Genomic DNA, 56748 nt, shown 5'->3' on the forward strand with positions numbered 1-56748 from the left:
GCCAGGTGCCCACGGACTCCTGGTGGTGGCTGGCGGTGAACACGCCGCACACGGGCACCACCTTCGAGATCCTCGAGGCGGTGGGCCAGGCGCTCCTGGTGCTGGTGGTGTGCATGCTGCTCGCCGAACGGCTGCCGCGCCTGACGTACCCGCTGACCTCGGTGGGCCGGATGCCCCTGACCGTCTACTCCGGGCACATCCTGGTCCTGGCGGTGATCGTCGCCCTGCACCCGGAGAACGCAGCGGGCGGCCCCTGGTACCTGGAGCTGTTCATCCTGGGGGCACTGGTCTTCGCGAGCCTGTGGCGCTTCGGGGTGGGCCGGGGGCCGTTCGAGACCGGGCTGGGGGCCTTCGCCGACGGCGTGGTCGCCCTGGTCGGGGCGCCCCGGCAGGACCGGGAGCGCGCCGCGGACTGACACGGGGCCGGTTCAGGGGCGGTCGGGGCGTTCGTCGGGCCGGGTGATGTGCGCCGAGGTGCGGTCCCGGTGCGCCAGCGTGTCCGTGGTGGTGCGCGTGTTCTGCCGGATGAGGCGCCGGGCGTCGTCGGCGGCCGAGCGCGCCACCGCGGGGCTGGCCACCGGGCGCTCGGACAGCTCGGCGTCCTGGGGCAGGCCGATGTGCATGGGCAGCCCGGCCCTGCCGATCACCCGTAGCTGCGCCGACTCCTGGGACTGGGAGGGGCGGATGTCGCCGTCGGGGGTCTTCCACGCCGACAGCCGGTGGGCGAGCCATCCGCTGCCCCGGTACTCGGGGCCCTGCTCCCAGGCCACCCCGTCCGGGCGGTGGCCCAGCGCGTGCTGGAGGTCGGCCAGGGTCCACCCGGCGGAGAAGAACCGGGCGCCCTCGTCCTTGAGGTAGGCGAAGTCCACCCCGCGCAGCGACGTGTCCTCCCGGCGCAGCAGTTCGCAGGCCTCGTGCACCGCGTGCGGGGTGTGCCGCGGCCGGTGCAGCGGGTCGGCGTCGGGTCTGCGCAGCAGGGCGTCGTCGATCGTCACGATCACCTCGCCCTGCCGGTTGTCCCAGATGCTCACGTCATCGCGCGCCCACCCCTGTGACTCGGCCAGGGCCGTGGCCAGTCTGCGCAGGTCGACCTGCCTGTCGTCACTACTGATCCGGAACTCCGCCATGGGTCCAGATTACGGCCCCCGGACGGTGGCGCGGGGCTGGGGCCGACCTCCGCACGGCCGGGGGACGACCTCCGCAGAGGCCGAGTCCGGTCTAGACCGCACACGTCCCCGTGGGGCCGAACCGCCGGGGGAGAACCGTGTTTTTCCGGCCTTCCCGCCCCCTGATTGGATGAAAGGACGACACTTCGGCCGCTCCGGCCTTGGAGTCTTCTCCAACCTTGGGTGGCACGAACCCGCGGGGGACTGACGTCGGCCCGGCCCGGGGTTATGGTGACTGCCTGACGGCGGGGGCATCCACCCGCGCCGAGCCCAGGACACGCCGTTTCCGCTGGCCGCAGCGGACGGTCCAGTTGAACCGACGAGCTGTAGGTGCCCGTGCCCCACACCGCATTCGAGCCCGAGGCGAGGACCAACCACGCGCTCCGGGCCTACCTGCACGGCCTTCCCGGGGTCGACGAGGTCGGAGCCCGGGCCCGTGCCCAGGACCTGGCCACCCGGTCGATCAAGACCACCGCCAAGGCGAACGCCATCGACCTGGCCATCTCCATGGTGGACCTGACCACACTGGAGGGCGCCGACACACCCGGCAAGGTCCGGTCCCTGTGCGCCAAGGCCGCCCTGCCCGACCCGACCGACCGCACCGTGCCCCGCGTGGGCGCCGTGTGCGTCTACCCCGACATGGTCGCCACCGCCGTCGAGGCGCTGCACGGCACCGGGATCGGAGTCGCCTCGGTCGCCACCGCCTTCCCGTCCGGGCGCGCGCCGATGGAGGTCAAGCTGGCCGACACCAGGCGCGCAGTGGCCGACGGGGCCAGCGAGATCGACATGGTCATCGACCGGGGCGCCTTCCTGTCCGGGGACTACCGCAAGGTCTTCGACGAGATCGTCGCGGTCAAGGAGGCCTGCGGCGACGCACACCTGAAAGTCATCCTGGAGACCGGCGAGCTCGTCACGTACGACAACGTGCGCCGCGCCTCCCACCTGGCTATCCAGGCCGGCGGGGACTTCGTCAAGACCTCCACCGGCAAGGTCTCCCCGGCCGCCACGCTGCCGGTCACCCTGGTCATGCTGGAGGCGGTGCGCGACCACCACGCCGCCACCGGCCGCCACGTGGGCGTCAAACCCGCCGGGGGCATCCGCACCACCAAGGACGCCGTCCGCAACCTGGTCCTGGTCAACGAGACGGCCGGCCCCGACTGGCTGACCCCCGACCTGTTCCGGATCGGTGCCTCCAGCCTCCTGAACGACCTGCTCATGCAGCGCACCAGGCTGTCCACCGGCACCTACCCGGGCCCCGACTACTACACGCAGGACTGAGCCGTGATCTTCGAGTACGCGCCCGCACCGGAGTCCCGCTCCGTCGTCAGCCTGCGCGAGACCTACGACCTCTTCATCGACGGCGAGTTCACCCCGGCCCGGAGCGGTGACAGCCTCACCGTGCTCAACCCGGCCGACGAGACCGAACTCGCCCGGGTGGCCGTGGCCGGAGAGGCCGACGTCGACCGCGCCGTCACCGCAGCCCGCCGCGCCTACGACACCGTGTGGAGCCGCATGAGCGGTGCCGAACGCGGCAAGTACCTGTTCCGCATCGCCCGGATCATCCAGGAGCGCTCCCGCGAACTGGCCGTCCTGGAGTCGATGGACAACGGCAAACCCGTCAAGGAGACCCGCGACGTCGACCTGCCGCTGGTCGCCGCGCACTTCTTCTACTACGCGGGCTGGGCCGACAAGCTCGCCCACGCCGGGCTCGGCCCCGACCCGAGGCCGCTCGGCGTGGCCGCCCAGGTCATCCCGTGGAACTTCCCGCTGCTCATGCTCGCGTGGAAGATCGCCCCTGCCCTGGCCACCGGCAACACCGTCGTGCTCAAACCCGCCGAGACCACACCGCTGACCGCGCTGGTCTTCGCGCAGATCTGCCAGGAGGCCGACCTGCCCCCGGGCGTGGTCAACATCCTCACCGGCGCGGGGGAGACCGGTCGGGCCCTGGTCGGGCACCCGGGCACCGACAAGGTCGCCTTCACCGGCTCCACCGAGGTCGGCCGCCAGATCGCCCGCGCGGTCGCGGGGACCGACAAACGCCTCACCCTGGAGCTGGGCGGCAAGGGCGCCAACATCGTCTACGACGACGCCGCGATCGACCAGGCCGTCGAGGGCGTGGTCTCGGGCATCTTCTTCAACCAGGGCCACGTCTGCTGCGCCGGTTCGCGGCTGCTCGTCCAGGAGTCCGTCGCCGAGGAGTTCCTGCCCCGGCTCAAGGAGCGCATCGCCAAGCTGCGCCTGGGCGACCCGCTGGACAAGAACACCGACATCGGCGCGATCAACTCCGCGGCCCAGCTGGAGCGCATCCGCGAGCTCACCGCCACCGCCGACGAGGAGAACGTGGAGCGCTGGTCGCCCGCCTGCGAGCTGCCCGAGCACGGCTACTGGTTCGCACCCACCGTGCTCACCGGTGTCAGCCAGGCGCACCGGGTGGCCCGGGAGGAGATCTTCGGCCCCGTGCTCTCGGTCCTGACCTTCCGTACCCCGGAGGAGGCCGTCGCCAAGGCCAACAACACCCCCTACGGGCTGTCCGCCGGCGTGTGGACCGAGAAGGGCTCCCGCATGCTGTGGACCGCCGAGCGCCTGCGCGCCGGCGTGATCTGGTCCAACACGTTCAACAAGTTCGATCCGACGAGCCCCTTCGGCGGCTACAAGGAGTCGGGATACGGCCGCGAGGGCGGGCGACACGGTTTGGAGGCCTACCTTGGCTGAGCGGCGCGGCAGCAAGAAGAGCAGGAAGAACACGGACACCACCGACGGGGTCGCAGCGGAGGGCACCGACGGGGGCACGGCCCGGGGCGGCACCGCCGAACCCCGGCCCCCCGCCCGGCTGGCGGTCCGCAAGACCTACAAGCTCTACCTGGGCGGGGCCTTCCCGCGTTCGGAATCGGGCAGGAGTTACCCCGTGGCCTCAGCGGACGGCACCCACCTGGCCAACGCCTCGCTCGCCTCCCGCAAGGACGCGCGCGACGCCGTCACCGCGGCCCGCAAGGCCTTCGGCGGCTGGTCCGGGCGCACCGCCTACAACCGCGGCCAGATCCTGTACCGGGTCGCCGAGGTCATGGAGGGGCGCCGCGAGCAGTTCGCCGCCCAGGTCGTGGACGCCCAGGGGCTGACCCGGTCCCAGGCCGACCGGATCGTGTCCGCCGCCGTGGACCGCTGGGTGTACTACGCCGGATGGACCGACAAGTTCGCCCAGGTCCTGGGCGGGGCCAACCCCGTCTCCGGGCCGTTCTACAACCACTCCGCGCCCGAACCCACCGGGGTGGTCGCGGTGTTCGCGCCCCAGGACGCCCCGCTGCTCGGGCTCACCTCGGTGATCGCCCCGGTCATCGCGACCGGTAACACCGCCGTGGTGGTCGCCTCCGAGCGGGCGCCCCTGGCCGCGATCGACCTCGCCGAGGTGCTCGCCACCTCCGACCTGCCGCCAGGCGTGGTCAACCTGCTCACCGGCAGGGCCGAGGAGGTCGGACCGCACCTGGCGTCGCACGCCGACGTCAACGCCCTGGACCTGGCCGGCGCCGGTGAGCTGGCGGCCGAGTTCGAGAGGGCCGCGGCGACCACCCTCACCCGGGTACTGCGCCCCGGGCCCGGGAACGGGGACGGGGAGGAAGCCTGGCTCGACACCGACCCCGGCACCTCCCGGATGACCCCTTTCCTGGAGACCAAGACGGTCTGGCACCCGGTCGGGGTGTAAGACTGGCGGACCGGTCCGTCCCACCCCCCGGGGCGGCCCGGTCCGACAGCCGAGTGGAGGAACGGTGCCAGCGAACACCCCCGAACAGGCCGAACCCCGGATCCCGGAACCCCGCGCGTCCGAACAGCGGCGCGTCCCCAGCCTGCGCCTCGTGCGCCTGGACCGCACCACCCCCGAGGTGGCCCTGCTGCGTGAGGTCCTTCCCCGCCAGCGCGTCGCCCCCGGACAGCGCCGGTTCGTCGACGAGGCGGTGCACACCCTGCCGCGTGCCGACGACGACCCGCACCGCTTCCCCTACGCCGTCGTCCGCAACGACGTCCCGCTGACGGACCGTGCGGCCGTACTCGAAGCCTGCCTCGGCTTCGGGATCATCGACCGGGTCGGCCCGCTGCGCGACCTGGTCGAGGACCCCGAACACGCCGTGCTGCTGCGTGCCTTCTACGTCACCCCCGAACACCAGGGCCGGGGGATCGGCCGTGCCGCCTGCTCCGCGCCGCTGCTCGACCTGCTGGTCGCGGCGATCGCACCCGGGGCCGCCGAGATCGTGCTGTGCGTCAACGACGGCAACGACGCGGGGGAGCGCACCTACCGCTCCGCCGGATTCGTCCCCACCGGCCGCAGGTACGACGCGGGAGAACACGGTATGCAGAGCGTCTTCACGCGCCCGGTGGACACCGGGTCCCGCCCCGTCCCGCGATTGCCGGGGACCCGATGACCCGATGGCGAGGCTCGGGCAGGCGGGCCGCCGCGAGCTGGGACACCGCGCAGGTGCGCCTGGTCCGACTGGACCAGGAGACCGGCGAGGGTGCCCTGCTCAGGCGGGTCCTGCCCGAACACGGCCTGCCGCCCGAGCAGCTGCGCTTCACCGGTCTGCCCGCTCAGACCCTCCCGGACGCGGACTCGGACCCCGAACGGTTCCCGTACGCGGTCGTGGCCCTGGCCGGGCCGCTGACCGACCCGGCCGCGGCCCGGGCCGCCTGCGCCGGCTTCGGGGTCCTGGACCGGGCCGTGCGCTCCCAGCTGGTCGACGCGCCGGAGCGCGCGGTGCTGCTGCGCGCCTACTACGTCACGCCACAATGGCAGGGCCGGGGGGTCGGCCGGGCCTCCTGCTCCCCGCCCCTGCTGGACCGCCTGGCCGCGGAGGTCGCGCCGCACGCCGAGGAGATCGTGCTCTGCGTCAACCAGTCCAACCTCCCGGCGCAGCGCGTCTACCGGGCCGCCGGCTTCGGCTTCACCGGGAACACCGTTCCCGGGGACGCGGGCCCCCAGGACGTCATGTCACGTCACCTGTACACCGGGATCCACCCCGAACCGCACCCGCGGTACCGACGAACGGAGAACTCGCAGTGACTCGCACACCCCAGGCCGCCGCCGAGGAGGCCGCAACCGAACTGCGCTCGCGCACCGGTGTGGACAGCTATGACGTCGCCCTGGTGATGGGTTCGGGCTGGGCGCCCGCCGCCGACCTGATCGGCGACGCCAAGCACGAACTGGCCTCGGCCGAACTGCCCGGCTTCCTGCCCCCCGCGGTGGAGGGCCACAGCGGCACCGTCCGCAGCATCGCCGACGGCGACCGGAACGTGCTCGCCTTCCTCGGCCGCACCCACCTGTACGAGGGGCACGGCACCGACGCGGTCGTACACGGCGTGCGCACCGCCGTCGCCGCGGGAGCGCGGACCGTCGTGCTCACCAACGCCGCGGGCGGCATCAACGCCGACTACGCGGTGGGCTCGCCCGTGCTCATCGCCGACCACATCAACATGACCGCGAAGTCGCCGCTGACCGGGGCGACCTTCGTGGACCTCACCGAGACCTACAGTCCCGAGCTGCGCGCGATCGCCCGCGAGGTCGACCCCGGCCTGCGCGAAGGCGTCTACGCGGCGATGCCCGGACCGCACTTCGAGACCCCCGCCGAGATCCGCATGCTCCGCGCCATGGGCGCCGACCTCGTCGGCATGTCCACCGTGCTGGAGGCCATCGCCGCCCGCGCGGCCGGAGCGCGCGTCCTGGGCATGTCCCTGGTCACCAACGTCGCCGCGGGCCTCCAGGACGCCAACCTCGACCACGAGGACGTCCTCGCCACCGGCCGCGACTCCGCGGCCGCCGTGGGCCGCCTGCTCGCGGACATCGTCAGGCGGTTTTAGCGCTTGCCTGGGGCCTCCGCTGTGTTTGCCTGGGTCCTCCGCTTCGCTTCGGACCGTGTTCCTGCTTGCTTGGGGCCTCCGCGGTGTTTGCTTGGGTCCTCCGCTTCGCTTCGGCCCGTGTGCGGCGCCTTTGCGGAGGGATTCTTCATCCTCGGCTACGCCTGACGCTCGTTCCTCGCTGGCGGCTTGCCTCGTCTTGCAGACCCCTCCCCGGCGCTCGAACGAAAGAACACCCCCTGGGGCGGAGGTAGGCGCGTAGGGGCCAGAACACCCCCTGGGGCGAAGGTAGGCGATCAGGGCCACCCCTCCGGCTGAGGTGAGTGGGAGGGGGGCCGACGCACCCCCTGTGGTTAGTCATCCAGACAGGAGAGATCCGCATGACCGACACCGAACTCCTCACCCGTGCGCGGGCCTGGCTCGACCAGGACCCCGATCCCGTGACGCGGGAAGAGCTGGGTGCGCTGCTGGCCCGCGCGGAGGCCGGGGAGGCGGCCGCCCTGGCCGACCTCACCGACAGGTTCGCCACCGGCCTGGAGTTCGGTACGGCCGGTCTGCGCGGAGCCCTGGGCGCCGGGCCCAACCGGATGAACCGGGTCGTGGTCATGCGCGCGGCCGCGGGGATCGGTGCGTGGCTCGGGGCGGGCGGCAAGCACGTGGTCATCGGGTACGACGCCCGGCACCGCTCCGCCGACTTCGCCCGGGACAGCGCCGCCGTCCTCACCGGAGCCGGACACCGGGTGTCCCTGCTGCCCGGCCCCCTGCCCACCCCGGTCCTGGCGTACACCCTGCGCGACCTGGGCGCGGACGCCGGGATCGTGGTGACCGCCAGCCACAACCCGCCCCAGGACAACGGCTACAAGGTGTACGTCGGCGGTTCCGGTGACGACGCGGGCACCCAGATCGTCTCCCCGGTGGACGCCGAGATCTCCGCCGCGATCGACGCGGTGGGCCCGGTCGGGGAGCTCGCCTCGGGTGAGGGCTGGACCGTGCTCGGCGAGGAGGCGGTGGAGCGGTACCTGGCCGCCGTCACCGCGCTGCCGTTGGCGGCGGACCGGGACCTGTCGGTGGTCTACACCCCCATGCACGGGGTGGGCGGCCGGGTACTGGTCGAGGCGGTGGAGCGGGCCGGGTTCGCCCGTCCGGCGGTGGTCGCCGAACAGTTCGACCCCGACCCCGACTTCCCCACGGTGGACTTCCCCAACCCGGAGGAACCCGGGGCGATGGACCTGGCCGTCGCGGCGGGGGAGGCCCTCGGGGCCGACCTGGTGGTGGCCAACGACCCGGACGCCGACCGGTTGGCGCTCGCGGTCCCCGGGCACGGGCTGCTCACCGGGAACGAGGTGGGCGGGCTGCTCGCCGAGTACGTGCTCGACCGCACGAGCGGTGCGGACCGGGTGGTCGCCACCTCGATCGTCTCCTCCGGCCTGCTCGGCAGGATCGCCCGGGACCGGGGTGTGCACTACGAGGAGACTCTGACGGGGTTCAAGTGGCTGGCCCGCGCGGGCGCGCCCGGGCAGCGCAGGGTGTTCTCCTACGAGGAGGCCCTGGGGTACTGCGTCGGCGGTGACGGGGGGCGGCCGGTGGCGGACAAGGACGGGATCAGCGCGGCGCTGATGGCGCTCTCCCTGGCCGCGGCCGCGAAGCGGACCGGGCGCACCCTGGTCGACCTCCTCGATGACCAGGCGAGGAAGTACGGCCTGCACCTCAGCGACCAGCTGTCGGTACGGGTGGAGGACCTTGCGGAGATCTCCGCGGCGATGCGGCGGTTGCGCGCCGAACCGCCCGCCGCGTTCGGCCCCCTGAAGGTGTCGGAGGTCGTCGACTTCGTCGGCGGGCACGAGGGTCTGCCGCCGACCGACGCACTGCGCTTCGAACTGACGGGTGGGACGCGGGGGCGCGTGACGCTGCGCCCCTCGGGGACCGAGCCCAAGCTGAAGGCCTACGCCGAGGTGGTGTCGGGGGTCGACGGCGACGTCGCGGCCGCCCGCGCGCGGGGCTCGGAGCTGCTGGCCGAGCTGATGGCCTCGGTCGCCGAGGTGGTCAGGGGATGATCCGGGGGTGGGGCGGGTTCACCCGCTTTCCTCGTTCGGCTCCACGACGGGCCGGTGTACGACCTCGTCGATGACGGTGAGCGTCTGGGTGGACGTCACGCCGGGAAGCGATTGGAGACGGCTCAGGATCAGGTCGCGCAGCTGGTTGGTGTTGGCGACGCGGACCAGCAGGACGATGTCCGCCGACCCCACCACGTACCAGCAGTACTCGATCTCGGGGTAGGAGGAGAGGATCTCCCGGTTGGCCCGCCAGTCGGGTTGGCTCCCCGAGATGAGTACGAGCGCGGTCACGCCCAGCCCCATCTTGGAGTGGTCGGTCACCACGGAGTAGCCGCGGATGACGCCCTCGTCGGTGAGCCGCTTGATCCGGTTGTAGGCCGTGGCCCGGGAGACGTTGGCCAGTGCGGCGATCTCCGTGATGCCGGTTCGAGCGTCCTTGGCGAGCGCACTCAGGATGGTCTGGTCGGTCGTGTCCGGCCGCCGGCCGTTCCTACGCTGGTCGCCCATGGCCATGTGCGTGCTCCTCGTGTGCTCTTGTCGCAGTGCTCAACTCCTTGCTGTCATCGTTGACAGGGAGCTAAGGAAATACCAGGTAAACGTTGTTTTCGTCCATAGAAATCTCAGCCGGCGAGATACGGCGCGCGTCCGGGCGGCGGAGTCGGGGGCGGGGGATCGGGGGTTCGCGCGGCGACCTCTTGTGCGAACCGCCAAGCGGGGGCCTGACGGGGAAGTCCGACTGTACTCATGGTTGACGCACGGAGTGGGGCGAGGGTTTCCCCGACTGGCCAGTAACCACAACGAACCGGCTGGAATCGGCCAGAAATTCTTACCTATGGACCCATTTCGGCCATATTTGTCGTATCTGTAAGTGCAGACAACAACTCGTTGGGTGCGGCTCCGGGGGCGGACGTATCTCTGGGATGAGCACGCTTCGTGTTTGCGTAGGAGCCCTCGGTTTTCATCGGTCCGAGTCGGGGCGCCCCGCGCGGGGGTTCCCGCGGGGGCGGGCGCGCCTCTCCCCGGCGTGGGGCGTCGATGGTGATTCGTGATGTTTGGCGCGGTGTGTCGTTTTCCCGTGCTGGCAGTGCTGGATCTTAGACGTTTAAGAATATTTCTGGGGCTCTCGTTCGCAGATGTATCGACTATTCGGCCATATCTAGCGTAACTGTCCAGTTGTCCGGAGAATCAAGAGCAGACCGTGACCACCCCGAGCCCCGGTCGCGCCACCACGCGCGCAGGGCCACGTTGGGAGCCTCTCGACATGCCACCCCAAGAGTCGAAGGGCCAGGGCGCCATCACCGTGGAGCACCTGCCGCCCGAACTCACCCGCCGGCTCTACCGCGACATGCGCACCGCGCGCGACCTGGACACGGAGGCCATCGCCCTCCAGCGCCAGGGCGTCTTCCCCGCCTACGTCTCCGTCCGCGGCCAGGAAGCGGCACAGGTCGGCAGCGCCACCGCGCTCGACCCCGCCCGGGACTTCGTCTTCCCCACCTACCGGGAAATGGCCTCGGCCCTCGCCTACGGCGTCGAGATGGTCGGCTACATGGCCACCCACCGCGCCCTGTGGCACGGCGGCCTCTACGACGTCATGGACTCGCGCTTCGGCGCCATCAACGCGGTCGTCGGCGGCCCCGTCCCGCACGCCGTGGGGTGGGCGCTCGGTGAGCGGCTCCGCGGTGACGACGGCGTCGCCATGGCCTACTTCGGGGACGGGGCCAGCTCCGAGGGAGACGTCCACGAGGCCATGAACTTCGCCGGTGTCCTCGCGGCGCCCGTCATCTTCTTCTGCCAGAACAACCAGTGGGCCCTGTCGGTACCCAACGAGCGCCAGGTCGCCGGCGGATCCGTCGCCGCGCGCGCCGAGGGCTACGGCATGCCCGGGGTCCTCGTCGACGGCAACGACGCCGGCGCGGTGCACACCGCCACCGCCGAAGCGGTCGAACGCGCCCGCAACGGCGGCGGCCCCACCGTCATCGAGGCGCTCACCTACCGCATCGAACCCCACTCCACCTCCGACGACCCCGGCCGCTACCGGGACGAGGCCGACACCGAGCACTGGCGGCGGCGGGACCCCGTCGCCCTGCTGCGCGCCGCCATGCTCGAGGCCGGGCACGCCGACCCCGAGCACTTCGCCGCCGTCGACGCCGAGGCCGCGCGGCGGGCCGAACAGGTCCGGGACGGAGTCGCCGACGCCCCCGAACCCGACGGCTCCGAACTGTTCACCCACGTCTTCCGGGAGACCACCGAGGAGCTGACCCGGCAGCACCGCACCTGGCAGGAAGAGGTCGAGCTGTGACCGAGCTGATCGAACGCGCCGACACGACGGTGGAGTCCGCAGTGGTGGAGCTGTCCATGCAGCAGGCCATCAACCGGGCCCTGCGCGTCCTGCTCACCGAGGACCCCGACGTCCTCGTCTTCGGTGAGGACGTCGGTGCCCTCGGCGGGGTCTTCCGGGTCACCGACGGGCTCCAGAAGGAGTTCGGCGACCAGCGGGTCTTCGACACCCCGCTCGCCGAGTCCGCCATCATGGGCATGGCGGTCGGACTGGCCATGAACGGCTGGCGGCCCGTCCCCGAGCTCCAGTTCGACGGCTTCGCCTACCCGGCCGTCGACCAGATCGTCAACCAGGTGGCACGCATGAACTACCGCACCCGCGGCGCCGCCCCCATGCCGATCACCCTGCGCCTACCCTCCTTCGGCGGTATCCAGGCCCCCGAGCACCACGGGGAGAGCCTCGAGGCCCTCTTCGCGCACACCCCCGGACTGAAGGTCGTCGCACCCTCCGACCCCGCCGAGGCCTACAGCCTGCTGTTGCAGTCGGTGCGTTCCGACGACCCGGTCGTCTACATGGAGCCCAAGGCCCGCTACTGGGACCGCCTGCCGGTCCGGCTGAGCGAATCCACCGACCCGATCGGCACCAGCCGAATCGTCCGCCCCGGACGCCACGCCACCCTCGTCGCCTGGGGCGCGATGGTGCACAGGTGCGTCCAGGTGGCTGAGCTGGCCGCGGAGGACGGCGTCGAGCTGGAGGTACTGGACCTGCGCTGGCTCAAACCCATCGACGCCGCCGGGCTCGCCGCCTCCGTCGCCCGCACCAAGCGGGCCGTGGTCGTCCACGAGGCCCCGCTCACCGCCGGACTCGGCGCCGAGGTGGCCACGCTGATCACCGAGAACTGCTTCCGTGAGCTGGCCGCCCCGGTCCAGCGGGTCACCGGGTTCGACGTACCCTACCCGGCCGGGCCCCTGGAACCGCAGTACCTGCCGACGATCGACCGCGTCCTGCTCGCGGTCCAGCGAACCCTGGAGTACTAGCCGACATGGCAGAAGAGAACATCACCTTCACCCTCCCCGACCTGGGCGAAGGGCTCGTCGAGGCGACCGTGCTGGAGTGGCAGGTCGCGGTCGGGGACACCGTCGGCCGCAACGATCCGCTGGTCGAGGTGGAGACGACCAAGTCGGCCGTGGTCATCCCCTCGCCCAAGGCCGGCCGGGTGGTCGAGCTGCACGCCCGGGAGGAGGAGGTCGTCCCGGTCGGGGAGCCCCTGGTGACCTTCGCCGTCGAGGTCGAGGAGAGCGCCCCCCAGGCCGGCATCGTCGGTCGGGTCCCCGAGGAGGACGCCAAACCGAAACGCAGAGTGAGGCTGAAGCCTCCGACGGACTGACGCGTCAAAGGTCCCATCTCTGGCGGGGGCCCGTTCGGATGTCAACACAAGTGGCGCACCCAATACGGGGTGGTCGTTTATGCAAACATCTGAATGGGCCCCCGTTCTCCCGACCAAATCCCGCCCCGGACATAAGAAGGAAGGATTCATGACCGTGAATCCCGTCGGAGACGTGACAATGCGCTATGCGGATTTGCCTTCACAGGATCCGGCCGACGACGTGCCGGTGCTCCTGCTGCACGGTTTCGGCACCGACTTCGACATGAATTGGCGCGCCACGGGGTGGCCGCGCGTGCTCGAGGAGGCCGGGCGCCGGGTGCTCGGCCCGGACCTGCGCGGCCACGGAGCCAGCGACAAGCCCACGGACCACCGGCTCTACCTGCCCGAACACTTCGTCACCGACATCCTGGCGATGCTCGACGAGCTGGACGTCCGGGCCGTGGACGCCGTCGGTTACTCCATGGGGTCCCGGCTGGCCTGGGAGCTCGCCCTGACCGCGCCGGAACGGGTCCGCAGCCTCGTCCTGGGCGGCTTCGGTCCGGTCAATGCCCTGGCCGGCCTGGACACGGCCCGCCCGGGGGAGGGTGACAGCCCCTTCGACCACGTCTACCGCACCGTCGCCGCTCTGGCGGGCAACGACGCGGAGGCGCTCGCCGCCTGTGTCCGCGGTCAGGCCGCACGACCCTTCCGGGAGGAGCCGCGACCCGAGGGCGTCCCCCTGCTCGTGGCCGCCGGGGCCAAGGACACGGTCGCCGAGGGCGCCGCGGCGTTCGCCGAGCGCTGCGGCGGCTCGTACGTGGAGATCCCCGGCCGGGACCACGCCAACGCTGTCTCCTCCAGGGTCTTCAAGCAGGCCGTGGCGGACTTCCTCGGCGCCCGGGGGCCGGATCAGGGGGTTAGTCCGGTCTAGACCGGTTGGCGCGAATATGCGGCTGTGACCACCGGTGAAGGTCACGGTACAACCGGTCGTGCGGGCGGTCCCTCCGGAGGAACGGGAGGTCAAAAACGGCGAATAGGCCGTTGGTTGCCACGGTTCGGTGTGCTCTTGGTAACTTCCAGGTAAGGTGCCGTGTCGCTCTGCTCTCGCCTTCATAACAACTCCGTCCGTTGGTTAGGTGTACTTTCGACCAGCGGATATCGTCCGGCAACAGAACTCAGGTCGGATCCGCGCTGAATGCGGGCCGCTGAGAGGGCGAAGGGGAGAGTTACTCAAGTGAAGCGCAGCAACGCAGCCAAGTTCGCCGCGGTCGCCGCGGCGGGCGTGTTGGCACTCACCGCGTGTGACAACGCGGCCGAAGACACCGGCGACAGCGGAAACGGCGGCGGCGAAGAGGCTTCCGAGATCCGCGTCGGCCTTGCCTTCGACGTGGGCGGTCGCGGCGACCGCTCGTTCAACGACTCCGCCTACCGGGGCCTGCAGCAGGCCGCCGACGAGCTCGGCGTCGAGACCGCCGACTTCGAGCCGGCCGACGGGGAGGCCGACTCCGACAAGCAGGACCGCCTCGCCAACATGGCCGAGGAGGGCTTCGACGTCGTCATCGGTGTCGGCTTCGCCTACCAGGAGCCGATGGAGGCCGTCGCCGAGAACTACCCGGACACCAACTTCGCGATCGTCGACTCCGAGGTCGAGGGCCACGACAACATCACCAGCCTCGTCTTCGCCGAGGAGCAGGCCTCCTTCCTGGCCGGTGCCGCCGCGGCGCTGACCACCGAGGAGGACCACGTCGGCTTCGTCGGCGGTGTCGAGACCCCGCTGATCCACAAGTTCGAGGCCGGGTACGTCGCCGGTGTCGAGCACGTCAACGAGGACATCAACGTCGAGGTCGACTACCTCAGCCAGCCGCCGGACATGAGCGGCTTCAGCGACCCTGCGCAGGGCCGTGAGGCCGCCCAGGCCCAGTACGACCGCGGCGCCGACGTGATCTACCACGCCGCCGGCGCCTCCGGCAACGGCGTCCTCCAGGCCGCCGTCGACAACGAGTTCACCTTCATCGGCGTCGACAGCGACCAGTACGAGAACGCCGAGGAGCAGCAGAAGCCGTACGTGCTGACCTCCGCCATCAAGCAGGTCGACGTCGCCGTCTTCGAGATGATCAAGTCCGTGGTCGAGGGCGACCCGCAGACCGGCATCCAGCGCTTCGAGCTCGCCGACGGCGGTGTGGACTACACCCTGTCCAACGAGGAGGCCATCGAGCCGATCCAGGAGGAGCTCGACGCGCTCAAGCAGGAGATCATCGACGGCGAGATCGAGGTTCCGACCCAGCCCTAGCAGGCCGGGTCCACACGGTTCGCCCCACCGCGGGTACGGCCCGCGGTGACAGTGCCCCAGGGCGGCGCCGGTGACAGGGGGAGCAGTCCCCCTCCGGTGCCGCCCCGGTTGCCGTTTTCCGCGACGATGGCGTCCGGACACGAACCCTTCGGGGCCCGTGCGCCACGTTGCTGTTTCCACGAGGAGAAAGATGAGCAGCACGCCATCGGGCGAAGAGGCCTCGGGGCCCTTCGCCGTTGAGCTGCGCGGGATCACCAAACGTTTTCCCGGCGTCGTGGCCAACCACGACATCGACATCACCGTGGCTCCCGGTACCGTGCACGCCATCGTCGGCGAGAACGGCGCGGGCAAGTCCACGCTGATGAAGACCCTGTACGGCATGCACCGGCCGGACGAGGGCCATATCCGTATCCGCGGCGAGGAGGTGCGCTTCCACTCGCCCTCCGACGCCATCAGACACGGCATCGGCATGGTGCACCAGCACTTCATGCTCGCCGACAACCTCACCGTGCTGGAGAACGTGGTCCTGGGCGCGGAGCGCAGGCACGGCATCGGCCGCAGGGCCAGGGCCCGCATCCAGGAGCTGTCCGCCCAGTACGGGCTCGGCGTCGACCCGGACCGCCTCATGGAGGAACTGGGTGTCGGGGACCGCCAGCGCGTGGAGATCCTCAAGGTGCTCTACCGCGGCGCCGAGACGATCATCCTGGACGAGCCCACCGCCGTCCTGGTCCCGCAGGAGGTCGACGAGCTCTTCGACAACCTGCGCGAGCTCAAGCGCGAGGGCCTCACGGTCATCTTCATCTCGCACAAGCTCGACGAGGTCCTGTCCGTCGCCGACGAGATCACCGTGATCCGCCGCGGCACCACGGTGGCCACCGCCGACCCGCGCACCACCACCGCGCGGGAGCTGGCCACCCTCATGGTCGGCGGCGAACTGCCCGTACCGGAGCTGCGCGAGTCCACCGTCACCGACCACGTCATCCTGTCCCTGAACGGGGTGACCGTGCGCTCGCCGGAGGGCCGGCCCGTCGTCGACGACGTCACCCTCGACATCCGCAGGGGCGAGATCGTCGGTATCGCCGGGGTCGAGGGCAACGGCCAGTCCGAGCTGATCGAGGCGATCATGGGCATGCGCCGGGCCGCCTCCGGCAGCATCGCCCTGGAGGGCCAGGACATCACCGACTGGCCCACGCTGCGCATCCGCGAGGCCGGGGTCGGCTACATCCCCGAGGACCGGCACCGGCACGGCATGCTGCTGGACTCCCCGCTGTGGGAGAACCGGATCCTGGGACACCAGACCCGGGAGCCCAGTGTCCGCGGCCCCTGGATCAACCGGGCCGGGGCGCGCGCCGACTCCGAGCGCATCGTCACCGAGTACGACGTGCGCACCCCCAACATCGACGTCATCGCCGACGCGCTGTCCGGGGGCAACCAGCAGAAGTTCATCATCGGCCGGGAGATGAGCGCGCAACCGCACTTCCTGGTCGCCGCCCACCCCACCCGAGGCGTGGACGTGGGCGCCCAGTCGGCCATCTGGGAGCAGCTGCGCGAGGCGCGCGCGGCCGGGCTGGCCGTCCTGCTGGTCTCCGCCGACCTCGACGAGCTCATCGGCATGTCCGACACACTCCACGTCATCCTGCGCGGCCGCCTGGTCACGGAGGCCGACCCGAACAGCGTCACCCCCGAACAGCTCGGTTCCGCCATGACCGGCGCCGGGCTGGGCGGCGATGACGCGCACACAGAAGGTGGCAGCGGTGCTGAGGGCACCAACGGAAACGAGAGCGAGGGCGGCGAATGAGTAACCCCGGACGCCGCACCATCGCGGCACCGATCGTGTTCGGCCTGGCCGTACTCCTGGGTGTCGCGGCGACCTTCGCCCTGGACCTGTTCCTGCTGTGGTGGGCCGCGCTCATCATCGGCGTCACGCTCGCCTTCGGGCTGGTGGCGGCGCTGGCGCCGTTCACCCCGGACGAGAGCCGGATCGGCGCCGACGGGACCAGGGAGGAGGGCACGCCCCTGCACAACGTCCTGGTCGTCCCGATGTCGCTGATCCTGGCGGTCGCGGGCGGTCTGGTCTGCGCCTGGACCCTGGACCTGCAGCTGATCGAACCCGTCGCGGCCGCGCTCGGCGCGCTCGTCGGCTCGGCTCTGGCGTTCGTGCTGTTCCACCGCCTGGCGGCGATGATGGCGCTGTCCTTCGCCGCGGTCCTGGCCGCCGGTGTGCTCGCGGTCGGCGTCACCGCCGCCGTGCTGCTCCTCAGCGGAATCGCACCGTTCCAGACCTTCGGGCGGATGGCCGAGTTCGGTACCCGGCCCGACAGCCTGGTACAGATCATCAACAGCAGCATCACCTACTACCTGGCCGCCGTGGCCGTGGCGATCGGCTTCAAGATGAAGCTGTTCAACATCGGTGTGGACGGCCAGTACCGGCTCGCGGCGCTGCTGGCCGCTGCCGTGGGCGGCTACCTCGTGCTGCCGCCGGTGATCAGCCAGGTCGTCATCATCGCCACCGCCATCACGGTCGGCGGCGTGTGGGCCGGGATCGCCGGATACCTCAAGGTGGCGCGGGGCGTGTCCGAGGTGATCTCCACGATCATGCTCAACGCGATCGCCACCGGCATCACCGCCTACCTGCTGAGCACCGACCGCCTCGCGGTGGAGATCAGCACCAACAACATCGGCACGCCGCCCATGCCCGAGTCGGCGTGGGTGCCCGGCATCCCCGCGGGCTTCCTCGGCTCCGACCGGGAGATCTACGGCCTGGTCCTGCTCGCCGTCGCGGTCGGCTTCCTCTACTGGATGATGCTCAACCGCACCCGCTTCGGGTTCGAGCTGCGGGCCACCGGCCAGTCGCAGACCGCGGCCGAGGCCAGCGGTGTGAACGTCAAGAGGATGGTCTTCCTGTCCATGCTCTTCTCCGGCATGGTCGCGGGGCTCGTGGGCCTGCCCCAGCTCCTGGGGCACTCGCACTACTACGCGCTGGACTTCCCGGCGGGTATCGGCTTCATCGGTATCGCGATCGCCCTGCTGGGCCGGAACCACCCGGTGGGCATCGTCTTCGCGGCACTGCTGTGGGCCTTCCTCGACCAGGCGGCGGGGATCCTGCCCTTCGACGGGATCCCGCAGGAGATCGCGGTCATCGCGCAGGCCACCATCGTCCTCACGGTCGTCGTGGTCTACGAGGTCGTGCACCGCTGGGGCCGCCGCTACCAGCAGCAGCAGATCGGCAAGCAGCTCGGCAGGGCCGTCGAGTCCAGCGGGGAGGCACAGTGAGCCAGGAACTGAACGTGAAGGAAGCGGCGGAGTCGCCGTGGCGGCCCAGGGGGTGGGCGCGGTGGCGTGTCCTGACCCTGTTCGCCGCGGTGCTCGTCTCCCTGGCCGGGCTGCGCGTCATCACCGGCCAGGACATGCTCACCGACTCGGGCACCATCCGCACCACCCTGACCTTCGCGGTACCCATCGGACTGGCCGCCCTCGGCGGACTGTGGGCCGAGCGCGCGGGCATCATCAACATCGGCCTGGAAGGCATGATGATCCTGGGCACCTGGTTCGGTGCCTACTTCGCCTGGAGCACCGACAACCCGTGGATGGGCCTGCTCGCGGGCGTCCTCGCCGGGATGGCCGGCGGCCTGCTGCACGCGGTCGCCACGGTGACCTTCGCGGTGGACCACATCGTGTCCGGTGTGGCGATCAACATCCTCATGCTCGGCGCGATGCGCTACCTGTCGATCCTGGTGTACTCGGACGTGCCCGGCGCGGGTGCCGCCCAGTCGCCGACCACACCCGAGTTCCCGACACTGAACCTGCCGGTCCTGCCGGAGCTGCTGCGGCCGGTGGAGGCCGCCGGAACCTTCCTGGTCAGCGACCTGGCCTCGCTGGTGATCGGTCTGACCACCCGCATGTCGGCGCTCACCCTCGTCGCCCTCCTGATGATCCCGCTGACCTACCTGGTGCTGTGGCGGACGACCTTCGGCCTGCGCCTGCGCTCGGTCGGTGAGAACCCCGACGCCGCCGAGTCGCTCGGCGTGGCGGTGTACCGCCTCAAGTACGCGGCGGTCGTCGTCTCCGGCGGTCTGGCCGGTATGGGCGGCGCGTTCCTGGCCATGGTGGCCTCGAACATCTACCAGGAGGGGCAGACCGGCGGCCGCGGCTACATCGGTCTGGCCGCGATGATCTTCGGTAACTGGCGTCCCGGCGGCCTGGCGATGGGAGCCGGACTGTTCGGCTACACCGACGCCCTCCAGCTGCGCGGCGGCGGCGAGGCCATCCACGCGCTGCTCCTGCTGTTCGTGGCGGCACTGCTGGCCTGGACGCTGTGGCGTTCGCGCGCGGCCCTGCTCGGCCGGATCGGTTCCGCGGCGACCGTGCTCGGTGCGCTGCTCTACGCGTTCACCGCGGCCGGCCCGCTGGCCGCCCACTCCGGACTGCTCTACCCGGCGGCGGCGCTCCTGCTGCTGGCCGGCCTGCTCCTGGCCCTGTGGAGCAGCCGGGACGCGCAGACACCCCCGCTGGCCGTGGTCGCGGTCGGGCTGCTGGCGGCCGGTGCGCTGGCCTACTGGACGAGTTCCTTCCTCCTCGCCGGCGCGGCCCTGACCACCGCGTACGTCGTACTGACCCTGCTGGGTATCGCGGCGGCGTCCGCGGCGATGTGGAAGACCAGGAAACGCGCCACGGCGATGGCGGCCCTGGCCGTCGGAGTGGCCTCGCTGCTGCTGTTCTGGTACTTCGGCACCGACTCGCTGCCGCGCGAGCTGGCCACCTACAGCCCGCACATCGCCACCCTGCTGGTGCTCTCACTGGCCTCGCAGAGCCTGAGGCCGCCCGCCGGGATCGGCCAGCAGTGGAGGGCGGGACGCTCATGACCGAACACACCGGCGTGGACTGGGCGGCCCTGCGGGAGGCCGCCCGGGAGGCCATGGGCCGCGCGTACGCGCCCTACTCGAAGTACCCGGTGGGCGCGGCGGCCCTGGTCTCCGACGGCCGGACCGTGAGCGGCTGCAACGTGGAGAACGCCTCCTACGGGGTGGGCCTGTGCGCCGAGTGCGGTCTGGTCAGCGCGCTGCACGCCTCCGGCGGCGGGCGCCTGGTCGCGTTCAGCTGCGTGGACGGCCGGGGCGAGACCCTGATGCCGTGCGGCCGCTGCCGCCAACTGCTGTACGAACACGGCGGGCCGGACCTGCTGGTGGACACGCCCGAGGGGATCCTTCCCATGGAGCGGGTGCTGCCGCAGGCCTTCGGGCCGCACAACCTCGCCTGAGGGGCGAAGCACGATCGGGTGCCTCCCCGGCCGCCGACCCACGGCGGCCGGGGAGTCGTTTTTTCCAGCCACGGAGAGGAACACGACATGGACGTCATCGAGGTCATCCGAGCCAAACGCGACGGGGGAGAGCTCACCCCGGAGCAGATCGACTGGGTGATCGGCGCCTACACCCGTGGTGAGGTGGCCGAGGAGCAGATGTCGGCGCTGGCGATGGCGATCTTCCTGCGCGGCATGGGCCGGGCGGAGGTGGGCCGCTGGACCGAGGCGATGCTGTCGTCGGGGGACCGGCTCGACTTCTCCGACCTGGCCCGGCCCACCACCGACAAGCACTCCACGGGCGGGGTGGGCGACAAGATCACGCTGCCGCTCACGCCCACCGTCGCCGCCTGCGGGGCCGCGGTACCGCAGCTGTCCGGGCGCGGGCTCGGCCACACCGGCGGGACCCTGGACAAGCTGGAGTCGATCCCCGGCTGGCGCGCGTCGCTGTCCACCGAGGAGATGCGGCGGGTCATCACCGAGACCGGCGGTGTGATCTGCGCGGCGGGCACCGGGCTGGCTCCGGCCGACCGCAAGCTCTACGCACTGCGCGACGTCACCGGCACCGTGGAGTCGATCCCGCTCATCTCCGCGTCCATCATGAGCAAGAAGCTCGCGGAGGGCACCGGGGCCCTGGTCCTGGACGTCAAGGTGGGGTCGGGCGCGTTCATGAAGGACGCCGGGTCCGCCCGGGAGCTGGCCCGCACCATGGTGGACATCGGCAACGACCACGGCGTGCGCACGGTCGCCCTGCTCACTGACATGGCCACGCCCCTGGGCCGTCAGGTCGGTAACGCACTGGAGGTCGCCGAGGCCGTCGAGGTGCTCTCCGGGGGCGGCCCCGACGACGTCGTGGAGCTCACCGTGGCGCTGGCGCGGGAGATGCTGACGGCGGCCGGTCTGACCCCGGGCGAGAACGGCGTCAAGGACCCGGCCCAAGCCCTGCGCGACGGCAGCGCCCTCGAAGCCTGGAAGGACCTGGTCCGGGCCCAGGGCGGCGACCCGGACGCGCCGCTGCCCGAGGCGGCCGAGCGCCGGGTGGTGCTGTCCCCGTCCAGCGGCGTCCTCACCCGGCTGGATGCCTACCAGGTGGGCCTGGCCGCCTGGCGGCTGGGCGCGGGCCGGGCCCGCAAGGAGGACGCGGTGTCCTTCGGGGCGGGCGTGACCCTGCACGCCAAACCGGGTGAGGAGGTCCAGGCCGGGGAACCGCTGTTCACCCTGCACGCCGACGAGCCCGAGCGCTTCGACCGGGCCGCCCAGGCCCTGGAGGGGGCCTTCGACATCGGTGACGCGGCCGAGTGGCGGACGCGACCGCTGGTCATCGACCGGATCAGCTGATCCCGCCGTGTTCCGGGCGGGTCGCCCGCGCCGTCCGCCCGGCTACGGCGGAGCCGGGGGTCCGGGGCGCGGCCGCGGGGGCGCGTAGATGCGGAGGGGCTGGCCGACACACTGGTCGCCAGCCCCTCCCGCGTGTGCCCGAAGGCCGCCGAACTAGTCCATGATGGGCGGCATCATCTGCTGCGGGGAGGCCTCGGGCATCAGCAGGAAGGCCGCCGCGGCGACGATCACGAACAGGAAGCCCACGATGGTCGTCGCGGTGGCGGTCCACTTCGCCCAGGGGCGGGTCCCCCAGTTGTGCAGGGCGAGCGCCAGGGTCGAGGTGAGCACGGTGAGCAGGGCCACCCCGCCGCCCATCCAGATCTGTGTCTCGATGTACTTGATCTGCCCGGGGTCCACGGTCTGGCCGCCTGCCAGGAGCATGCTGGTGAGGATCTCCAGCAGTTGCCCGGACAGGATCGTCACGGCGAGCAGTACCACGCTGACGATGCTCAGGGTCTCGGTGGAGAAGGCGCCCCCGGCCCGGGGCTCGGCCGGAACGGCCCCGAACTCCGCATCGGGAGCGGTCCCGTACTGGTTCTCCTCGGTCTCCGGGGCTTCGGCGGTCCCCGGGGCCCCGGTTCCGGCGGGCGCCTCCGCGGCGACCCCCGGTTCGAATTTCGGTTGGGGAGCGCCCTCCGCGGGTCTGTCGGTGTTCTCGGCCCTGGCGTTGTCTTCCGGTTCGGTACTCACGCGGCCAACGTACCCGGGGGTCTGTATAAGAGGGGCCTAAGAATCGCCTGATCAGACCATGAAAGCGCCCCGAATCCGTCACGGGGCGCTGATGGTCAGGCGCCGGTGAGCAACACGTACGACAACACGGTCAGCACCACCAGCACCACGCCCACCAGTACGGTCGCCGCGGCCAGGTGGCGGGCCCAGGCACGGGTGCCGGGACCGGCACGGAGCAGGGCCACGGCGGCGCAGACCACGGCCAGCGCGGAGAACAGTCCGGCACCGGTCAGCTCACCCTGCACCTCGTAGGTGAGGGAGCCCTCGGCCCCGGTCAGGGTCTGCTGGTTGAAGATCCTGACCAGCTGGGTGGAGAGCAGCGTCGTGGCCAGGAAGAGGAGCCCGGTGACGCTGAAGGTCTCGGGGCCGAACAGGCCGCTCCGGGGCTGGGCGCTCCGCCCGGCGAGGAAGGCCTCGCCGGCGGCGGAGGCGGCGGGGCCCGCGGAGCCGGGGTTTTCCGGGGCGCCGTCGGTATCGGAGGGGACGGTGGTGGGGGGAGTGTCTTCTGAGGAGGTACTCACCCGCGCCAAAATACCGCCCGGCTCTCCCGAACACGGGCCCCGTAACGGGTTGGGCGCGGCCACTTCCGGCCATATCGCCCACGGGTGCCCAACGGGGTAAAAACAATCATGAGTGCTTGTTTTTTTCTGTGTCCGGTGTCACTCTCTTTGCCATGACCGCTACACCAGCCCCCGCCCTGTGGGTCGGGAACGCCTCCGGTTTCTACGGTGACCGCCTCGGAGCCGTCCACGAGATGCTCACCGAAGGCGCCGTGGACGTCCTCACCGGCGACTACCTGGCCGAACTCACCATGGCCATCCTCGGCCGCGACCAGCTGGCCGACCCCGGCCGGGGCTACGCCAGAACCTTCCTGCGACAGATGCGCGAGTGTCTGGCGATCATCATGGAACGCCGCGTCCGCGTGGTCACCAACGCCGGCGGCCTCAACCCCCGCGGCCTGGCCGACAAACTCACCGAGCTCGCCGACGGCCTCGGCTTCGAACCACGCATCGCCTGCGTCACCGGAGACGACCTGCTCGACCGCGCGGAGGAGCTCAACCTCGGCGGCCCCCTGACCGCCAACGCCTACCTGGGCGCCTTCGGCATCGCCCGCTGCCTGGACGCCGGGGCCGACATCGTCGTCACCGGCCGCGTCACCGACGCCTCCCTCGCGGTCGGCCCCGCCATCTCCCACTTCGGCTGGACCCGCGACGACCTCGACGCCCTCGCCGGGGCGACCGTCGCCGGACACGTCATCGAGTGCGGAACCCAGGCCACCGGCGGCAACTACGCGCTGGCGCACGAACTCGCCGGACGGAACCTGGACCACCCGGGCTTCCCGATCGCCGAGATCGCCGCGGACGGCTCCTCGGTCATCACCAAGCACGCCCGGACCCAGGGCGCGGTCACCGTCGGCACCGTCACCGCCCAGCTCGTCTACGAGGTCGCGGGCGCCCGCTACCCCGGCCCCGACGTCACCACCCGGCTGGACACCGTCCGGCTCACCCAGGAGGCCGACGACCGGGTGCGGATCAGCGGGGCGGTCGGCGAGGCACCGCCGCCGGACCTCAAGGTCGGCCTGACCGGGATCTCGGGCTTTCGCAACGACGTCGAGTTCCTCATCACCGGCTTGGACGCCCGGGCCAAGGCGGAACTGGCCGAACGCCAGATGCGCGCCGCCCTGGCCGACAGCCCGCCCGCGGAGCTGGGCTTCGAGTTCGTCCCGGCCCGCGACCCGCACGGCGACACCCAGGACGAGGCCACCGCCAGGCTGAGAGTGGTCGTCCGCGACCACGACCCCGCCGCCATCGGCCGCCGCTTCGGAGCCGCCGCCGTGGAGCTGGCCCTGGGCAGCTACGCCGGATTCCACCTCACCTCACCGCCGCGCGACGCCCGCCCCGACGGGGTCGCCGTCACCCACGCCCTCGTGCCCGCGGCCGCGGTAGGGCACACCGTGATCACTCCCGAGGGCGTCCGCGAGAACGTCGCCCACCCCGAGCACACCCGGGAGCTCACGGAGGTCCCCGAACCCCCGCTGCCCGAGCCGCCGCCCGCGGGCCCCACCCGGCTCGCCCCCCTGGGCCTGGTCCTGGGCGCGCGCAGCGGCGACAAGGGCGCCGACGCCAACGTGGGCGTGTGGGCGGCCTCGGACGAGGCCTGGCGATGGCTGGCACACACCCTCACCGTCGAGGCGCTGCGCGACATCCTCCCGGAGACCGCCGACCTCAAGGTCACCCGCCACCTGCTGCCCCGCCTGCGCGCCGCCAACTTCTGGATCGAGGGGATCCTCGCCCCCGGCACCGCCCGCCGGGAGGGCCAGGACCCCCAGGCCAAGGGGCTCGGCGAGTGGCTGCGGGCCCGCCGCGCCCCGATCCCCGAGTCCCTGCTGGCGGAGCGCCCCGCGCCGACCCGGGCGGCCGCGCCCCAGACCCCCTCCGACCCGGCCGAACCCCCGAACCCGCAGAGCGAGGAGTCACCGTGAGCGTCCTGACCTCCAGACTCGACACCCGAGGCCCGGCCTACGCCGAGGCCAGGGACACCATGCTCGCCAAACTGGCCGAGCTGGACACCGAGCACGCCAAGGCCCTCGCCGGGGGCGGGGAGCGCTACGTCGAACGGCACCGCTCCCGGGGCGGGCTGCTGGCCAGGGAGCGCATCGAGCTCCTGCTGGACGAGGGCAGCCCCTTCCTCGAACTCTCCCCCCTGGCCGCCTGGGGCAGCGACTTCCACGTGGGCGCGAGCGTCGTCACCGGCGTGGGGGTGGTCTCGGGCGTGGAGTGCGTGGTCGTCGCCAACGACCCCACCGTGCGCGGCGGGTCCAGCAACCCCTGGTCGCTGAAGAAGTCCCAGCGCGCCGGCGAGATCGCCGAACGCAACCGGATGCCGATGATCAGCCTGGTGGAGTCGGGCGGCGCCGACCTGCCCACCCAGAAGGAGATCTTCATCCCCGGCGGGGGCACCTTCCGCCACCTCACCCAGCTGTCGGCCGCCGGGATCCCCACCATCGCCCTGGTCTTCGGCAACTCCACCGCGGGCGGAGCCTACGTCCCCGGGATGAGCGACCACGTGGTGATGGTCCGGGGCCGCTCCAAGGTCTTCCTCGGCGGCCCGCCGCTGGTCAAGGCGGCCACAGGGGAGGAGAGCGACGACGAGTCCCTGGGCGGCGCACGGATGCACGCCGAGGTCTCCGGCCTCGCCGACCACCTCGCCGAGGACGAGCACGACGCCATCCGCATCGGCCGCCGCATCGTCGCCCGGCTCAACCACACCAAGGCCGGGCCGCCCCCGGCCGCCGCGGTCCGCGAACCCCTCCTGCCAGCCGAGGAGCTCCTCGGGATCATGCCGCCCGACCTCAAGGTCCCGGTGGACCCGCGCGAGGTCATCGCGCGCGTGGTGGACGGATCGGAGTTCGACGAGTTCAAGCCCTCCTACGGGCCCGGCCTGGTCACCGGCTGGGCCACCCTGCACGGGTACCCCGTCGGCGTCCTCGCCAACGACCACGGGGTGCTGTTCAGCGCCGAAGCGCAGAAGGCCGCCCAGTTCATCCAGCTCGCCAACCGCTCGCACACCCCGCTGGTCTTCCTGCACAACACCACCGGCTACATGGTCGGCGCCGAGTACGAGCAGGGCGGCATCATCAAACACGGCTCGATGATGATCAACGCCGTCTCCAACAGCACCGTTCCGCACCTGTCCGTGCTCATCGGCGCCTCCTACGGGGCCGGGCACTACGGCATGTGCGGCCGCGCCTACGACCCCCGGTTCCTCTTCTCCTGGCCCAGCGCCCGCTCCGCCGTCATGGGCCCCAAACAGCTCGCCGAGGTCATCTCGATCGTCTCGCGCGCCTCGGCCGCCAAGAAGGGCCAGCCCTACGACGACGACCAGGACGCCGCCATGCGCGAACTGGTCGAGAACCAGATCGAGGCCGAGTCCCTTCCGATGTTCCTGTCCGGCAGGGTCTACGACGACGGCGTCATCGACCCCCGCGACACCCGCACCGTCCTCGGGCTGTGCCTGTCCTTCGCCAGCAACGCACCCGTACGCGGCACCGACCGCTTCGGCGTCTTCCGAATGTGAGAAGGGGAGGACCATGACCCACACACCCCTCACCGCCCCCGCCGACCCCATCACCACACTGCTGGTCGCCAACCGCGGCGAGATCGCCCGCCGGATCATCCGCACCTGCCGGACCCTGGGCGTGGCCACCGTCGCCGTGCACGCGCCCGGCGAGGAGAACGCCGCGCACGTGCACGAGGCCGACACCGCCCTGTGCCTGACCGTCCCCGAGGGGCGCGGCCCCGTGGACGCCTACCTCGACCCGCACGCCCTCGTGGCCGCCGCGCGGGCGTCCGGCGCCGACGCCGTCCACCCCGGATACGGCTTCCTGTCGGAGAACGCCGCCTTCGCCCGCGCCGTCACCGACGCCGGACTGACCTGGGTGGGGCCCTCCGCCGAGGCGGTCGAGCAGATGGGGTCCAAGACCCTCGCCAAGAAGGTCGCCCGCGACGCCGGGGTGCCCGTCGCCGACGCCCTCGACCCCGCCGACGTCCGGGCCGAACACCTCCCCGTGCTGGTCAAGGCGGTGTCCGGGGGCGGCGGGCGCGGCATGCGCGTGGTCCGCGACCTCGCCGGGCTCGCCGCCGGGGCCGAGGCCGCCCGCGCCGAGGCCGCCTCCGCCTTCGGCGACCCCGCCGTGTTCTGCGAGCCCTACGTGGAACGCGGCCGCCACGTGGAGGTCCAGGTCCTCGCCGACCGGCACGGGAACGTCTGGGCGCTGGGAGAACGCGACTGCTCGGCGCAGCGCCGCCACCAGAAGGTGCTGGAGGAGGCACCCGCGCCGGGGCTGCCGGACCGGATCCGGCGGCGGCTGCACCGCGCCGCCCGCGACCTGGCCTCGGCCATCGGCTACACCGGTGCCGGGACCGCCGAGTTCCTCGTCCCCGTCACCGACGACGGCCTGGGCGAGCCCGTCTTCCTGGAGATGAACACCCGCCTCCAGGTCGAACACCCCGTCACCGAGTGCGTCACCGGCCTGGACCTGGTGGAGTGGCAGCTGCGCATCGCCGAGGGCGAGCCCCTGCCCGCCGACGGCCCGCCCGCGCCGCGCGGCCACGCCGTCGAGGCCCGCCTGTACGCCGAGGACCCGCGCGAGGACTGGCGGCCCCGGACCGGGCTGCTGCACACCTTCGACGTGCCCGCGGCCACCGCCAGCTTCACCCCCCTGACCGGGCCCGGGGTGCGCCTGGACCACGGTGTGCGCACGGGCGACACCGTCGGAACCGACTTCGACCCCATGCTCGCCAAGGTCATCGCCTACGGCCGTGACCGCCGCGACGCCCTGCGGCGCCTGTCCGCGGCCCTGGCCGGAGCCCGGCTGCACGGCGTGGGCACCAACCGCGACCTGCTCGTACGGGCCCTGCGCCACCCCGACTTCGCCCGGGCGCACCACCGTCCCGAAGGGCTGCACACCGGCTTCCTGACCGGCGACCGCCTCACCGAACTGGCCCGGCCCCTCGCCGACGGCGACACCGAACGGCTGGCGGCGCTCGCCGCCTCCCTGGCCTCGTTCGAGGCCTCCCGGAGCGGCGGCACCCTCCCGGCCGGGATCCCCGCGGGCTGGCGCAACCTGCCCTCGGCCCCCCACCTGCGGCGCCACACCACCCCCGACGGGCGCGAGATCACCACCGCCTTCCGGTCGGTGCGCGGCGCACACCTGCCCGAGCAGGAGGGCGTACGGGTGCTGTCCGCCGCCCCCGACCGGGCGGTCCTGGAGGTGGACGGGCTGCGCCGGGCCTTCGACGTGTACCGGACCGGGCCGGACCGCCGGGGACCGCAGGGGGCCGAGGGGCCGGAGGTGTTCGTCGAGTCCGCACTCGGACCGGTCGCCCTGAGGGTGCTCGACCCGCTCCCCGAACCCGAGGCGACCGTCGACCCGGGTGCGCTGCCCGCGCCCATGCCGGGCACGGTCACCGCGGTGGACGTCGCCGCGGGGGAGGAGGTCCGGGAGGGGCAGACCCTGCTGCGGATGGAAGCCATGAAGATGGAGCACCGCATCACCGCCCCCGCCGCCGGGACCGTCCGGGAACTCCCGGTCGCCGCGGGGGAGCGGGTCCCCGCCGGGGCTCCCCTGGCCGTACTCGACTACACCGACCCCGACCCCGAACCCGACAGCGGCCCCGCCCCCGCCTCCGACGGCCACCACGCGGAGGCCGCCCCCCACGACGAAGGGCTCGAACAGTGACCGGTGCCATGACCTTCAACGAACCCCCCGAGCGCGTGGAGCTGCGGGCCGCGGCGGCGGACCTCGCCGCCAAGTACGGCTCGGAGTACTACAGGGCCAGGGCCAGGGAGGACGCCTACCTCACCGAACTGTGGCGCGAGGCGGGCGGGCTCGGCTACCTGGGCGTCAACATCCCCGAGGAGTACGGCGGCGGTGGCGGCGGCATCGCGGACCTGGCCGCCGTCCTGGAGGAGCTCAGCGCCGCCGGGTGCCCCACCCTGATGATGGTGGTCTCACCGGCCATCTGCGGCACCGTCCTGGCCCGCTTCGGCACCCCCGAGCAGCGCCGGCGCTGGCTGCCCGGCCTGGCCACCGGCGAGTCCGTCATGGCCTTCGCCATCACCGAGCCCGACGCCGGCTCCAACGCCCACCGCATCACCACCACCGCCCGCCGGGACGGCGGCGGCTGGGTGCTCAACGGCTGCAAGACCTTCATCTCCGGGGTGGACGTCGCCGACGCCGTCCTCGTGGTCGGCCGCGTCGAGGACGAGGACACCGGGCGCCTGTCCGCCGCCCTGTTCGCGGTCCCCACCGACACCCCCGGGTTCGAGGCCCGCCGGATCGAGATGGACATCGTCAGCCCGGACCACCAGTTCCAGCTGTTCATGGACGACGTCCGCCTGCCCGGCGACGCCCTGGTCGGCGACCCCGACGCCGGCCTCCTCCAGCTCTTCGCCGGACTCAACCCCGAACGCATCATGGCCGCGTCCCTGGCCACCGGCAGCGCCCGGCACGCCCTGGACAAGGCGGTCGCCTACGCCAGGGAGCGCACGGTGTGGCGGGACCGGCCCATCGGTACCCACCAGGGGCTGGCACACCCGTTGGCCCAGGTGAAGATCGAGATGGAGCAGGCCCGCCTGATGACCCAGTACGCCGCGCTCCGCTACGATTCCGGCGACGACGCGGGTGCGGGCGAGGCGGCCAACATGGCCAAGTACGCCGCCGCGGAGGCGTGTGTACGGTCGGTCGACCAGGCTGTGCAGACCCTCGGCGGCAACGGCCTGGCCAGCGAGTACGGACTGGGGGCGGCGATCGCCGCCTCCCGCCTGGCCCGGATCGCCCCGGTGAGCCGGGAGATGGTCCTCAACTACGTGGCACAGCAGTCCCTCGGCCTGCCCAAGTCGTACTGACCACGGGCAGACCACAGCGGAGAAGAGGCGCGCAGTGGAGACGGCATCCGACCGGGAGCCGAGGCAGGAGCGCAGCCGGGCCACCCGGGCCCGGCTGCTGGACGCGGCGGTGGGGTGTCTGTCCGAACGCGGGGCGGCGGGGGCCACGGTGGGCGCGGTCGCCGAGCGCGCCGGGGTGTCCCGGGGCGCCGCGCAACACCACTTCCCGACCCGTGAGGACCTGCTGCTGGCGGCGCTGCGGCACATGGTGGACAACCGCGGCGCCGACCTGCGCCGCCGGGCCGAGGCGGTCCCCGAGGGGCCCGACCGCACCGAGGCCGTGGTGCAGATGGTGGTGGACGCCTTCAGCGGGACCGGCTTCAACGCCGCGCTCCAGTTGTGGGCCGGGGCCGCGAGCGACCCGGTCCTGCGCGAGAGGGTCATCCCGCTGGAGGAACAGGTGGGCCGCCAGGTGCACCGGGCGGTGGTGGAGCTGCTGGGCGCCGACGAGTCGGTCCCCGGCACCCGCGAGGCCGTTCAGGCCACCCTCGACCTCGCCCGGGGGCTGGGCCTGGCCAACCTCCTCACCGACGACCGGGCCCGCAGGCGCCGTATCGTCCGCCAGTGGGCCCGGATGCTCGACCAGGCGCTGGGAGCCGTCGGCTGAACCACCGCCCCCGGGCGCGCGGGCCGGTCCGTCCGCGGCTGCGGGGGCGCCGGGCCCCGGACCGCCTACCGCATTCGCGCGGCGGGCGCTTATGATCGAAAAGGTTGGGCAAAGTCCCGACCGCAGCGGTCGTTCCACAACAGTTTTCGTGCGACAGGCCTTCGGGCCGGTCGAGAGGGTCGGACAAGGCGGTGTGTCGGTGAGTGCGGATTCGGGCAGGGACATCCCCGGCCTGGCCCAACGGGCGTTGGACGCGTTCGCGGAGAGCTCCGAGCGGGGCAGGGACCGCGACGCCCTCATGGACACCGCCTTCGCGCGGCTCTTCGACCTCTACCGGGCGACCACGCGGGCCGAGCGGAGCTCCCCCGCGGGGCGGAACTTCAACGCGACCCTCGCCGGACTGCTGGTGAGCGGCAACAACCCCGACCGGCTCAGCCTGTACGTGGTGCGCAGCCAGACCGCGGCCGAGAACGGTCGGCACGAGGGCTACCGCCCCGCCTGCTGGCGGCGCTCCATGCTCCAGCTCCTCGGCGACGAGTTCGTCCCCCTGCGGGACTTCCTGCGCCCGGTGGACCTGGACGCCATCCCGCGCATCGACGACGCCCTGGAGGCCGTGGCCGGGGACGCCAGCCCGGCCACCGTCGAGGCGGTGCCCGCCTGGGTGCCCGAAACGCACTGGTGGTGGTGGGAACCGGCCCGCCAGCGCGGCGAGGAGGCCCCCGGCCACACCCGTACCGACAGCGGAACCCTGGACCCGGTCACCGACTGACCGGGTGCCCCGGTTGCAGGGCCGTGCGGCCGGGGGCTTCACACGGGGGGCTCGCGCAGGGAGTCGAAACCGCCCCGGCTCGGGACCAGGTGGGTCTCCCCGGGCCTGGCGGTCCCGACGGTCTCCTCCAGGTGGAGCATGAGCAGCGCGTAGGCCTCCTCCAGGCCCCCGCGCCGCCGGGTACCGAACGCCTCCACCGCCCCCTCGGCCAGCTCCCGCAGCCGGGCGGCCAGGGTGGCCGGATCCAGGTGCAGGGTCATCGGCTGCTCCAGTTCCCGCCCCATGAAACAGCTGATCCGGATGGCGTGCTCGCCCGGCAGGACCTCCGCCCGGCTGGTGGCCCGGTAGGTGACCGGAGGACCGGCGCCCCCCGGGTAGACGGTCACCTCCGTGCCCTCGGTCAGCTCGCCGACCAGCCGGTCCCACCACTCCCGAGCATCCATGCCGCCATGTTCGCCCCGGTCGGGCGCGGGACGCCGCAGGCCACACGGGCGAGCACGGATCCGGCTTCAGGCCACGCCCCTGATCCGCCAGACCACCGCCGCGCCGAGCAGCGAGATCACCCCGCAGGCCGTGTACAGCACCGGGTAGCCGCCCAGGTGGACCACGATGGGCCCGGCCAGGGCGGGGGCGATCACCTGCGGGCCCGAACTGGCGATGTTGACGATCCCCAGGTCCTTGGCGCGTCCCTCGGCGGTCGGCAGCACCTCGGTGACCAGGGCGTTGTCCACGGACAGGAAGACACCGAACCCCACACCCAGCACCACCGCGCAGACCAGCACCGACGTCCAGGTGGGGGAGAGGGCCACCATGAACGCGGGCAGGCCTATCACCACCCCGGCGAAGGAGACCATGCCGCGCCGTTTCCCGAGCCGGTCCGAGACCGCGCCCGCCACCACGGTGGTGGCCACGACCGCCGCCGTGTACACCAGGATCAGGGTGAGCAGCCCGTCCGTGGCGGAGGAACCGGGGAAGAGGTCCTCGTAGCCCACCTCGTCGCGCAGGAAGTACAGCAGGTACAGGATGAACATCGCGTTCCCGGTACCGATGAGGAACCGGGTGAGGAAGGCCCAGGCGAAGTCCGGATGGCGGCGGGGCGAGACCCACAGCCCCCGGGCGAAGTCGCGCCAGGGCGGCCGGGCCCCGCGGGGCAGCGGCGGGTCGGGGGAGAGCAGGGCGAAGGGCAGCACACAGGCGACGGTGAGGACGCCGATCAGGGTGTAGCCCGGTGCGGTCTCGGTGACGACGACGGTGACCAGTACGACCGCCGCCACCACCCCGGCCGACTGCGGGATGCCGACCCAGCCCGAGACCGCCCCGCGCTGGCTCCGCGGCACGTGGTCGGGGACGGCGGCGAGCAGGGTCGCGTTCAGGCAGGACAGCGAGGTCTGCACGAACGACCAGCCGAGCAGGATCCCGGCGACGCTCTCCTGGGCGCCGAGGACCACCAGCCCGGCACCGCCGAGCACCGCCCCGGCCAGGACCCAGGGCCTGCGGCGCCCCAGCGGTCCGGTGGTGCGGTCCGAGAGCGCACCGGCCAGCGGGGTGGCGACCATGGCCATGGCCGCGCCGATCCCGGTGACCCAGGCCAGCACCGTCTCCTTGTCGGCGGGGGAGGCCCGGCCGACCTGTTCGGGGAGCAGTACCTGGAGGGGACCGAAGAAGGCCATCCACATACCGAGGTTGGCCAGGCTGATCCCGGCCACCCACAGGGCGCGGACGTTGCGGGTGGGTTCGGCCAGGGCCGGGGGGAGGGGGGCCGGGGGCGGTGGCGCCGGGGGTGTGCGCACGGGGTGACCTACCTAACATGAAGGTCACTCATGTTAGGCGGAGCCCCGCTTCCGGGGGAAGAGGGGGGAACGGGTGCGTGCCCGGCCCGGCCGGGGCCCGTGGCGGGCCCCGGCCGGGCCGGGGGCGGTCACCCGGAGCGTGTCCGCCGGGTTACTCCCCCTGGCGCCGCCGCTCGGCCCCCAGGGCGATGGGCGCGGCTAGCCACTCGTCGCGCAGGCCGAAGGCGTCGACCAGCTGGACCGCGTACGGGCGCAGCCCCTGACAGAGGTCGTTCACGGCCTGGGTGACCGCCTTGGCCCGGGCGGTGGAGAGCCGCTCGTGCTCCAGGAACCAGGCCCGGTCATCCTCGATCACCGACAGCACGTACAGGTCGCACAGGCGGTTGAGCAGTTTGGCCGTCGGTTTGTCGCCGCAGCGGTCGATGCCCGCGACGAAGGCCTCCAGCACCACTCGGTCCATGTGCGCGCGGCCCGCCGAGAGCACGTGGTCCTGGGCCTGGTTGAACACGTCGAAGGCGTCGCTGCCATCCTTCCTGGAGCGGCGAAGACGCCCCGCCAGGCCCTCGATGATGTGCTTCTCACGGTCCTCCAGCAGCTCCAGCTGCCAGCCGCGGTTGTACAGGTTTGCCTCCTCGCCCCTGCCGGGGGAGGCGTCGATCAGCCGGTCGATGAGCGGGATCGCGGCGGTGCGCTCGATGACGGTCTCGAACACCTTGCCCGCCATGAACTTGGCCAGGCCCAGTTGGTCCAGGTCACCGAAGGAGTCCTTGAAGTTGGTGAGCAGACCCTTGGTGAGCTGCTGCAACAGGACGGTGTTGTCACCCTCGAACGTGGTGAAGATGTCCGAGTCGGCCTTGAGCTGCGGGATCCGGTTCTCCGAGAGGTAGCCCGCGCCGCCGCAGGCCTCGCGGCAGGTCTGGATGGTCTCGGTGGCGTGCCAGGTCGCGACCGCCTTGAGCCCGGCGGCGCGCGACTCCAGTTCGCGCTGGGCGTGCTCGTCGCGCTCCTCGGAGCGGGACAGCTCGTGCAGGCGGGTGACCAGCTCCTCCTGGGCGAAGTGCAGCCCGTAGGTGCGGGCCAGCGCGGGCAGGAGCTTGCGCTGGTGGGCGAGGTAGTCCAGGATCCGCACCTCCTGCTCGGGCTGGGAGTCGGTGGCCGGACGGGTGAACTGGCGGCGGGTGTCGGCGTAGCGGACCGCGATGGCCAGTGCGGCCTTGGTGGCGCTGCCCGCACCTCCGGCCACGCTGATACGGCCGCGGATGAGGGTGCCCAGCATGGTGAAGAAGCGCCGGTTGGGGTTCTCGACGGGACTGGAGTAGGTCCCGTCCGCGGCCACGTCGCCGTACCGGTTGAGCAGGTCGGTGCGGGGCACCCGCACGCCGTCGAACCACAGGCGGCCGTTGTCGACCCCGTTGAGCCCGGCCTTGGGGCCGCAGTCCTCGATGGTCACCCCGGGCATCGGCCTGCCCTCTCCGTCCCGGATGGGCACCATCAGCGCGTGCACGCCGTGCTCGACGAGTCCGCCGTCGCCGTCGGGCGTGCGCAGTTGGGCGAAGACCACCGCCATGCGGCCGTCGCGGGCGGCGTTGCCGATGTAGTCCTTGCGCGCGTGCTCGTCGGGGGTACGGACCACGAACTCCTCGGTGTCCGGGTCGTAGGTGGCGGTGGTGCCCAGGCTCTGCACGTCCGACCCGTGGCCGGTCTCGGTCATCGCGAAGCAGCCGGGCAGTTCCACGCTCATGATGTCCGGGAGGTACCGCTGGTGGTGCTCGTCGGTGCCCAGGGCCTTGACGGCGCCGCCGAACAGCCCGAACTGCACACCCATCTTGACCATGAGCGACATGTCCGCGACGAGCATCTCGAAGGCCACCACCGAGGCGCCGACGTCGTCCGCGCCGCCCACCGACTCGGGAAAGCCGTACGAGGGCATGCCGGTCCCGTTCAGCGCCATGAGCTGCTTGAGGGTGCGGGCGCGGTGCTCCTCCACGGACAGCCCGTAGACCGGGGCGAACTCCTCGCCCCGGATGACGTCGCGGGCGCGTTCGCGCACGTTGGCCCATCGGCCGTCGAGCAGTCCGCGTAGTTCGGCCTCGTCCAGCTTCAGCGGTGCCTGTTCACTCATGATGTTCCCCCTGTGGTCGGCGTTGACGCGACCTTCACGTGGTTACCACCGCACGCGGGCGGGCGGCTGTGAACACGCCCGGGCCGCGGGTGTGAGTCCCAACCTAGGCGTTGCCCGGGTGTCGGTCCTCGGAGCGGTTCCCGGGTGCCGGGCGGTGGCGTGTTCTCCGGCACCCGGCCCGTGCTCAGACAGCGATGCCGTGCGGGTGCAGGGGGGCGGGTCCGACGGCGGCGGGTTCGGTCGCGGAGCCGACCCGGTCCAGGAGGGTGTCCAGGGACAGGCCCAGGGTGGCGGCGACGGCCGCGACGGTGAAGAAGGCCGGGGTGGGGATGCGGCCGCCCTCGATCTTGCGCAGGGTCTCCACGGAGATACCGGAGCAGCGGGCGACGTCCACCATCGTGCGGTCGGCTCGGGCCTGGCGCAGGAGCGCGCCGAGGGCACGGCCGCGTTCGATCTGCTCTTCGGTCAGCGGTTCACGAACCATGCGGCGAGTGTATCCCGCACCGCCAAAGAGCGTATAGTAATACCGGTATAGCTATTGAAACGGGAAGCTGAACGCAGCTCCGGAAAGGAACCTCAGTGGTCGAGATCAAGACCCCCGCCGAGATCGCCCTCATGCGTGAGGCGGGCCGCGTCGTCGCACACGCGCTCGCCGCGGCCCGCGAGGCCGCCGAACCCGGTCGGACCACCGCCGAGCTGGACCGCGTCGCGGCCGGGACCATCGCCGAGGCGGGCGCCGAACCCCTCTTCCTCGGCTACCATCCCGCCTGGGCGCCGATGCCCTTCCCCGGCGTGACCTGCATCAGCGTCAACGACGAGATCGTGCACGGGGTCCCGGGGGAACGGGTCCTGGCCGACGGCGACCTGGTCAGCGTCGACTGCGGCGCACGACTGCGCGGCTGGTCCGGCGACGCCGCTATCAGCTTCGTGGTGGGCGCGGCCGACCCGGCCGACCTCGCCCTGATCGCCGACACCGAGGCCGCGCTGGCCCGAGGCGTGGAGGCCGCCCGCCCGGAGAACCGTGTGGGTGACATCGGGCACGCCATCGCCACCGGGGCCCGCGCCGCCGGGTACGGGCTCACCGCCGACCACTGCGGGCACGGCATCGGCCGCACCATGCACGAGGCCCCCGACGTGCCCAACGACGGCCGCCCCGGAAGAGGGTTCAAGCTCCGCCCCGGTCTGGTCATCGCCATCGAACCCCAGCTCGTGCGCGGCGGCTCCGACGGCTACGCCCACGGCGACGACGGGTGGACGGTCCTCAGCGACGACGGCACCAGGGCCGCCCACTGCGAGCACACGGTCGCCGTCACCGAGGACGGTCCGGTGGCGCTCACCCTGCCCTAGCGAACCGCGCCCGGCGTTCGCTCCGACCCCGCCGGCACCCGCCGCTGCCGTCCGCATGCTTCCCGGGGCCCGGGACGGGTAGCAGGGCGGGTATGGCCGTCATCTCGATCGTCGGAATCATCCTGGCCGTGCTGGTCGCCTGCGACGCCGCGGTCACCGTGCTGCACCCGGACGCCGAAGGGGTGGCCGCCGTGCTCGTCCGCCGGGCGGTGTGGCACCCCACCGCGTGGCTGAGCACGCGCCTCCCCGGCCCGGGCCAGCACCTCCTCGGCCTCGCCGGACCGTTGATCCTGGTCACGACCTTCCTGGTCTGGCTGACCTCGCTGGCGCTCGCCCTCGCGCTGGCCGTGTGGCCGATGCTGCCGGAGGAGTTCCAGGTCGGGGCCGACCTCGGCCCGCTCACCTTCCTCGACGCCCTCTACTTCGCGGCGGGCACGATCACGGTGCTCGGCTACGGGGAGCTCACCCCGCTCTCCACTCTCGGCCAGCTGGTCTCGGTGACGGGGGCGGCCGTCGGCTTCACCCTGTTCACCGGCATGGCCACCTACGCCATCGAGGTCGTCAGCGGGGTCGCCGCCCGCAACCGGTTCTCCCTCGCCGTTTACGACGACGTCCGCGACCGGGACGGGGTCACCGTCCTCGTCGCCTCGCTGGCCGAGGACGGAGTGTCCGAGACGCGCGCGCAGTGCCGGCGCTGGGCCGAACACGTGCGCGAGGTCGAGGAGATGGTGCACCGCTACCCGCTGGTGGCCTTCACCTACCGCTCGAGGAGGGAGGAGTACGACCCCGAGACCGCACTGCGCCACCTGGGGGAGAGCACGGTGGCCGCGCTGCTCGCGGGCCGACGCGACCCGGCGCTCCTGTCGGCGGCTCGGACGCTGGACTCCGCACTGGCCCGCCTGCAGGGGACCGTCGCCGGAACCTACCTGGGCAGGAACGTGGCGCGGCGGTTGGCGGACCCGCGGCCCACCGACGAGGACCGGCAGGCCGTGCGACGGGTGGAGCACATGCTGTCCGAACGCCTCGGCGAAGGCGACCAGCACCGGGAGCGCTCCGAGGCCGAACGGGCGGTGTGCCGCTGCCGTGTCTTCCTCGAAAACCTGCACCGCTGGTCGCACACCCGCCCCCCGGCCCACCGGTGGGACACCGGGTGAGCCTGCGGTGAGGCGACCGCGGTCCCGGTCCCGCCCGCCGTCACTCCAGTCCGGGGACGGCCAGCGTGAGAGTGCCCTCCCCGGTGTCCAGCGCGGCCGGTACCCCCAGCGGGAGGGTGAGCTGCGCGGCGCAGTGGCCGAAGTCCAGGCCCGCCAGTACCGGCACCCCGAGGGGGGCGAGACGGTCCCGCATCAGGTCGGACACGGCCTCCGGGCCAGGGGGACAGTCGGTCCACGTGCCGAGGGCGATGCCGGCCACGCCGTCCATCCACCCGGTGCGCAGCAGGTGGGTCAGCATCCGGTCGATGCGGGCCGCGTCCTCGTTGACGTCCTCCAGGACCAGGATGCCGCCCGCCGCTGAGAGCCGGCTGTGCGGTGTGGCGAGCCCGTCGTTGAGCAGGCTCAGGTTCCCGCCGAAGGTCACCCCCTCGGCCCGGCCCGGCACCAGGGCGTGCGCCCCCGGTGAGGTGAGCACGGTGCGCCGTTCGGGCGTGAAGAGGGTGGTGTGCAGTTCGTACTGGGCCGCCGCGTCGCCCACGAAGTAGCGGGTCCCCACCACCGGCCCGTGCACGGTCGCCGTGCCGAGCTCGACCGCGAACGCCTCGTGCAGGGCGGTGATGTCGCTGAACCCGACCAGGGCCCTGGGGGCGGCCCGGCGCATCGCGTCGAAGTCCAGCAGGTCCAGCATCCGGTGCGCCCCGTCGCCGCCGCGCGCGCAGAACACCGCGCGTACGTCCGGGTCGCACCAGGCCTCCTGGAGGTCCGCGGCCCGGTCCCGGTCGGCCCCGGCGAGGTAGGGCAGGAGCGGGTGGCGGTCACGCACGTGCGGGGCCAGCTCGACCTCCAGACCCCAGCCCCGCAGGACCTCCGCCGCCGCGTCCAGCTGCGGCGCCGGAACCGGGCTGCACGGGGCCACCAGACGCACCCGGTCGCCCTCCCGCAGCCTCGGCGGGCGGGTCAGCGCCCGCACCGTCCGCGGGCTCGGGTCCCCTCCGACGCCCGGTCGGCGGCCCCCGGCCGGTTCCTGCGCACCGCCTTGGCCGTCAAGCGCCTCGGCCACCGACTCACCCACGTTGGTCCCCCATACCTGTCGTCCTGTCCTTCACCCGCCCCGCCGCGACGCACCGTGTGCGCGGCGCCGCGGCGGGGCCCCGGTTGCGCGGGCCTCAGCCGCGCAGGAAGCTGTCCAGCACCCTTACCCCGAACCGCAGCCCTTCCAGCGGCACCCGTTCGTCCACCCCGTGCAGCAGGCTCGGGTAGTCGATGCCCGCGGGCATCCGCATGGGGGAGAAGCCGTAGCAGTCGATCCCCAGCCGGGAGAACACCTTGGCGTCCGTACCGCCGCCCAGGCACACCGGGACCACCAGGCCCCCGGGGTCGTGGGCGAGGATCGCCGAGCGCAGCGCTTCGAAGGCGGCCGAGTCCACCGGTGCGGCCACCGGCGGCGAACCGTGCGCGTACTCCCATTCCACGTGGTCGCCGGTCAGCGCGTCCATGGTCTCGGTGAACTGGTCCTGGCCGCCGGGCAGGACACGGCCGTCCACCCCGGCCGTCGCCTCGCCCGGTACCACGTTCACCTTGTAGCCGGCGGAGAGCATCGTGGGCGCGGCGCTGTTGCGCACCGTGGGGCCGACCAGCGGGGCGGCGGTACCGAACCGGGCCACCAGGGCGTCCACGGCCTCGTTGGTGTCGGTGTCGCCGGGGGCGCGTTCGATCCCCAGGGACCGGGCGATGGAGTCGATGGCGGCGCGGGTGACCGGGGTCAGGTGCAGCGGCCAGCGGTGCCCGTCGATCCGGGCCACTGCGGCGGCCAGAGCGCCGACCGCGTTGTCGCGGGGAGGCCGGGAGCCGTGCCCGGCGGTTCCCTGCGAGCGCAGGGTCAGCCAGGCGCTGCCGCGCTCGGCCGACCCGATCGGGTACAGGCGGACGGGGGAGCCGGAGGAGTCCCGGGCGTGCACGGTGTGGCCGCCGCCCTCGCCGATGGCCACGGTGCAGCCCTCGAACAGGTCGGGGTGGCCGCGCACGAGGTAGTCGGCCCCGTAGGCGGCGCTGTCCTCCTCGTCGGCGACGAACGCCAGCACGATGTCGCGCCGGGGGCGCAGACCCAGTTCGGACCAGTACCGGACCACGGCGGTGACCATGCCGACGGTGTTCTTCATGTCGACGGCGCCGCGTCCCCACAGTGAGGGCACCCCGGTGACCGGGCAGTCGGCCACCTCCCCGCCGAAGGGCGGGAAGGTCCAGTCGTGGGCGTCGGCGGGCACCACGTCCAGGTGGCCGTGGACCAGGAGGGCGTCGGCGTCCGGGTCCGTGCCCGGGATACGCACGACCACGTTGGCCCGTCGGTCGGCGGACTCCAGAACCACGGGGGACAGGCCCGTGGAGCCGAGCGCCTCGGCGATGAACTCGGCGGCGGCGCGCTCGTCCCCCTCGCCTCTGCCGTGGTTGGTGGAGTCCCGCCGGATCAGCTCGCGGGTGAGGTGGACGGCGTCCTCGCCGGCTTCGACCAGGGCGTCCTCACGGACGCTGTCGGGCAGGGAGGTGTTGGTGTGGCCCACGGGCTCGGCCTCGCTCTCAGCAGGGTTTGTACAGCACGTTCGGGGTTTTCGGTCACTTCGGACACACGGGCGTCCCGTGCGGTTCGGTGCTGGTACCCGCCATTGTTCTACCGGTTCGCGCGGGGCGGCGCCCGCACGTTCGGCCGGAACCGGTGAAAACACCCCGGTCGCGGGGTCAGCCGCGGGCGGAACCCGGACGGGCGCTCGGTGCCGGTGGAGCGGGGGCGGGGTCAGCGGTCAGCCGTAGTCCTTCTCCATCGCGTTGGAGATCAGGGTGCAGACCGCCTTGAACGCTCGGATCATCTCGTAGGCGTCCGGTGAGGTGTACCGTACCCGCCGCGCTCCGGTGCGTGTGACGCCGGGGACGACGGCCGCGGCCTGGGCGAGCTGGGCGGAGTCGACCTCGATCTCCACGGCCTTGGGGGCGGGTCCGGCCGGGGCCAGGCGTCCGGCGAGCGCCACGGCCCGCTCCGCCTCCGCGCGGATGTCGGCGGCGGTGCGCGCGGGCGGGCGGCAGCGGGCGGCGTAACGGCTGACGTGGTCCTTGACCGCCACGGTGCGGGCGTCGGGCGCGTAGGACCCCGCGTCCTCGCAGGCCCGGTCGTCGCCGGTCACCAGGATGACGGGGGTGCCGTACTCCGCGACAACGGCGGCGTTGAGGTAGCCCTCGCTGGCTGACTGACCGTCGAGCCACACCCCGGTGACGGCGTTGGGCAGGTAGGTGTGTGCGAGCACGCCGTCCTCCCCGGCCCCGCAGTGGTATCCGAGGAAGACGACGCCGTCGACGTCGCCGGTCTGGACGCCCTCGACCATGGAGAGCTCCTTGTGGCGCCCGGTGATCATGGTGGCCCGCTCGTCCAGCTCCTCCAGGAGGAGGTTGCGCATGGTGGAGTGGGCCTCGTTGACCAGGACTTCGGTGGCGCCGCCCCGCAGGAGCCCGTCGATCGCGGCGTTGACGTCGCTGGTGAACATGGAGCGGCAGCGCTGCCACTGTTCGGTCCCGGGTTCGCAGTCGGCGGGCCAGGTGACGCCGGTGGCGCCCTCCATGTCCGCGGAGATGAGGATCTTCATCCGGCAGAGCCTAGGCCCGGGAGGGTCGGTTATCCACGGTCCGAAGGCCCTGGGGCGGCGTCGGAGGGCGAATCGCGATCCCGCGGGTCACGGGGGCGCCCGGTCCCCGCTAGCAGTCCGGCGTGCGCGACAGGTGGAGCCTGCGCAGCAGCAGGCGCAGGGTCTCCCGCTCGGTGGCGTCCAACGGTGCGAGGTAGTCGTCCTCGGCGCGCAGGAGCAGGGCGGCGGCCTCCCCGAAGGCCCGCTCGCCGTCGGGCGTGCGCGTGACCGCCTGTCGGCGCCGGTCGGCGGGGTCGCGGCGGCGTTCGGCCAGACCGCGTTCCTCCAGTCGGTCGACCACCGCCACCATCGTCGTGCGGTCCAGCCCGCTGATCCCGCACAGGGCGCTCTGCGAGAGGGGGTCCCCGGACAGCAAGCCCAGCACCCGGACCTCCCGGGCCCGCAGTCCGGTCGGTTGCAGGGCCCGCTCGATCACCCGGGTCGTGTCGTTACCCAGGCGGTGGAGCAGGTACCCGGTGAAGTCGGCGATCTCGATCCGTGCGCTGCTGGTCATGGGGAGAGTGTAGGGGCCGATTGGAAGTACGCTGATATTCCTCTAAGCTGATTGTCAGTAGTGCTGACAATCAGTCTTCGGAAGGACCCCCCCGTGACCCTGCTCCTCCTGGCGCGCACGGCCGCCGCGGCGATCGGCCTCGTGACCTTCGTGTACCTGTTCCACCACGACTCCTGGCACGCCGAGAACCTCTTCCTGGTCCCCGACCTGGTCCTCTGCGCGGCTCTGGCCGCGGCCGCACTGTTACCGGCGAGGCGGGCCCGAGCAGGCCTGCTCTTCGCCTTCGGCCTGGGCGCGGGGGTCCTGACCACCTCGGCCTCCTCCTACGCGGTGCGGGGAGAGCTGGGCGCGGCGAGCCTGTTGGGAGCCGTCACCTGCGCGGCCTTCGCCCTGGTCCTGGCCGTGCGCGGCACGGAGGGGGCTCGCCGGGCACACGCTGAACCGTGACCCGCCGGAGGCGGCTACGCCAGCTGGGCAGGCTCGCAGGGGCGGCCCGGGGTCCGGCGCAGCCACGGTTCCCACCCGCTTCCCGAGCCCGACCCCGGGGGCTGAGTTCACACCGGGCGCGGCGGGCGGGTGCTCTCCGACCGGAGGGACCGTTGAGGCGCTCACCCGAATTCCCCCTGTGGACGACCGCCGTGGCGGCCTCCGTCGCCGTAATCTGGAGGTCGGAGTGAGGGGGACACACGTGCCAGCACGTTCCCGGCGAGCCCGGGGCAGCCCAGAGCAGAGCCCGGACGAGCGGATCAACAGGAATCCCAGAGCGATCCGGTCCGCGCTCCTTCCGGAGGAGGCGGGTGACTTCGACCGGGAGTATCGGCGGGTGATGAACGAGGCACGGGAGAGTCGAGGCACGGGAGAGTTTGGACATCGCTCCGGCGAACGAGTGCCTGGATCACTGGTGGCATGTAGCCATGTCCTCCCGTGACCCTGAAGCCCATCGTCGGATGCTGGACACAGCGGCCAAGGCGGAGAGAGATGAGACCGTCTCCACGGTGCCGTGGTCAGAACTCAAGGCTCGGTTGGGTTTGTAGTTGTACCAAGTCGACGGAGAAGAGATCGCCCAGGAACAGATCCAAGCTCTCCCCGAACATCTGCTCTCCGAGTCGGCTTTTCTCCTCATTGCTGGAGTTGTAGCCGTGGAGCGGGTTTCCCTACAACAAGGAGAGACCCGACGCGAATATGCGTGTCCACACGATCGGCGTGGGCGGCGAGTGCGACGTCATCTACCTGGTTCTGGACGACCAGCGACGTGTCGTGGTTCTTCGGCTCTCCTGGCTCGCCCCCTGAACACGCCGAGGCGTGTGTACGTGCGGACTCCCCGGGACCCGGGGCCGTGGGCGGCACCGGACGAACGCGGACCGGTCCCCGCCGCCCCTTCGGCGCCCCCCGGCGCGGTCCTCGATCCTGCTCCGAGGGTGCCCGCTGTCGCCGGGAACCGGACGCACCGGGGGACGGCTCAGCGTCCGTGCGGCTGCGGTTGCCCGGACGGGGTGCGGGCGAGGTGCGGGCGCCGGTCGGTGCGGGCGGCGAGAGCCACCACCGCCTCCTCGCGGACCTGGAGATCGGGGTCGGCGGCCAGCCGGGTGAGGAGGGCGTCCACGCCCGGGGTCGACCAGGCCGCGACGGCCTCGGCCAGGGAGGCCCGCACCAGCGGATGCGGATGGTCGGCCAGCGGGGCCAACTCCTCCACGGGACCGCGGCGGCGCCGGCTGAACCAACCCAGCGCCTCGCGCAGCGCCGCGGCGTCCCCCCGGGTCCGTGCTTCGGAGATCCGCCCCACCAGCACCCGGGGCGGGGGGACCGGGCCGTCCAGGGGGTGCGGGCGGCGCTGGCGCAACCGCCTGGCGCCGTACCCGCCGCGTACCGCACAGTCCGCGCAGGCGCAGGGGGCGGGGCCGTGGGAGTCGGGGAAGTAGCGCCATCCGGTCACCTGCCGGACCTCCCGGATACGGTGCACCTCGCTCCGGGGCACCGGGCGGGGCACGACCACCTCCCAGCCGCGCGGGTCCTCCAGCGCGGCGATCACGCGCACCGCCTCCGCGGCGGTCACCCTCCGCGGTCCCCGCCGGTCGTCGTGGCGGCCGACCGTGACCGTTTCACCGTCGGGCAGCCGTACGTACACCCCGACCAGGCCACGAGGCCCGTGGTGGCGGGACAGCTCCCGCAACCACTGGTGGGTCACCGTGTACGACGGCAGGACCGGGAAGCAGAACACTCCGCGCGCGTCCCCGAACCCGGTGGTCGTGCGCAGGCCGGACCGCCGGACGCGGGTGATGTTGGCGCGGGGGGTCAGGTGGACGAACATCGCCATGGCAGGGTCCCCGTGTGTCGGTCGGACGTGGTCACCGGCGCAGCGGCCGGGCTCGTACAGGGTTCTCGACACCGGCGCGGCGGCCGGGGCCCGGCGGCGCCTTCGGGGAACGAAGGTGCGGCGGCCGGGCCTCGGGCGGCTGGGGGACGGGCACGCCCGGTTACGGCAGGGTGAGGATCTCCGCTCCGGAGTCGGTGACGACCAGCGTGTGCTCGAACTGCGCGGTCCACCGGCGGTCGGCCGTGACGGCGGTCCAACCGTCGTCCCACATGTCGTAGTCCACGCCGCCCAGGGTGATCATGGGTTCGATCGTGAAGGTCATGCCCGGCTCCATCACGGTGGTGGCGCGCGGGTCGTCGTAGTGCGGGACGACCAGCCCGGAGTGGAACTCGGGCCCCACCCCGTGGCCGGTGAAGTCACGGACGACGCCGTAGCCGAACCGCTTGGCGTACGACTCGATCACGCGGCCGATCACGTTGATCTGGCGGCCGGGCCGGCACGCCTTGATCGCGCGCATCGTCGCCTCGTGGGTGCGCTCCACGAGCAGGCGGTGCTCCTCGGAGACCTCGCCGGACAGGAACGTGGCGTTGGTGTCGCCGTGCACGCCGTCCTTGTACGCGGTGATGTCGATGTTGACGATGTCGCCGTCCCGGACCACCGTGTCGTCCGGGATGCCGTGGCAGATGACCTCGTTGAGGGAGGAGCACAGGGACTTCGGGTAGCCCTTGTACCCGAGGGTGCTCGGGTAGGCGCCGTGGTCCAGCAGGAACTCGTGGCCGATCCGGTCCAGCTCGTCCGTGGTCACACCGGGCTGGACGTTCCTGCCGACCTCTTCGAGGGCCTGGGCCGCGATCCGGCCCGCGACCCGGATCCGCTCGATGGTCTCCGGGGTCTGGACGTCTCCCAGAACACCCTCCACCGGGTGCTTCTTGCCCACGTATTCCGGTCGGACGATGTGCGGGGGAACCGAACGTTGTGGCGAGATGCGCCCAGGAACCAGCGGAGTAGTCATGGACACTGATTGTAGTTCGTGGGTGCACCCTCCCGGCCGGGCCGCGGCGCGTCCGGGGCGGGTGTGAGGAGCGCCCCAGGTTCGGGTAGGTGCCCCACGTGTCCGAAACGAGAGAGGTGGTTCGGTAGTGGGCGACGCACAGGACGACGGCTGGTGGTACTGCCTCAAACACAGCAGGGTCGAGCACGGCGCGGGCTGCCCCAACAGCCAGCGGCTCGGGCCCTACCCCGACGAGGCCACGGCGGCACGCGCCCTGGGCATCGCGGCCGAGCGAAACGAGGCCTGGGAGGAACAGGAGGAGAACGGGGGAGACCGCTGACGGTGCGGCCGCCGGGCCGGGCGGCCGCTCCGCCCCGCCCGGGAGCGGCCCTGAACAGCGGCGGAAGGGGTTGATCCGGCCAAGACCGGCCCTGTGCGTTCGGCACCGAACCCCGTTCTGACAGGATCGGCGCATGAGTGAACAGAACGCGACACAGGGCGCGGACATCTCCGGGCTGACCATCGCCGTCCTGGGCGGAACGGGTGACCAGGGACGCGGTCTGGCCCGCAGGTTCGCCCTGGCCGGGCACACCGTCTACATCGGTTCCCGAAGCGCCGAGCGCGCCGCCAAGGCCGCGGGTGAGCTGGTCGAGGCCGAGTCGACCGCCATCCGGGTGCAGGGGCTGGACAACGTGGAAGCGGCCGTCCAGGGGGACGTGGTCATCGTCGCCGTACCGTGGGACGGCCACCGCGAGCTGCTGGTGTCCCTGGCCGACAGGCTCGCCGGCAAGATCGTGGTGGACTGCGTCAACCCGCTCGGCTTCGACAAGAAGGGGCCCTTCGCCCTGGACGTCGCCGAGGGCAGCGCCGCCCAGCAGGCCGCAGAGGTCCTGCCGGGCAGCCGTGTCACCGCGGCCTTCCACCACGTGTCCGCCGTGCTCCTGCTCGACCCCGAGGTCGAGGAGATCGACCTGGACGTCCTGGTGCTGGGCGAGGACCGGGAGGCCACCGACGTCGTGCGCGCCCTGGCGGAGCGGATCCCCGGCGTCCGGGGCGTGTTCGGCGGGCGGCTGCGCAACGCCCACCAGGTGGAGGCGCTCACCGCCAACCTCATCGCGGTCAACCGCCGTTACAAGACCCACGCGGGGATTCGCATCACGGGTCTGTGAGCCCCGGGCCGTGCCGTGCCGGTCGGGGAACCGGGGGCGCGGCACGGCCGGGAGCTCCGTGGGCAGGAGTCGCGGGTCAGCCGCAGAAGGCGGCGCGCTCCCCGTCCGTCATCTGCCTCGTGGACTGGGTGACGGTGCTGCCCTGGTCGTCCGCGGGTCCTTCGGCGGTGAAGGGCGCGTACCAGATGTAGTGGCCCCACTGGCGGCTGCCGAAGTGCAGCTCGTAGGTGCCGTGCACGCGCTGCATCCTGGGTCCGTAGTACACGGTGGCCACCTCGCCCGGCTGGGCGGTGATCTGCGTCCGCTGGGTCTGCGTGTGCTCCGAGCTCCACTCGTGGCCGTAGGAGACGGTGAAGCTCTGTTTGAAGATCGCACCGAACGTGGCCGTCATCGACAGGTTCACGCTGTTGGACTCGCCCGTGGTCTTGGACCAGGACACCTGGGAGAGCTGCTCGTGGTCGGTGCAGTTGTAGACCGGTGCGCCGACCTGTTCGGCGGTGTTCTGGAAGTACTCCGGGGCGCCCGAGGGGTGGAACTCGCACAGGTCGGTGCTCTCACCGCACCTCTCCAGCAGTTCCCGGACGGTCGGGGTGCCCTCGTGGTCGGCCGCGGCCGGTGCGGGGGACAGCACCAGGGCCGCCACCGCGCTCGCCGCGGCGCCGGCCGCGAGGGTCCTCATCGCTGTGCCCCTCCCGGGGCGGGGGGTCACGGGCACGCCGCCTCCTCCGCGTCGGTCATCGGTCGCACGTTCTGCGTGACGATCTCGTCCGGTGAGCCGGGCACGGGTCCTTCGGCGGTGAAGGGCGCGTACCAGATGTAGTGGCCCCACTGGCGGCTGCCGAAGTGCAGCTCGTAGGTGCCGTGCACGCGCTGCATCCGCGGTCTGCGCTCGACCCAGCCCACCTCACCGGGGCCGGTGTTGACGAAGGTGGTCTGCGCCTCGGTGTGCGAGGTCGTCCAGGTGTGCTGGAAGGACTGTTCGTAGGACACCGAGAAGACCTCTCCGAATCCGGCCTCGGTGGTCAGGGCCAGGCCGACGCTGTTGCTCTGGGACGTGGTGTCGGCCCACCGCACGGCCATGTTCTGCCGGCCCGAGGTGCAGTTGAACACCTCCGATCCCACGACGCGGCCGTGGGCGGAGAACAGCTCGGGCTCTCCGCCGGGGTGGAACTCGCACAGGTCCGTGGACACGTTGCACAGCTCCAGCAGCTGGCGCACCGTGGGCGTGCCCTCGTGGTCGGCGTAGGCCGGGGTCGGTGCCGTGGTGACCGCGGTCGCCACGGCGACCGCGGCGGCGGCGAGCACGGCGTACGTGCGTCTCATGTCGGTTCTCCCATCGAGCGGGGGTGGGGGAGTCGGACGTCAGCCCAGGGTGGTGGAGACGGTGCGGTCGTTCATGTAGCCGCCGATGTCGGGGGTGTTCTCGCGGTAGGGGCCGTCGCGGTCGCCGGTACCGTCCGGCCCCGCGTGCAGCCACAGCGAGCACCGTGCCCAGGGCTGGGCCGAGGAGATGATGTTCTGCCACTCCGGGGGGAAGGTGAACCAGAACTCGATGTCGTCGCCGCCCTGGCAGGTGTTGTCCCCGTAGAGGGTGAACGTGACGCCGCCGTAGTTCCCGTGTTCGAAGTAGGTGCCGATGATCACGTTGAAGTCGCTCGCGGCGGCGAGGGCGCTGATCCGGGACCCGGAGGGGGCGTGCTCCTGTTCGGCGAGGACGCGTTCCTGTTCGGCCAGGGTGTGTCCGACGCGGTCCTGGGCCGCGTCGATCGCCTGGGCGTAGGTGTCGAAGCACTCCTGACCGCTGCCGTCGACGTCGCCGACGCAGTGTTGTGCGGGGGCCGCGGCCGCGGGCAGGGGGGAGGCGAGGACCGAGCCGAGGGCGGCCGCGGCCAGGAGGGCGCTCACGCCGAGTCTGCGGGGTACGGGGGGCATGCGTTCTCCGGTTTCGTCCGGGGGCGGGACGTTACTTAACGCATGTTAACAGGGCAATAAGTGGGGTTTCGGTTACCAAGGGTAGCGAATGCGGGGTGCGCTGCGCCTTCGTGTGGAAAAGAAGTCCCCCGTTTCTTGGGGAACCGCGTGCCCCGCGGGAGCGCGGGGCACGCGACCTGGTGTTACGGGTGGCTCAGGAGGCCCACTCCTTGACCTTCTCGATGAGCTTGGCGGGGTTGCCGCCCACGGGTGTCACGTTGAGCTGGGTGACTCCGGCGGCCCGGAAGGCCTCCACGCGCTCGCGTACGTAGGACTCGGGGCCGACCAGGTTGGTCAGTTCCACGAACTCGTCCGGGACCGCCGCGGCGGCCTCGTCCTTCTTGCCGTCCAGGTACAGGTCCTGGATCTTCTCGGCGGCCTCCTCGTAGCCGTACCGCTGGGCGACCGTGTTGTAGAAGTTCTTGCCCTTGGCGCCCATGCCGCCCACGTACAGGGCGATCATCGGGCGGGTGAACTCCATCAGCTTCCTGGTCTCCTCGCCCTCGCCGATGGCGAGCAGGCCGCCAGCGGAGATCTCCAGCGCGCCCAGGCCCGGGTCGCGTTTGGCCTTGCCCCTGGCGAGGGACTCGCCCCACACGGTCTCGGCCTTCTCCGGGATGAACAGGTGCGGCAGCCACCCGTCGGCGGTCTCGGCGGTCATCTCGACGTTCTTCTCGCCCAGGGAGGCGACGAAGATCGGGATCGCGGGCCGGACCGGGTGGTTGATGATCTTGAGCGGCTTGCCCAGGCCGGTGCCCTTCTCCGGCGGCAGCGGCAGCTGGAACACCTTGCCGTCGTGGGTCAGGCGCTCCTCGCGGGCCCAGATCTTGCGGCAGATCTCGATGGTCTCGCGGGTGCGGCCGAGCGGCTTGGTGTACGGGATGCCGTGGAAGCCCTCGATGACCTGCGGGCCGCTGGCGCCCAGGCCGAGGATGGCGCGTCCGTCGGACAGGTAGTCCAGCCCGGCGGCGGTCATCGCGATCAGGGTGGGGGTCCGGCTGTACATCGGGAGGATGGCCGAACCGATGGCCACCCGCTCGGTGCGGGCGGCGAGGTAGCCCATCAGGGTGGGGCTGTCGTAACCGTAGGCCTCGGCGACCCACACGGTGTCCAACCCGGCCTTCTCCAGTTCGACGACCTGGTCGACGGCGGCCTTGGGCTCGCCCGAGTACTGGAGCGGCATCGAGATGCGCATGTGCTGTCCTCCCGGTGGGCCGGACTCCCGGCCCGCGTAGGTGCTCGGTGTGCCGTCACTGTACTACCGAGTCCAGTTCGGTTTGTTGTCTGGCTCACCTGTTCCGGGCCCCTCTCCGAGACCGCTTCCCCAGACGCGGCGAACCGTCGGCCGCGGCACGGGGCCGCGTCCGACGGTTCGCCCGCCAGGCGGCGGATCAGCTGGAGTAGGTGTGCTCCTCGGCCGGGAAGCTGCCCCTGACGACCTCGTCCGCGTAGTCGGCCGCGGCGTCGCGCAGGGTTCCGGCCAGGTCGGCGTAGGTCTTGACGAACTTGGCCACCCGCGGGCTCAGCCCGGCCATGTCCTGCCACACCAGTACCTGGGCGTCGGTGGACGGGCCCGCGCCGATACCGATGGTCGGGACGGACAGCTGCTCGGTGACCTCGGCGGCCAGGTCGGCCGGGACCGCTTCGAGCACCACCGAGAACGCGCCCGCGCGCTCCAGTTCCTTGGCGTCCTTGAGCAGGCCGGCGGCGGCCTCGCCACGGCCCTGCACCCGGTAACCGCCCAGGGTGTTCACCGACTGCGGGGTCAGGCCGACGTGGCCCATGACCGGGATCCCCGCCGATACCAGCATCTCCACCTGGGGAGCCACCGTGTGGCCGCCCTCCAGCTTCACGGCTTGGGCGTTGCCCTCCTTCATGAACCGGGAGGCGGCCTCCAGCGCCTGCTGGGGGGAGCCCTGGTAGGAGCCGAAGGGCAGGTCGGCCACGACCAGCGCCCGCGTGGTGGAGCGGGAGACGGCCGCGGTCAGCGGAACCAGCTCGTCCATCGTCACCGGGACGGTGGAGTCGTAGCCGTAGACGACGTTGGCGGCGGAGTCGCCGACGAGGAGGACGGGGATGCCCGCCTCGTCGAAGATCCGCGAGGTGAGGGCGTCGTAGGCGGTCAGCATCGGCCAGCGCTCGCCGCGCTGCTTGGCCAGGGCCAGGTCGCGGATGGTGACCCGCCGGTTGGTGACCCCGCCGTACAGGGCGTTCCCGGCGGAGGGGGTCTTCGCGGTGGTGTTCATGATGTTTCTTCCTCCGTTGTCTCGAAGCACCCGCTGGGGGTGTCCCCGGACCTGTGGACGAAAACAGTTGTCGTACGTGCTCTCGCACGCGGGTTCCCCGGAGGGAACGGTGTCGCCGTGCGGGTTGTTCCCCGTGTCCGGTTCCGGGTCGCCCGGCGGCACCGGTGCGGGAGGAACAGGTGTGCGGGGGCCGCACGCAAGCATCATCGCACGCTGCCGTCCCGGCGTCTGCCCCTGGGGACGGACTCGTTCGCACCGGCACGGGCACCGCACGCGCCACCTGCGGTAAGGGCGGGTCGGGGGTGTGCGGCAGGGGCCGTGAGGTCCTCCCGCGGCGGAGCGGAACCGTCCGTCAACGCCGCCGGGCCCCCGTCTGTTCCCCGGAGCCCGCCCGGGGCGGCTGCCTGCCGCGGAGCGGCGGACAGGTGGTTAGCATGACACCGGCACCGGCCCCCGACAGCAGAACCAGGGCAGCCGCGCGGGTGTGTGGCCGGCGCGCGGGCCGAGCGCCGTGGACCGGAAGGTGTTCCCGTGGACCAGCAGACAGCTTATCGGCGCAGGTGGGGCGGGTTGGCGGTGCTCGTCATCTGCCTGTTGGTGATCGTGGCCGACAACACCATCCTCAACGTCGCGCTGCGCACCCTCTCCGATCCGGTCCTCGGCCTGGGCGCCAGCCAGTCGCAGCTCGCATGGGCGATCAACTCCTACACGCTGGTCTTCGCGGGGCTGCTGTTCACCTTCGGTGTGCTCGGCGACCGGTGGGGCAGGCGCCGGCTGCTCGTGGCCGGGTTGGTGGTGTTCGGCGCGGCCTCGGCGCTGTCGGCCTACTCGCAGAGCCCCGAACAGCTCGTCTGGGCGCGTGCCGTGATGGGTTTCGGCGCCTCCATGGTGATGCCGCAGACCCTGTCGGTGATCACCAACGTGTTCCCGCCGGAGGAACGCGGGCGGGCGATCGGGCTGTGGGCCGGCGCGGTCGGCCTGGCGATGGCGATCGGCCCGTCCGCGGGCGGGCTGCTGCTGGAGAACTTCTGGTGGGGTTCGATCTTCCTGGTCAACGTGCCCTTCGTGATCGTCGGCCTGGCGCTGATGTACCTCCTCATCCCCGAGTCCAGGGACGAGGACGCCGGGCGCCCCGACGTGGTCGGCGTCCTGCTCTCCATCCCGGGGCTGGTCCTGATCATCTACGGGATCATCACGGCGGGGGAGCGGGCCTCGCTGTCCGACTGGGACGTGTTCGGCTCGCTGCTGCTGGGGGTGGCGGTGCTCGTGCTGTTCCTGGTCCACGAGTCGCGCACCCCGAACCCCTCGCTGGACGTGCGCTTCTTCCGCGACCCGCGGTTCAGCGTCTCCATCGCCACGATCATGGTGCTGTTCTTCAGCATGGCCGGGATCATCTTCTTCCTCAGCTTCTACTGGCAGAGCGTGCGCGAGTTCTCCCCGTTCCTCGCGGGCCTGCTGGTCCTGCCCGCCGCGCTGGGGCAGATGATCTTCGCCCCGCTCAGCCCCACCCTGGTGCGCCTGCTCGGCCCGCGCACGCTCGCTGCGGCGGGGGTCGTCGCCGTCTGCTGCAGCTTCGTCTTCTACACGCAGATCGCGGTGGACACCCCGCTGCCGCTCATCATCGGGTTCTTCTTCCTCCAGGCCTCGGCGATGGCGGTGGTGCTCACCCCGGCCACCGACGCGATCATGTCGTCGGTTCCGTCGGGCAAGGCCGGAGCCGCCTCGGCGGTCCAGAACACGGTCCGCCAGATCGCCACCGCCATGGGCGTGGCGGTCCTGGGGGCGGTGATCTCCTTCCACTACCGGGCGGGGATCGCGCCCGCCCTGCGCACCGCGGCGGAGGAGTCCGAGGACGTGGACCCGGGTGATCTGCGCTCGGCCGGTGAGTCGATCGAGGGCACCATGGCGCTGGCCCGGAGGCTCGGTGCGGAGGGAGAGGCCCTGGTCGCCCCGGCCAAGGAGGCGTTCCTGGCGGGGCTGCACCTGGCAGCGCTGGTCTCGCTGTGCTTCGGAGTGGTCGGGCTGGTCGTGGTGCTGGTGTGGATGCCCCGGGACGCCGCCGTCCACCGGCCGGACCGGGGGAGCCGCGAGGCCGAGGGGAGCGGGTCGGAGCGCCCCACGGCCTAGGCGCCTTCTGTGTTCGGGCAGGGGGCGGGCGCAGGACCTACCATGGGTCCATGCGCCTGACCGCCTTCACCGACGTCTCCCTGCGCCTGGTCATGCGGCTCGCGGTGGCGGGGGAGGGCGAACTCCTCACCACCCGTACCGCCGCCGGTATGCTCGCCGTGCCCTACACCCACATGGCCAAGGCCGTGGCGCGGCTGGCGGAGATGGGTCTGGTGGAGGCGCGGCGGGGCCGCGGCGGCGGACTGCTGCTGACCGAGGCGGGACGGCGCTCCTCGGTGGGGGCGATCGTCCGTGAACTGGAGGGGGCCGGGGACCTGGCCGGGTGCGAGGACGACCCGCCCTGCCCGCTGCGCGCGGCCTGCCGGCTGCGCGGTGCGCTGGCCCAGGCCCGGGAGGCCTTCTACGTGTCCCTGGACGGGGTGAGTGTGGAGTCCCTGGTGTCCCCGCCCGCGCGGCAGACCCTCATCGTGCTCGGTGAGGACGCCCCTCCGGCCTGACCGCGCCTGACTGCCGGAGTGCCCGACCTGGCAGGGGAGGAGGGGTACCCCCTCAGGCTCCCTGAATGCTCCTCTGACCTGCACTTTCGCGTTTGGACCCACCCCGGTGCGGGGGTCTCGGGCGTCGGTTTTAATATGCATTTCAGATACCAATTATCTGACGCGGGGCCCCGCCCCGACGAAGGAGGACGCGTGCTCTCCACCGAGTCCGCAGCCACGATCCGCGCCACCATCCCCGCCGTCGCGGGTGCGCTGGACACCATCACCGCCCGGTTCTACGACACGATGCTCGGCGAGCACCCCGAGCTTCTCGACGGCCTGTTCAACCGGGGCAACCAGGCCAGCGGCGAACAGCGCAGAGCCCTGGCCGGGTCCATCGCAGGCTTCGCCACCGCCCTCCTGGAGCACCCGGACGAGCGCCCCGACGCCCTGCTGTCGCGCATCGCGCACAAGCACGTCTCCCTCGGCATCACCGAGGACCAGTACGTGATCGTGCACAAGTACCTGTTCGCCGCGATCGCCGACACCCTGGGCGAGGCCGCCACCCCCGACGTCGTCGCGGCCTGGGACGAGGTCTACTGGCTGATGGCCGGAAGCCTCATCGCCATGGAGGCCCGCCTCTACCAGGAGTCCGGGACCACCGGCCGCGACGTGTGGCGCCCCTGGCGGGTGGCCGACCGCTCCGCGCAGACCCCCGACACCGTCTCCCTCACCCTGGAGCCCCAGGACGACGAACCGGCACCCGGCTTCCGGCCCGGCCAGTACGTGAGCGTGCGGGTCCAACTACCCGACGGCCTCCACCAGGCCCGCCAGTACTCGCTCTCCGGTTGGGACGGCAGCCGCCGCCGGATCACCGTCAAGCGGCTGCGCGCGGGTGAGAACCCGGCCGGCGAGGTCTCCACCTTCCTGCACGACACCGCCGCCCCCGGCGACACCCTCATGGTGTCCACCCCCGCGGGCGACGTCACCCCGGCCGACGGCGACCACCCGCTCGTCCTGGCCTCGGCCGGGATCGGCTGCACCCCGATGGTCGCCATGCTCCAGCACCTGGCCGAACAGGGCAGCACCCGCCCGGTCCTGGTGCTGCACGCCGACCGCGGCCCCGAGGACCACGCCCACCGCGAGGAGGTCGCCGCCCTGGTCGACCGGCTCCCCGGCGCCACGGCTCACACCTGGTACGAGAACTGCCAGGCGGGGTGCCCCGGGGACGGCACCGGCGGCGACCACCACCCCGGGACGATGGACCTGGACCGGGTCGAGGTGCCCGAGGGCGCCGAGGTGTACCTGTGCGGCCCGCTGCCGTTCATGCGCGACGTCCGGACCCAGTTCCTGCGCGCGGGCGTGCCCGCCCGCTCGGTCCGCTACGAGGTCTTCGGCCCCGACCTGTGGCTCGGCGCCGACGACTGACCGCGTTCACCGGGGAGGGTTCGACGGGAACCGGCCGTTCTCCGGGGACGGCCGCCCTTCCGGGGGCTGTCCGCCGCTCGGCGAACCGGCCGGTTCCGGCCCGAAGGCCTGCTGCCACAGGCGGTTGCTCCGGACATACTGGACAGCATGCAGGTCCACAATCCCTCCGCCGTCTTCGTCGGCCGCCACACCCAACTTTCCCTCCTGGCCGCGGACGCGGACAGAACCAGGACCGAGGGCGCCCGGGCCGTGCTGGTCTGCGGAGGGGCGGGGGTCGGCAAGTCCCGCCTGCTGGCAGAGCACCTCAGGCGCGTCCCGGAAGACGCCGTCGCGCTGGGCGGTTGCCTGGAGCTGGGCGCGGAGGGCGTTCCCTTCGCGCCCTTCACCGCTCTGCTGCGCGAACTCGTCCGCTCCGGCGGGCCCGCCGCCGACCCCACCGGCGACCTGGGGCGTCTCCTGCCCGAACTCGGCGGAGCCTCCGGGGCCGCAGACGAGGGCAGGGCGCGCCTCTTCGAGTCCGTCCTCACCTACCTGGAGGGGCGGGCCGCCCCCGACTGCCTCACCCTGGTCGTCGAGGACCTGCACTGGGCCGACGCCTCCACCCGGGACCTGCTCGTCTTCCTGCTGCGCAACCTCGGCCCCGCACCCGTCCACCTCCTGATCAGCGTGCGCACCGACGACCTGCACCGCGCCCACCCGCTGCGCCGCCTGCTGCCGGAACTGGAACGGCTGCCCCGGCTGACCCGGATGGACCTGGCCCCGCTCTCCCGGGACGAGGTCGCCGCCCAGGCCAGGGCTCTGCGCGGTAACGAACTCGACCCCGCCGACCTGGACCTGCTGCACGAGCGCAGCGGCGGCAACCCGCTCTTCGTGGAGTCGTTCCTGGCGGTCGGCCACGACCCCGCCGGGGCGCCCATCCCGGACGGGCCGCGCGACCTCCTCCTCGCCGCCGTCGAACCCCTCCCCGAACCCACCCGCCGCGTCCTCGGCCTGGTCGCCACCGCCGGAACCCGGGTGCGGCACACCCTCCTGTCCGGTGTCGCCAGCCGGGCCGGGATCACCGAGGACGCACTGGACTCCGCCCTGCGCCCGGCCATCGACGCCCGGGTCCTGCACACCACCGAACACGGCTACGTGTTCCGGCACGCCCTGCTCGCCGAGGCCGTCCGCGCCGACCTCATGCCGGGGGAGCGCGTGCGCGCCCACCGCCGCTACGCCGAGACCCTCCGGAGCGGGGTCGACCGGATGCCCGAGGGCGAGCGGGCCGCACAGCTCGCCCACCATGCCCACCGCGCGCACGACCAGCCCCTCGCCCTCACCGCCGCCTGGCGGGCCGCCGAGTACGCCGCCGCCGTCGACGCCTACCCCGAGCGCCTGGCCCTGGTCGAACGGGTGCTGGAGCTGTGGGACCAGGTGCCCGACGCCGCCGAACGCCTCGGGATGCCCCGGGACCAGGTCCTGGTCCGGGCCAGCGAGGTCTGTCTGGTCGCCGGTTCGCTGCGCCGCGCGGTCGGCTACGCCACCGACGGCCTGGACGAACTCGGCGTCACCGGTTTCCACGACCCGGACCACCCTCCCGAACACGCGGTCCGTATCTCCCGGCTGCGGCACGCCCGCGCCCGGGCGCTCAAGGAGATGGGCCGCGACGGCGCGCTGGAGGACCTGGCCGACGCCTCCGTCCTGCTGACCTTCAACCACCCCGAGGCCCCGGCGGTCGGTGCGACCCTGGCCGCCACCTTCATGGTGCGCGGCCACCACGGCCAGGCTGCCACGGCCGCCCGCCGCACCCTCAACCGCGCCCGTGAGCTCGGCGACCGGCGCAGCGAGGCCGACGCCCTCATCACCCTCGGTTCCCTCGACCCCCCGGGAGGCCGGGAAGAGGGGCTGAAACTGCTCGGTGCGGGCATCCGCCTCGCGAGGGAGGTCAACCACGTCCCGGCCGAGATCCGGGGCCTGATCAATCTCAGCGGTCAGCTCAAGAACCTGAACCGCCTGGAGGAGAGCGCGCAGGCGTCCCTGGAGGGGATGCGCCGCTGCCGCGAACTCGGCCTGGCCCGGACCCAGGGCGGCGCGTTCGCCTACGGACTGGCGACCACCCGCTTCAACCAGGGCCGGTTCGCGGAGAGCGAGGAGCTGCTGTCCGGGATCCGGGACCACGGGGTGACCCGGGCGCGGGCGCTCGTCCTGCGCATGCACCTGGACCTGTACC

General features: G+C 72.2%; 54 protein-coding genes (2 of these 54 cut by a window edge). 35 read left to right on the plus strand and 19 right to left on the minus strand.

What is annotated here, in order from left to right; genetic code table 11:
- Positions 1-416 carry the end of a heparan-alpha-glucosaminide N-acetyltransferase domain-containing protein gene (locus AC0VYD_RS08115; protein WP_475479298.1) on the plus strand. 847 nt of this gene lie to the left of the window's left edge, so the window shows 416 of its 1263 coding nt (coding positions 848-1263); the start codon falls outside the window, past its left edge; it ends in the stop codon at positions 414-416.
- A 12-nt stretch (positions 417-428) separates the two neighbouring features.
- On the opposite strand, the gene AC0VYD_RS08120 is transcribed toward AC0VYD_RS08115, so the two are convergent.
- The gene (locus AC0VYD_RS08120) at positions 429-1127 is read right to left on the minus strand and encodes a hypothetical protein (RefSeq protein ID WP_475479299.1); all 699 of its coding nucleotides are present in this window, start codon (positions 1125-1127) and stop codon (positions 429-431) included.
- 369 nt (positions 1128-1496) lie between these two features.
- Here AC0VYD_RS08120 and deoC point away from each other — a divergent pair, with 369 nt between their 5' ends.
- The 7 genes from deoC to AC0VYD_RS08155 all read left to right on the plus strand — a co-directional run bounded on the left by deoC (position 1497) and on the right by AC0VYD_RS08155 (position 9058).
- Positions 1497-2444 carry a deoxyribose-phosphate aldolase gene (gene deoC / locus AC0VYD_RS08125; protein ID WP_475479300.1) on the plus strand — a complete coding sequence of 316 codons (948 nt, stop codon included), beginning with the start codon at positions 1497-1499 and terminating at the stop codon, positions 2442-2444.
- A 3-nt stretch (positions 2445-2447) separates the two neighbouring features.
- The gene (locus AC0VYD_RS08130; protein WP_475479301.1) at positions 2448-3878 is read left to right on the plus strand and encodes an aldehyde dehydrogenase family protein; all 1431 of its coding nucleotides are present in this window, start codon (positions 2448-2450) and stop codon (positions 3876-3878) included.
- Positions 3871-4863 carry an aldehyde dehydrogenase family protein gene (locus tag AC0VYD_RS08135; protein WP_475479302.1) on the plus strand — a complete coding sequence of 331 codons (993 nt, stop codon included), beginning with the start codon at positions 3871-3873 and terminating at the stop codon, positions 4861-4863. The genes AC0VYD_RS08130 and AC0VYD_RS08135 overlap by 8 nt, the downstream gene beginning before the upstream one ends.
- A 64-nt stretch (positions 4864-4927) precedes the next feature.
- The gene (locus AC0VYD_RS08140; protein WP_475479303.1) at positions 4928-5578 is read left to right on the plus strand and encodes a GNAT family N-acetyltransferase; all 651 of its coding nucleotides are present in this window, start codon (positions 4928-4930) and stop codon (positions 5576-5578) included.
- Positions 5575-6213, plus strand: a complete 639-nt coding sequence (locus AC0VYD_RS08145) for a GNAT family N-acetyltransferase (RefSeq protein WP_475479304.1) — start codon at positions 5575-5577, stop codon at positions 6211-6213. Before AC0VYD_RS08140 ends, AC0VYD_RS08145 begins: the two co-directional genes overlap by 4 nt.
- Complete coding sequence (locus AC0VYD_RS08150) at positions 6210-7007, plus strand: purine-nucleoside phosphorylase (RefSeq protein ID WP_473040696.1); 798 nt, start codon at positions 6210-6212, stop codon at positions 7005-7007. Before AC0VYD_RS08145 ends, AC0VYD_RS08150 begins: the two co-directional genes overlap by 4 nt.
- 377 nt (positions 7008-7384) lie before the next feature.
- Positions 7385-9058, plus strand: a complete 1674-nt coding sequence (locus AC0VYD_RS08155) for a phospho-sugar mutase (RefSeq protein ID WP_475479305.1) — start codon at positions 7385-7387, stop codon at positions 9056-9058.
- Between the two features lie 18 nt (positions 9059-9076).
- Here AC0VYD_RS08155 and AC0VYD_RS08160 read toward each other — a convergent pair whose 3' ends face one another.
- Positions 9077-9571 carry an Lrp/AsnC family transcriptional regulator gene (locus AC0VYD_RS08160; protein WP_452545838.1) on the minus strand — a complete coding sequence of 165 codons (495 nt, stop codon included), beginning with the start codon at positions 9569-9571 and terminating at the stop codon, positions 9077-9079.
- A gap of 748 nt (positions 9572-10319) precedes the next feature.
- On the opposite strand from AC0VYD_RS08160, the gene AC0VYD_RS08165 reads away from it, so the two are divergent.
- The 10 genes from AC0VYD_RS08165 (at position 10320) to AC0VYD_RS08210 (ending at position 21626) form a co-directional block, all read left to right on the plus strand.
- Entirely contained in the window at positions 10320-11357 is a 1038-nt protein-coding gene (locus tag AC0VYD_RS08165; RefSeq protein WP_475479306.1) for a thiamine pyrophosphate-dependent dehydrogenase E1 component subunit alpha, read from the plus strand.
- Positions 11354-12373, plus strand: a complete 1020-nt coding sequence (locus tag AC0VYD_RS08170; protein ID WP_475479307.1) for an alpha-ketoacid dehydrogenase subunit beta — start codon at positions 11354-11356, stop codon at positions 12371-12373. The genes AC0VYD_RS08165 and AC0VYD_RS08170 overlap by 4 nt, the downstream gene beginning before the upstream one ends.
- 5 nt (positions 12374-12378) lie before the next feature.
- Positions 12379-12723, plus strand: a complete 345-nt coding sequence (locus AC0VYD_RS08175; RefSeq protein ID WP_473040692.1) for a biotin/lipoyl-containing protein — start codon at positions 12379-12381, stop codon at positions 12721-12723.
- Between the two features lie 178 nt (positions 12724-12901).
- Positions 12902-13633 carry an alpha/beta fold hydrolase gene (locus AC0VYD_RS08180; RefSeq protein WP_475479308.1) on the plus strand — a complete coding sequence of 244 codons (732 nt, stop codon included), beginning with the start codon at positions 12902-12904 and terminating at the stop codon, positions 13631-13633.
- A gap of 303 nt (positions 13634-13936) precedes the next feature.
- On the plus strand, positions 13937-14992 hold the full coding sequence (locus AC0VYD_RS08185; protein WP_475479309.1) for a BMP family lipoprotein: 1056 nt from the start codon (positions 13937-13939) through the stop codon (positions 14990-14992).
- A 190-nt stretch (positions 14993-15182) separates the two neighbouring features.
- Positions 15183-16790, plus strand: coding sequence for an ABC transporter ATP-binding protein (locus AC0VYD_RS08190; protein WP_475479310.1), 1608 nt, complete (start codon positions 15183-15185; stop codon positions 16788-16790).
- The gene (locus tag AC0VYD_RS08195) at positions 16787-18265 is read left to right on the plus strand and encodes an ABC transporter permease (protein ID WP_475479311.1); all 1479 of its coding nucleotides are present in this window, start codon (positions 16787-16789) and stop codon (positions 18263-18265) included. Before AC0VYD_RS08190 ends, AC0VYD_RS08195 begins: the two co-directional genes overlap by 4 nt.
- Positions 18262-19854, plus strand: a complete 1593-nt coding sequence (locus AC0VYD_RS08200) for an ABC transporter permease (protein WP_475479312.1) — start codon at positions 18262-18264, stop codon at positions 19852-19854. Before AC0VYD_RS08195 ends, AC0VYD_RS08200 begins: the two co-directional genes overlap by 4 nt.
- Complete coding sequence (locus AC0VYD_RS08205; protein ID WP_475479313.1) at positions 19851-20249, plus strand: cytidine deaminase; 399 nt, start codon at positions 19851-19853, stop codon at positions 20247-20249. The genes AC0VYD_RS08200 and AC0VYD_RS08205 overlap by 4 nt, the downstream gene beginning before the upstream one ends.
- Before the next feature lie 87 nt (positions 20250-20336).
- On the plus strand, positions 20337-21626 hold the full coding sequence (locus tag AC0VYD_RS08210) for a thymidine phosphorylase (protein ID WP_475479314.1): 1290 nt from the start codon (positions 20337-20339) through the stop codon (positions 21624-21626).
- Between the two features lie 153 nt (positions 21627-21779).
- On the opposite strand, the gene AC0VYD_RS08215 is transcribed toward AC0VYD_RS08210, so the two are convergent.
- Both AC0VYD_RS08215 and AC0VYD_RS08220 read right to left on the minus strand, forming a co-directional pair.
- Entirely contained in the window at positions 21780-22358 is a 579-nt protein-coding gene (locus tag AC0VYD_RS08215; RefSeq protein WP_475479315.1) for a hypothetical protein, read from the minus strand.
- A 95-nt stretch (positions 22359-22453) separates the two neighbouring features.
- On the minus strand, positions 22454-22918 hold the full coding sequence (locus AC0VYD_RS08220; RefSeq protein ID WP_475479316.1) for a hypothetical protein: 465 nt from the start codon (positions 22916-22918) through the stop codon (positions 22454-22456).
- A gap of 152 nt (positions 22919-23070) precedes the next feature.
- Between AC0VYD_RS08220 and AC0VYD_RS08225 the strand changes: the two genes are divergently transcribed.
- From AC0VYD_RS08225 to AC0VYD_RS08250, 6 genes are all read left to right on the plus strand, one after another.
- Positions 23071-24879, plus strand: coding sequence for an acyclic terpene utilization AtuA family protein (locus tag AC0VYD_RS08225; protein WP_475479317.1), 1809 nt, complete (start codon positions 23071-23073; stop codon positions 24877-24879).
- On the plus strand, positions 24876-26474 hold the full coding sequence (locus tag AC0VYD_RS08230) for an acyl-CoA carboxylase subunit beta (protein WP_475479318.1): 1599 nt from the start codon (positions 24876-24878) through the stop codon (positions 26472-26474). Before AC0VYD_RS08225 ends, AC0VYD_RS08230 begins: the two co-directional genes overlap by 4 nt.
- Positions 26475-26487: 13 nt before the next feature.
- Positions 26488-28638: an ATP-binding protein gene (locus AC0VYD_RS08235; RefSeq protein WP_475479319.1), complete on the plus strand. Its 2151-nt coding sequence runs from the start codon at positions 26488-26490 to the stop codon at positions 28636-28638.
- 8 nt (positions 28639-28646) lie between these two features.
- Positions 28647-29807: an acyl-CoA dehydrogenase family protein gene (locus AC0VYD_RS08240; RefSeq protein WP_475479320.1), complete on the plus strand. Its 1161-nt coding sequence runs from the start codon at positions 28647-28649 to the stop codon at positions 29805-29807.
- A 34-nt stretch (positions 29808-29841) separates the two neighbouring features.
- A complete protein-coding gene (locus tag AC0VYD_RS08245; protein WP_475479321.1) occupies positions 29842-30453 on the plus strand; it encodes a TetR/AcrR family transcriptional regulator in 612 nt (203 codons plus the stop codon).
- A 193-nt stretch (positions 30454-30646) separates the two neighbouring features.
- Complete coding sequence (locus AC0VYD_RS08250; RefSeq protein ID WP_475479322.1) at positions 30647-31222, plus strand: hypothetical protein; 576 nt, start codon at positions 30647-30649, stop codon at positions 31220-31222.
- A gap of 38 nt (positions 31223-31260) precedes the next feature.
- Here AC0VYD_RS08250 and AC0VYD_RS08255 read toward each other — a convergent pair whose 3' ends face one another.
- From AC0VYD_RS08255 to AC0VYD_RS08270, 4 genes are all read right to left on the minus strand, one after another.
- Positions 31261-31665 carry a hypothetical protein gene (locus AC0VYD_RS08255; protein WP_475479323.1) on the minus strand — a complete coding sequence of 135 codons (405 nt, stop codon included), beginning with the start codon at positions 31663-31665 and terminating at the stop codon, positions 31261-31263.
- A 66-nt stretch (positions 31666-31731) separates the two neighbouring features.
- Positions 31732-33012, minus strand: a complete 1281-nt coding sequence (locus tag AC0VYD_RS08260; protein WP_475479324.1) for an MFS transporter — start codon at positions 33010-33012, stop codon at positions 31732-31734.
- A gap of 151 nt (positions 33013-33163) precedes the next feature.
- The gene (locus tag AC0VYD_RS08265) at positions 33164-35134 is read right to left on the minus strand and encodes an acyl-CoA dehydrogenase family protein (protein ID WP_475479325.1); all 1971 of its coding nucleotides are present in this window, start codon (positions 35132-35134) and stop codon (positions 33164-33166) included.
- A gap of 184 nt (positions 35135-35318) precedes the next feature.
- Complete coding sequence (locus tag AC0VYD_RS08270; RefSeq protein WP_475479326.1) at positions 35319-35618, minus strand: helix-turn-helix domain-containing protein; 300 nt, start codon at positions 35616-35618, stop codon at positions 35319-35321.
- A gap of 95 nt (positions 35619-35713) precedes the next feature.
- Here AC0VYD_RS08270 and map (AC0VYD_RS08275) point away from each other — a divergent pair, with 95 nt between their 5' ends.
- A complete protein-coding gene (map, locus tag AC0VYD_RS08275; RefSeq protein ID WP_475479327.1) occupies positions 35714-36481 on the plus strand; it encodes a type I methionyl aminopeptidase in 768 nt (255 codons plus the stop codon).
- 92 nt (positions 36482-36573) lie between these two features.
- Positions 36574-37635, plus strand: coding sequence for a potassium channel family protein (locus AC0VYD_RS08280; RefSeq protein WP_475479328.1), 1062 nt, complete (start codon positions 36574-36576; stop codon positions 37633-37635).
- A gap of 40 nt (positions 37636-37675) precedes the next feature.
- Here AC0VYD_RS08280 and AC0VYD_RS08285 read toward each other — a convergent pair whose 3' ends face one another.
- The 4 genes from AC0VYD_RS08285 to AC0VYD_RS08300 form a co-directional block, all read right to left on the minus strand.
- Entirely contained in the window at positions 37676-38605 is a 930-nt protein-coding gene (locus tag AC0VYD_RS08285) for a S66 peptidase family protein (RefSeq protein ID WP_475480220.1), read from the minus strand.
- A gap of 196 nt (positions 38606-38801) precedes the next feature.
- The gene (locus AC0VYD_RS08290; protein ID WP_475479329.1) at positions 38802-40193 is read right to left on the minus strand and encodes a M20/M25/M40 family metallo-hydrolase; all 1392 of its coding nucleotides are present in this window, start codon (positions 40191-40193) and stop codon (positions 38802-38804) included.
- A gap of 237 nt (positions 40194-40430) precedes the next feature.
- Positions 40431-41264 (minus strand): M55 family metallopeptidase, encoded by an 834-nt coding sequence (locus tag AC0VYD_RS08295; protein WP_475479330.1) that lies wholly within the window; start codon positions 41262-41264, stop codon positions 40431-40433.
- A gap of 109 nt (positions 41265-41373) precedes the next feature.
- Entirely contained in the window at positions 41374-41817 is a 444-nt protein-coding gene (locus AC0VYD_RS08300) for a MarR family winged helix-turn-helix transcriptional regulator (protein ID WP_475479331.1), read from the minus strand.
- A 93-nt stretch (positions 41818-41910) separates the two neighbouring features.
- Here AC0VYD_RS08300 and AC0VYD_RS08305 point away from each other — a divergent pair, with 93 nt between their 5' ends.
- The 3 genes from AC0VYD_RS08305 to AC0VYD_RS08315 all read left to right on the plus strand — a co-directional run bounded on the left by AC0VYD_RS08305 (position 41911) and on the right by AC0VYD_RS08315 (position 42851).
- The gene (locus AC0VYD_RS08305; RefSeq protein WP_475479332.1) at positions 41911-42264 is read left to right on the plus strand and encodes a hypothetical protein; all 354 of its coding nucleotides are present in this window, start codon (positions 41911-41913) and stop codon (positions 42262-42264) included.
- Positions 42265-42505: 241 nt separating this feature from the next.
- Positions 42506-42745 carry a DUF6247 family protein gene (locus AC0VYD_RS08310; RefSeq protein WP_475479333.1) on the plus strand — a complete coding sequence of 80 codons (240 nt, stop codon included), beginning with the start codon at positions 42506-42508 and terminating at the stop codon, positions 42743-42745.
- Entirely contained in the window at positions 42681-42851 is a 171-nt protein-coding gene (locus AC0VYD_RS08315) for a DUF6247 family protein (RefSeq protein WP_475479334.1), read from the plus strand. Before AC0VYD_RS08310 ends, AC0VYD_RS08315 begins: the two co-directional genes overlap by 65 nt.
- Before the next feature lie 425 nt (positions 42852-43276).
- On the opposite strand, the gene AC0VYD_RS08320 is transcribed toward AC0VYD_RS08315, so the two are convergent.
- Both AC0VYD_RS08320 and map (AC0VYD_RS08325) read right to left on the minus strand, forming a co-directional pair.
- A complete protein-coding gene (locus tag AC0VYD_RS08320; protein ID WP_475479335.1) occupies positions 43277-44131 on the minus strand; it encodes a HEAT repeat domain-containing protein in 855 nt (284 codons plus the stop codon).
- A 160-nt stretch (positions 44132-44291) separates the two neighbouring features.
- Positions 44292-45143: a type I methionyl aminopeptidase gene (map, locus tag AC0VYD_RS08325; RefSeq protein ID WP_475479336.1), complete on the minus strand. Its 852-nt coding sequence runs from the start codon at positions 45141-45143 to the stop codon at positions 44292-44294.
- A gap of 127 nt (positions 45144-45270) precedes the next feature.
- Here map (AC0VYD_RS08325) and AC0VYD_RS08330 point away from each other — a divergent pair, with 127 nt between their 5' ends.
- On the plus strand, positions 45271-45462 hold the full coding sequence (locus AC0VYD_RS08330; protein WP_473040667.1) for a hypothetical protein: 192 nt from the start codon (positions 45271-45273) through the stop codon (positions 45460-45462).
- 133 nt (positions 45463-45595) lie between these two features.
- Positions 45596-46291, plus strand: coding sequence for an NADPH-dependent F420 reductase (gene npdG, locus AC0VYD_RS08335; RefSeq protein WP_475479337.1), 696 nt, complete (start codon positions 45596-45598; stop codon positions 46289-46291).
- A 76-nt stretch (positions 46292-46367) separates the two neighbouring features.
- Here the strand turns inward: npdG and AC0VYD_RS08340 are convergent, their stop codons facing one another.
- The 5 genes from AC0VYD_RS08340 to panB all read right to left on the minus strand — a co-directional run bounded on the left by AC0VYD_RS08340 (position 46368) and on the right by panB (position 50508).
- Complete coding sequence (locus AC0VYD_RS08340; protein ID WP_475479338.1) at positions 46368-46970, minus strand: hypothetical protein; 603 nt, start codon at positions 46968-46970, stop codon at positions 46368-46370.
- 26 nt (positions 46971-46996) lie between these two features.
- Positions 46997-47614, minus strand: coding sequence for a hypothetical protein (locus AC0VYD_RS08345; protein WP_475479339.1), 618 nt, complete (start codon positions 47612-47614; stop codon positions 46997-46999).
- Between the two features lie 39 nt (positions 47615-47653).
- Positions 47654-48223 carry a hypothetical protein gene (locus AC0VYD_RS08350; RefSeq protein ID WP_475479340.1) on the minus strand — a complete coding sequence of 190 codons (570 nt, stop codon included), beginning with the start codon at positions 48221-48223 and terminating at the stop codon, positions 47654-47656.
- A gap of 193 nt (positions 48224-48416) precedes the next feature.
- Positions 48417-49457, minus strand: a complete 1041-nt coding sequence (locus AC0VYD_RS08355; RefSeq protein ID WP_475479341.1) for an LLM class F420-dependent oxidoreductase — start codon at positions 49455-49457, stop codon at positions 48417-48419.
- Positions 49458-49653: 196 nt separating this feature from the next.
- Positions 49654-50508 (minus strand): 3-methyl-2-oxobutanoate hydroxymethyltransferase, encoded by an 855-nt coding sequence (panB, locus tag AC0VYD_RS08360; protein ID WP_475479342.1) that lies wholly within the window; start codon positions 50506-50508, stop codon positions 49654-49656.
- A gap of 531 nt (positions 50509-51039) precedes the next feature.
- Here panB and AC0VYD_RS08365 point away from each other — a divergent pair.
- The 4 genes from AC0VYD_RS08365 to AC0VYD_RS08380 all read left to right on the plus strand — a co-directional run.
- On the plus strand, positions 51040-52635 hold the full coding sequence (locus AC0VYD_RS08365; protein ID WP_475479343.1) for an MFS transporter: 1596 nt from the start codon (positions 51040-51042) through the stop codon (positions 52633-52635).
- A gap of 50 nt (positions 52636-52685) precedes the next feature.
- Positions 52686-53132 (plus strand): Rrf2 family transcriptional regulator, encoded by a 447-nt coding sequence (locus AC0VYD_RS08370; RefSeq protein ID WP_473040658.1) that lies wholly within the window; start codon positions 52686-52688, stop codon positions 53130-53132.
- A gap of 192 nt (positions 53133-53324) precedes the next feature.
- Positions 53325-54539, plus strand: coding sequence for a globin domain-containing protein (locus tag AC0VYD_RS08375; protein ID WP_475479344.1), 1215 nt, complete (start codon positions 53325-53327; stop codon positions 54537-54539).
- 147 nt (positions 54540-54686) lie between these two features.
- Positions 54687-56748, plus strand: the 5' portion of a protein-coding gene (locus AC0VYD_RS08380) for a helix-turn-helix transcriptional regulator (RefSeq protein ID WP_475479345.1). It continues 920 nt past the right edge of the window; 2062 of the gene's 2982 nt are visible here — the first part of the coding sequence; it begins with the start codon at positions 54687-54689; its stop codon lies beyond the right edge, outside the window.

The sequence above is a fragment of the Nocardiopsis sp. iso_40 genome (assembly GCF_056173285.1).

What these genes read in the sequence shown, in the direction of transcription:
- AC0VYD_RS08120 (WP_475479299.1), bottom strand. Translation starts at nt 1,127, where the DNA reads ATGGCGGAGTTCCGGATCAGTAGTGACGACAGGCAGGTCGACCTGCGC.
- AC0VYD_RS08145 (WP_475479304.1), top strand. Translation starts at nt 5,575, where the DNA reads ATGACCCGATGGCGAGGCTCGGGCAGGCGGGCCGCCGCGAGCTGGGAC.
- AC0VYD_RS08155 (WP_475479305.1), top strand. Translation starts at nt 7,385, where the DNA reads ATGACCGACACCGAACTCCTCACCCGTGCGCGGGCCTGGCTCGACCAG.
- AC0VYD_RS08160 (WP_452545838.1), bottom strand. Translation starts at nt 9,571, where the DNA reads ATGGCCATGGGCGACCAGCGTAGGAACGGCCGGCGGCCGGACACGACC.
- AC0VYD_RS08165 (WP_475479306.1), top strand. Translation starts at nt 10,320, where the DNA reads ATGCCACCCCAAGAGTCGAAGGGCCAGGGCGCCATCACCGTGGAGCAC.
- AC0VYD_RS08175 (WP_473040692.1), top strand. Translation starts at nt 12,379, where the DNA reads ATGGCAGAAGAGAACATCACCTTCACCCTCCCCGACCTGGGCGAAGGG.
- AC0VYD_RS08180 (WP_475479308.1), top strand. Translation starts at nt 12,902, where the DNA reads ATGCGCTATGCGGATTTGCCTTCACAGGATCCGGCCGACGACGTGCCG.
- AC0VYD_RS08190 (WP_475479310.1), top strand. Translation starts at nt 15,183, where the DNA reads ATGAGCAGCACGCCATCGGGCGAAGAGGCCTCGGGGCCCTTCGCCGTT.
- AC0VYD_RS08195 (WP_475479311.1), top strand. Translation starts at nt 16,787, where the DNA reads ATGAGTAACCCCGGACGCCGCACCATCGCGGCACCGATCGTGTTCGGC.
- AC0VYD_RS08205 (WP_475479313.1), top strand. Translation starts at nt 19,851, where the DNA reads ATGACCGAACACACCGGCGTGGACTGGGCGGCCCTGCGGGAGGCCGCC.
- AC0VYD_RS08210 (WP_475479314.1), top strand. Translation starts at nt 20,337, where the DNA reads ATGGACGTCATCGAGGTCATCCGAGCCAAACGCGACGGGGGAGAGCTC.
- AC0VYD_RS08225 (WP_475479317.1), top strand. Translation starts at nt 23,071, where the DNA reads ATGACCGCTACACCAGCCCCCGCCCTGTGGGTCGGGAACGCCTCCGGT.
- AC0VYD_RS08235 (WP_475479319.1), top strand. Translation starts at nt 26,488, where the DNA reads ATGACCCACACACCCCTCACCGCCCCCGCCGACCCCATCACCACACTG.
- AC0VYD_RS08240 (WP_475479320.1), top strand. Translation starts at nt 28,647, where the DNA reads ATGACCTTCAACGAACCCCCCGAGCGCGTGGAGCTGCGGGCCGCGGCG.
- AC0VYD_RS08255 (WP_475479323.1), bottom strand. Translation starts at nt 31,665, where the DNA reads ATGGATGCTCGGGAGTGGTGGGACCGGCTGGTCGGCGAGCTGACCGAG.
- AC0VYD_RS08265 (WP_475479325.1), bottom strand. Translation starts at nt 35,134, where the DNA reads ATGAGTGAACAGGCACCGCTGAAGCTGGACGAGGCCGAACTACGCGGA.
- AC0VYD_RS08270 (WP_475479326.1), bottom strand. Translation starts at nt 35,618, where the DNA reads ATGGTTCGTGAACCGCTGACCGAAGAGCAGATCGAACGCGGCCGTGCC.
- AC0VYD_RS08280 (WP_475479328.1), top strand. Translation starts at nt 36,574, where the DNA reads ATGGCCGTCATCTCGATCGTCGGAATCATCCTGGCCGTGCTGGTCGCC.
- AC0VYD_RS08295 (WP_475479330.1), bottom strand. Translation starts at nt 41,264, where the DNA reads ATGAAGATCCTCATCTCCGCGGACATGGAGGGCGCCACCGGCGTCACC.
- AC0VYD_RS08300 (WP_475479331.1), bottom strand. Translation starts at nt 41,817, where the DNA reads ATGACCAGCAGCGCACGGATCGAGATCGCCGACTTCACCGGGTACCTG.
- AC0VYD_RS08320 (WP_475479335.1), bottom strand. Translation starts at nt 44,131, where the DNA reads ATGGCGATGTTCGTCCACCTGACCCCCCGCGCCAACATCACCCGCGTC.
- map (WP_475479336.1), bottom strand. Translation starts at nt 45,143, where the DNA reads ATGACTACTCCGCTGGTTCCTGGGCGCATCTCGCCACAACGTTCGGTT.
- npdG (WP_475479337.1), top strand. Translation starts at nt 45,596, where the DNA reads ATGAGTGAACAGAACGCGACACAGGGCGCGGACATCTCCGGGCTGACC.
- AC0VYD_RS08340 (WP_475479338.1), bottom strand. Translation starts at nt 46,970, where the DNA reads ATGAGGACCCTCGCGGCCGGCGCCGCGGCGAGCGCGGTGGCGGCCCTG.
- AC0VYD_RS08345 (WP_475479339.1), bottom strand. Translation starts at nt 47,614, where the DNA reads ATGAGACGCACGTACGCCGTGCTCGCCGCCGCCGCGGTCGCCGTGGCG.
- AC0VYD_RS08350 (WP_475479340.1), bottom strand. Translation starts at nt 48,223, where the DNA reads ATGCCCCCCGTACCCCGCAGACTCGGCGTGAGCGCCCTCCTGGCCGCG.
- AC0VYD_RS08355 (WP_475479341.1), bottom strand. Translation starts at nt 49,457, where the DNA reads ATGCGCATCTCGATGCCGCTCCAGTACTCGGGCGAGCCCAAGGCCGCC.
- panB (WP_475479342.1), bottom strand. Translation starts at nt 50,508, where the DNA reads ATGAACACCACCGCGAAGACCCCCTCCGCCGGGAACGCCCTGTACGGC.
- AC0VYD_RS08370 (WP_473040658.1), top strand. Translation starts at nt 52,686, where the DNA reads ATGCGCCTGACCGCCTTCACCGACGTCTCCCTGCGCCTGGTCATGCGG.